Source organism: Acinetobacter sp. ANC 4636 (assembly GCF_054454555.1).
Genome location: NZ_JBTKVD010000012.1, coordinates 57,672 through 99,457 on the forward strand (window position 1 = coordinate 57,672; position 41,786 = coordinate 99,457).

Annotated in this window: 40 protein-coding genes (1 of these 40 only partly in view); 19 read left to right on the plus strand and 21 right to left on the minus strand. The window is 39.2% G+C overall.

The genetic code is table 11. The features are described 5' to 3' along the window. Together ychF and ACX1N5_RS12710 are read left to right on the plus strand one after the other, a co-directional pair. A protein-coding gene (gene ychF / locus ACX1N5_RS12705; protein ID WP_458802522.1) for a redox-regulated ATPase YchF crosses the window boundary here: on the plus strand, positions 1-404 show its end. 688 nt of this gene lie to the left of the window's left edge; 404 of the gene's 1,092 nt are visible here — the last part of the coding sequence; the start codon falls outside the window, past its left edge; the stop codon is at positions 402-404. 379 nt (positions 405-783) lie between these two features. Next, positions 784-1,248 carry a MarR family winged helix-turn-helix transcriptional regulator gene (locus ACX1N5_RS12710; RefSeq protein ID WP_131381732.1) on the plus strand — a complete coding sequence of 155 codons (465 nt, stop codon included), beginning with the start codon at positions 784-786 and terminating at the stop codon, positions 1,246-1,248. Positions 1,249-1,294: 46 nt separating this feature from the next. Here the strand turns inward: ACX1N5_RS12710 and ACX1N5_RS12715 are convergent, their stop codons facing one another. Further along, positions 1,295-1,597, minus strand: a complete 303-nt coding sequence (locus tag ACX1N5_RS12715) for a hypothetical protein (protein WP_131381733.1) — start codon at positions 1,595-1,597, stop codon at positions 1,295-1,297. A gap of 189 nt (positions 1,598-1,786) precedes the next feature. Here ACX1N5_RS12715 and ACX1N5_RS12720 point away from each other — a divergent pair, with 189 nt between their 5' ends. After that, on the plus strand, positions 1,787-3,166 hold the full coding sequence (locus ACX1N5_RS12720) for an ABC1 kinase family protein (RefSeq protein WP_458802524.1): 1,380 nt from the start codon (positions 1,787-1,789) through the stop codon (positions 3,164-3,166). A gap of 202 nt (positions 3,167-3,368) precedes the next feature. Here the strand turns inward: ACX1N5_RS12720 and ACX1N5_RS12725 are convergent, their stop codons facing one another. Continuing rightward, entirely contained in the window at positions 3,369-4,478 is a 1,110-nt protein-coding gene (locus ACX1N5_RS12725) for an S-(hydroxymethyl)glutathione dehydrogenase/class III alcohol dehydrogenase (protein WP_131381735.1), read from the minus strand. Between the two features lie 718 nt (positions 4,479-5,196). Here ACX1N5_RS12725 and ACX1N5_RS12730 point away from each other — a divergent pair. Beyond that, positions 5,197-6,501: a dicarboxylate/amino acid:cation symporter gene (locus tag ACX1N5_RS12730; RefSeq protein ID WP_004904854.1), complete on the plus strand. Its 1,305-nt coding sequence runs from the start codon at positions 5,197-5,199 to the stop codon at positions 6,499-6,501. Positions 6,502-6,556: 55 nt separating this feature from the next. On the opposite strand, the gene ACX1N5_RS12735 is transcribed toward ACX1N5_RS12730, so the two are convergent. The 3 genes from ACX1N5_RS12735 to ACX1N5_RS12745 all read right to left on the minus strand — a co-directional run bounded on the left by ACX1N5_RS12735 (position 6,557) and on the right by ACX1N5_RS12745 (position 9,638). Further along, the gene (locus tag ACX1N5_RS12735; protein ID WP_458802528.1) at positions 6,557-7,048 is read right to left on the minus strand and encodes a hypothetical protein; all 492 of its coding nucleotides are present in this window, start codon (positions 7,046-7,048) and stop codon (positions 6,557-6,559) included. Positions 7,049-7,135: 87 nt separating this feature from the next. After that, a complete protein-coding gene (fumC, locus tag ACX1N5_RS12740) occupies positions 7,136-8,530 on the minus strand; it encodes a class II fumarate hydratase (RefSeq protein WP_004751857.1) in 1,395 nt (464 codons plus the stop codon). Positions 8,531-8,636: 106 nt separating this feature from the next. Further along, entirely contained in the window at positions 8,637-9,638 is a 1,002-nt protein-coding gene (locus ACX1N5_RS12745) for an SDR family NAD(P)-dependent oxidoreductase (RefSeq protein ID WP_458802530.1), read from the minus strand. 90 nt (positions 9,639-9,728) lie between these two features. On the opposite strand from ACX1N5_RS12745, the gene tusD reads away from it, so the two are divergent. Genes tusD through ACX1N5_RS12765 form a run of 4 tightly spaced genes read left to right on the plus strand, consistent with a single transcriptional unit; the run spans position 9,729 to position 11,100 of the window. After that, positions 9,729-10,097, plus strand: a complete 369-nt coding sequence (tusD, locus tag ACX1N5_RS12750; RefSeq protein WP_458802532.1) for a sulfurtransferase complex subunit TusD — start codon at positions 9,729-9,731, stop codon at positions 10,095-10,097. 42 nt (positions 10,098-10,139) lie between these two features. Further along, positions 10,140-10,490, plus strand: a complete 351-nt coding sequence (locus tag ACX1N5_RS12755) for a hypothetical protein (protein ID WP_004751854.1) — start codon at positions 10,140-10,142, stop codon at positions 10,488-10,490. A gap of 5 nt (positions 10,491-10,495) precedes the next feature. Continuing rightward, positions 10,496-10,777 carry a hypothetical protein gene (locus ACX1N5_RS12760; protein WP_458802534.1) on the plus strand — a complete coding sequence of 94 codons (282 nt, stop codon included), beginning with the start codon at positions 10,496-10,498 and terminating at the stop codon, positions 10,775-10,777. Between the two features lie 11 nt (positions 10,778-10,788). Continuing rightward, positions 10,789-11,100 carry a TusE/DsrC/DsvC family sulfur relay protein gene (locus ACX1N5_RS12765; RefSeq protein WP_458802536.1) on the plus strand — a complete coding sequence of 104 codons (312 nt, stop codon included), beginning with the start codon at positions 10,789-10,791 and terminating at the stop codon, positions 11,098-11,100. A gap of 42 nt (positions 11,101-11,142) precedes the next feature. On the opposite strand, the gene ACX1N5_RS12770 is transcribed toward ACX1N5_RS12765, so the two are convergent. From ACX1N5_RS12770 to ACX1N5_RS12780, 3 genes are all read right to left on the minus strand, one after another. Continuing rightward, positions 11,143-13,008 (minus strand): SurA N-terminal domain-containing protein, encoded by a 1,866-nt coding sequence (locus tag ACX1N5_RS12770; RefSeq protein ID WP_458802538.1) that lies wholly within the window; start codon positions 13,006-13,008, stop codon positions 11,143-11,145. 130 nt (positions 13,009-13,138) lie between these two features. Continuing rightward, on the minus strand, positions 13,139-13,411 hold the full coding sequence (locus ACX1N5_RS12775) for an HU family DNA-binding protein (protein WP_004751847.1): 273 nt from the start codon (positions 13,409-13,411) through the stop codon (positions 13,139-13,141). Positions 13,412-13,561: 150 nt separating this feature from the next. Next, positions 13,562-13,990: a phasin family protein gene (locus ACX1N5_RS12780; RefSeq protein WP_228259291.1), complete on the minus strand. Its 429-nt coding sequence runs from the start codon at positions 13,988-13,990 to the stop codon at positions 13,562-13,564. Positions 13,991-14,214: 224 nt separating this feature from the next. Between ACX1N5_RS12780 and ACX1N5_RS12785 the strand changes: the two genes are divergently transcribed. From ACX1N5_RS12785 to fdx, 8 genes are all read left to right on the plus strand, one after another. Then, positions 14,215-14,862 carry a hypothetical protein gene (locus tag ACX1N5_RS12785; RefSeq protein WP_004751844.1) on the plus strand — a complete coding sequence of 216 codons (648 nt, stop codon included), beginning with the start codon at positions 14,215-14,217 and terminating at the stop codon, positions 14,860-14,862. A gap of 115 nt (positions 14,863-14,977) precedes the next feature. Beyond that, the gene (locus tag ACX1N5_RS12790) at positions 14,978-15,451 is read left to right on the plus strand and encodes an Rrf2 family transcriptional regulator (RefSeq protein WP_004900902.1); all 474 of its coding nucleotides are present in this window, start codon (positions 14,978-14,980) and stop codon (positions 15,449-15,451) included. 1 nt (position 15,452) lies between these two features. Further along, positions 15,453-16,670: an IscS subfamily cysteine desulfurase gene (locus ACX1N5_RS12795; protein ID WP_004751841.1), complete on the plus strand. Its 1,218-nt coding sequence runs from the start codon at positions 15,453-15,455 to the stop codon at positions 16,668-16,670. Between the two features lie 76 nt (positions 16,671-16,746). After that, the gene (gene iscU / locus ACX1N5_RS12800; RefSeq protein ID WP_004751839.1) at positions 16,747-17,133 is read left to right on the plus strand and encodes a Fe-S cluster assembly scaffold IscU; all 387 of its coding nucleotides are present in this window, start codon (positions 16,747-16,749) and stop codon (positions 17,131-17,133) included. Positions 17,134-17,164: 31 nt separating this feature from the next. Then, positions 17,165-17,485: an iron-sulfur cluster assembly protein IscA gene (iscA, locus tag ACX1N5_RS12805; protein WP_045794105.1), complete on the plus strand. Its 321-nt coding sequence runs from the start codon at positions 17,165-17,167 to the stop codon at positions 17,483-17,485. An 82-nt stretch (positions 17,486-17,567) separates the two neighbouring features. Next, complete coding sequence (gene hscB / locus ACX1N5_RS12810; protein WP_131389512.1) at positions 17,568-18,083, plus strand: Fe-S protein assembly co-chaperone HscB; 516 nt, start codon at positions 17,568-17,570, stop codon at positions 18,081-18,083. A gap of 25 nt (positions 18,084-18,108) precedes the next feature. After that, positions 18,109-19,974: a Fe-S protein assembly chaperone HscA gene (hscA, locus tag ACX1N5_RS12815; RefSeq protein ID WP_458802541.1), complete on the plus strand. Its 1,866-nt coding sequence runs from the start codon at positions 18,109-18,111 to the stop codon at positions 19,972-19,974. Between the two features lie 8 nt (positions 19,975-19,982). Continuing rightward, on the plus strand, positions 19,983-20,321 hold the full coding sequence (fdx, locus tag ACX1N5_RS12820; RefSeq protein ID WP_004900890.1) for an ISC system 2Fe-2S type ferredoxin: 339 nt from the start codon (positions 19,983-19,985) through the stop codon (positions 20,319-20,321). A 3-nt stretch (positions 20,322-20,324) separates the two neighbouring features. Here fdx and ACX1N5_RS12825 read toward each other — a convergent pair whose 3' ends face one another. From ACX1N5_RS12825 to mfd, 3 genes are all read right to left on the minus strand, one after another. Then, positions 20,325-21,803, minus strand: coding sequence for an adenylate/guanylate cyclase domain-containing protein (locus ACX1N5_RS12825; RefSeq protein ID WP_458802543.1), 1,479 nt, complete (start codon positions 21,801-21,803; stop codon positions 20,325-20,327). Between the two features lie 40 nt (positions 21,804-21,843). After that, positions 21,844-22,278, minus strand: a complete 435-nt coding sequence (locus ACX1N5_RS12830) for an HIT domain-containing protein (protein ID WP_004751830.1) — start codon at positions 22,276-22,278, stop codon at positions 21,844-21,846. A 131-nt stretch (positions 22,279-22,409) separates the two neighbouring features. Next, a complete protein-coding gene (mfd, locus tag ACX1N5_RS12835; protein WP_458802557.1) occupies positions 22,410-25,874 on the minus strand; it encodes a transcription-repair coupling factor in 3,465 nt (1,154 codons plus the stop codon). 832 nt (positions 25,875-26,706) lie between these two features. Here mfd and ACX1N5_RS12840 point away from each other — a divergent pair. Next, the gene (locus ACX1N5_RS12840) at positions 26,707-26,922 is read left to right on the plus strand and encodes a cold-shock protein (RefSeq protein WP_004751823.1); all 216 of its coding nucleotides are present in this window, start codon (positions 26,707-26,709) and stop codon (positions 26,920-26,922) included. A 114-nt stretch (positions 26,923-27,036) separates the two neighbouring features. Beyond that, complete coding sequence (locus ACX1N5_RS12845; protein ID WP_131381482.1) at positions 27,037-27,267, plus strand: hypothetical protein; 231 nt, start codon at positions 27,037-27,039, stop codon at positions 27,265-27,267. 341 nt (positions 27,268-27,608) lie between these two features. On the opposite strand, the gene ACX1N5_RS12850 is transcribed toward ACX1N5_RS12845, so the two are convergent. The 8 genes from ACX1N5_RS12850 to hcaE form a co-directional block, all read right to left on the minus strand. After that, complete coding sequence (locus ACX1N5_RS12850) at positions 27,609-30,149, minus strand: bifunctional diguanylate cyclase/phosphodiesterase (protein ID WP_458802546.1); 2,541 nt, start codon at positions 30,147-30,149, stop codon at positions 27,609-27,611. Positions 30,150-31,354: 1,205 nt separating this feature from the next. Further along, on the minus strand, positions 31,355-32,233 hold the full coding sequence (locus ACX1N5_RS12855) for a DMT family transporter (RefSeq protein ID WP_034426205.1): 879 nt from the start codon (positions 32,231-32,233) through the stop codon (positions 31,355-31,357). 84 nt (positions 32,234-32,317) lie between these two features. After that, a complete protein-coding gene (gene hcaD, locus ACX1N5_RS12860) occupies positions 32,318-33,541 on the minus strand; it encodes a 3-phenylpropionate/cinnamic acid dioxygenase ferredoxin--NAD(+) reductase subunit (protein ID WP_458802548.1) in 1,224 nt (407 codons plus the stop codon). Between the two features lie 10 nt (positions 33,542-33,551). Beyond that, the gene (locus ACX1N5_RS12865; RefSeq protein WP_004751819.1) at positions 33,552-34,508 is read right to left on the minus strand and encodes a 3-carboxyethylcatechol 2,3-dioxygenase; all 957 of its coding nucleotides are present in this window, start codon (positions 34,506-34,508) and stop codon (positions 33,552-33,554) included. Between the two features lie 67 nt (positions 34,509-34,575). After that, entirely contained in the window at positions 34,576-35,391 is an 816-nt protein-coding gene (hcaB, locus tag ACX1N5_RS12870; protein ID WP_004751818.1) for a 3-phenylpropionate-dihydrodiol/cinnamic acid-dihydrodiol dehydrogenase, read from the minus strand. Then, on the minus strand, positions 35,391-35,720 hold the full coding sequence (gene hcaC, locus ACX1N5_RS12875) for a 3-phenylpropionate/cinnamic acid dioxygenase ferredoxin subunit (RefSeq protein ID WP_004751817.1): 330 nt from the start codon (positions 35,718-35,720) through the stop codon (positions 35,391-35,393). The genes hcaB and hcaC overlap by 1 nt, the downstream gene beginning before the upstream one ends. Further along, the gene (gene hcaF / locus ACX1N5_RS12880; protein ID WP_004900868.1) at positions 35,720-36,280 is read right to left on the minus strand and encodes a 3-phenylpropionate/cinnamic acid dioxygenase subunit beta; all 561 of its coding nucleotides are present in this window, start codon (positions 36,278-36,280) and stop codon (positions 35,720-35,722) included. Before hcaF ends, hcaC begins: the two co-directional genes overlap by 1 nt. After that, a complete protein-coding gene (gene hcaE / locus ACX1N5_RS12885; RefSeq protein ID WP_004751815.1) occupies positions 36,277-37,689 on the minus strand; it encodes a 3-phenylpropionate/cinnamic acid dioxygenase subunit alpha in 1,413 nt (470 codons plus the stop codon). The genes hcaF and hcaE overlap by 4 nt, the downstream gene beginning before the upstream one ends. 266 nt (positions 37,690-37,955) lie before the next feature. On the opposite strand from hcaE, the gene hcaR reads away from it, so the two are divergent. Continuing rightward, positions 37,956-38,855, plus strand: a complete 900-nt coding sequence (hcaR, locus tag ACX1N5_RS12890) for a DNA-binding transcriptional regulator HcaR (RefSeq protein ID WP_004751814.1) — start codon at positions 37,956-37,958, stop codon at positions 38,853-38,855. Positions 38,856-39,264: 409 nt separating this feature from the next. Here the strand turns inward: hcaR and ACX1N5_RS12895 are convergent, their stop codons facing one another. Both ACX1N5_RS12895 and dmpG read right to left on the minus strand, forming a co-directional pair. Then, positions 39,265-40,575, minus strand: a complete 1,311-nt coding sequence (locus ACX1N5_RS12895; RefSeq protein ID WP_458802552.1) for an OprD family outer membrane porin — start codon at positions 40,573-40,575, stop codon at positions 39,265-39,267. 391 nt (positions 40,576-40,966) lie between these two features. Beyond that, a partial coding sequence (gene dmpG, locus ACX1N5_RS12900; protein WP_458802554.1) for a 4-hydroxy-2-oxovalerate aldolase occupies positions 40,967-41,786 on the minus strand: 820 nt, incomplete at its 5' end.

Genomic DNA, 41,786 nt, shown 5'->3' on the forward strand with positions numbered 1-41,786 from the left:
ATGCGATTGTTGTGCCATTATGCAACCAGATCGAAGCTGAAATTTCTTTACTTGAAGATGATGAACGTGCTGAATTTCTCGAAGCTATGGGCATGCAGGAACCAGGCTTAAATATCGTCATTCGTGCAGGCTATAGCTTACTTGGCTTACAAACCTACTTTACCGCGGGTGTACAGGAAGTTCGTGCTTGGACAGTTAAAGTGGGTGCAACTGCTCCACAAGCGGCAGGCGTGATTCACACTGACTTTGAGAAAGGCTTTATTCGTGCCGAAGTTGTGGCTTATAACGACTTTGTACAGTACAACGGCGAAGCAGGCGCAAAAGAAGCTGGGAAATGGCGTCTTGAAGGAAAAACTTACATCGTACAAGATGGCGATGTCATGCATTTCCGTTTTAACGTCTAAATAAATTAGATCAAGGTCAGGAAAACACTTTCCTGACCTGTTTTATAGAGCTAAATTCTAAAGTTCATCATTAAAGACGTATTTTCGTAAAATCCCATTTTATAATTTATAAAATTTTGACGTCATATCCAATTCAACAATCAGAGCCATACCTGACAATCAGTTTTTAAACGATTAAAGCTCTTTCATCATATTTTATATCTCATTTTTATTTCCACCATAAAGAAAAAACAAAAAGATTGAGAAAATATATCTATTATGCTTATTTATAACGTATTCTCTCAAATAAGATAAAATTTACATTTTTGTATAATATTTACTTTTTACGTGATTTTGTTCACAATACAATCATAAGTAATACAAAAAAGGCTGGCTATACATGAGCAAAAAATACGCAAAATATTTACCCGCTTCGGATAATATTCAGACCAGCAACTTTCCATTTTACTGGATTACCCAAATTCATCAAAAGTATGTCGAGAATGTCGATCATGTCCTCAAAAAATATGGAATGGATAACTCTCGTCGTCGTGTATTAGCTGCATTATTAACCAGACCCAATGCCAGTGTTTCTGAGTTATCAGAAGTTCTCATATCCAAAATGTCAACGACAACAAAACTCGTTTATCGTCTTAAAGATGAAGGTTATGTTGATACCCATTCATGCCCTGAAGATGCCCGTATTACTCGTGTCGTGCTTACTGAAAAGGGGCAAGATATGCTTGAAAAAATTAATGACTTAACAGGTATTGTTCTCGAAGAGGCATTCACAGGACTAACACCATTGCAAATTGAAAAATTGCTTGCTCAATTACAGCATATTTTCAAAAATCTTTCGCATTAACTTTATTTTGATTACAAGATCCAGCGAATAGCAGTGGGTTAAATTATCATATTCTGTATTTGACTTTAAATAATTCACGTTTTTCAAGGCGTGTTTTATTTTCGGTAATATGCTGAAGGATCATATCTCGAACCCGCTCATGCGTAAAACCAAGTGCATAACCTTTTACAATAACTTGACTTGGCAAACTAAAGAAGAAATATTTTAAATCTTCTTCTTGCATATCAGGAAAAATCTGTTGATGCTCCAATAAATGCTTCAATGCCTGTTTTTCTTGTTGTACCCGCACCGATGAATCATTCCAGTAATGTTTACGCATTGCCATCAGATTATTATGCTTATAGCTCACGTTTTTCTCCTCTGCCCTATTGATTGTATTCTAGTTATATTATGAACATACTTTTAGTAACAGTACAAAACTCTGCAAAATCCCACAAGAATCTCGACATTCAACGGTTTTAATACGCACGAAAAGCTTTTTTTTCGCTACAATAAAAGGCTTATGCTCAAATTTCCGTTCTCTTAAGGATTGTGTTCGATGTCAGATCAGAAAGATAAGTTAAAGAATTTAAAAACATCTTCTATAGATCGACGTTTATCCATTGTAAAAGCATCTTTATTGGCAGGTACACGCTGGGCAACATCGAATGCGACCACTATATTTTCAAGTGACGAAGAAAAAGAGCGTAAGCGCAAAAAAACACTCAAAGAGCAAGCGGACTATTTAGTTTCTGAAATTGGCAAACTCAAAGGTTCAATTGTTAAAATTGGGCAAATGATGGCACTCTACGGTGAACACTTTCTCCCTGAAGAAATCACCCAAGCCTTAAGCACGTTAAATAATCAAACAATGGCACTGGAATGGAGCGCAATTCAACCTCATTTAAAAAATGAGCTGGGTGAAAAATATTATGAGCTAGAAATCAATCCTGAACCGATTGGTACAGCATCTTTGGCACAGGTTCATCGCGCCAAAAGAAAATCTGACGGTTTAGATATTGCACTCAAAATACAATATCCAGGTGTTGCCAATGCTATTGATTCAGATATGAATCTATTTAGAAGCATGATTCGACTCACCAATATGGTGCCTCAAACCCGTGAATTTGATCAATGGTTTGAAGAAGTGCGTGAAATGATGCATCGAGAGGTGAGTTATGATGTTGAAGCAGCAACGACACAGCGTTTTGCTCAATATCTAGAATATGACCACCGTTATATCGTACCTCAAATCATTGATCGTTATTGTACCCAGCAGATTCTTTGCATGAGCTTTGAAGAAGGCATTCCCGTCAATAGCCCTGTCATGCTCGCATTACCACAAGAACGCCGCAATCAGCTTGGCGAAGCCTCTCTTGAAATTGCGATTCGCGAGTTGTTTGAATGGGGTGAAATGCAAACCGACCCTAATTTTGGTAATTACCTTGTTCGTTTAGGCGATGGACAAGATATTCCTGACAAAATTGTACTTTTAGATTTTGGTGCCATTCGCCAGTTTGACCAGAACCTACTCGATGTGGCACATAACCTGATTAGTGCAGGTTATCAGCATAACCTCGAACAAATGGTACAGGCCATGACGGGTTATGATTTCTTTAATAATATCCCTGCCAGTATTAAGCCAGATATGGCAAAAGTATTTTTGCTGGCGACTGAACCATTTAGCAGTTTACAAAACAACCCTGACCTTCCAAAAGGTGTAATGGACGAACACAACCGTTATAACTGGAAAGCCAGCCAACTACATAGCCGCGTCATGCAACGCGCCAGTAAATCAATGGCTTCACGTTATTTTAGTGTTCCACCTAAAGAGTTTATGTTTATTAGCCGTAAGTTCATTGGTGCATATACGTTTATGACTGTTTTAGATGCGCAGACCAATATTCGGAAAATGGTTATCCCCTTTCTACGATCATAAAAAAGAAAAAACCTCAGCTTGTCTGAGGTTTTTTTATCATTAGAAATTTTTTAACCTGAGTTCGGTGACAGTTTTGAGTCGACATATTCAAATATCGGTCAAAATACAGACCTTGCACATGTAGTCCCAACCTCGAACATGCAGCTGTAGTTTCTACATACCTTGTTATACCTACACATTTCATCTCAAACTCAGGTTGATCTTAGTAGTGAACCACACTACGAATTGATTTGCCTTCATGCATCAAATCAAAAGCTTCATTAATTTTTTCAAGTGGCATGGTATGTGTCACAAAAGGTTCAAGCTGAATTTCACCTTTCATTGCATCTTCAACCATACCCGGTAATTGTGAGCGTCCTTTTACGCCTCCAAATGCCGTACCCATCCATTTACGACCTGTGACCAACTGAAATGGGCGAGTTGAAATTTCCTGTCCTGCACCTGCCACACCAATAATAATAGATTGCCCCCAACCGCGATGTGCACATTCTAAAGCCGAACGCATCACATTCACGTTGCCAATACATTCAAAAGAGTGGTCAACTCCCCAACCTGTCATTTCGACAATCACCTGCTGAATAGGTTGATCATAATCTTTTGGATTAACAAAATCGGTTGCTCCAAATTCTTCGGCAAGCTTGAACTTTTCCGGGTTGGTATCGACGACAATAATACGTCCTGCTTTAGCTTGACGCGCGCCTTGAACTACAGCCAGACCAATTCCCCCTAGTCCAAAAACTGCAACACTGTCACCTTCTTGCACTTTGGCTGTATTGTGTACCGCACCAATCCCCGTTGTCACACCACAGCCTAGTAAGCATACTTGCTCCGGGTTGGCTTCAGGATTAATTTTTGCCAACGATACCTCAGCCACAACGGTATATTCACTAAATGTTGAACAACCCATATAGTGATAAACTGGCTCACCATTATAAGAAAAGCGCGTTGTTCCGTCTGGCATAACCCCTTTGCCTTGTGTTGCACGTACTGCAACACACAAATTGGTTTTGCCTGATTTGCAAAATAAGCATTCACCGCATTCTGCAGTATATAAAGGAATAACATGATCACCTGGTTGAACACTGGTCACACCCTCACCAACCTCAACCACGATACCCGCACCTTCATGCCCTAAAATAGCAGGGAATATTCCTTCAGGGTCATCTCCCGAAAGAGTAAATGCATCGGTATGGCAAACGCCAGTATGGGTAATTTTGATCAGGACTTCTCCTGCTTTTGGAGGTGCAACATCAACTTCTACAATTTTTAAGGGCTGACCTGATCCAAATGCAACTGCTGCACGTGATTTTATTTATCCTATTCCTTAAGTTCAAATCATTGATCATGATGATAATACTTTCATCATTATAGTTTCTTTTAAAGCAAATTTAATGCCTATAAGTAAATTTTAGTACACTAAAACTGCAACATTTTCCGGTATTTTGACCTTAAGTCATTTCATAAATAAATACAAACTTATCATGACCATTCATAAGCATACTTAAGAATTTCTTATGGGATTGATGCATTTTTTGCACCATATTAATGCATTTTTTGCATACATAATAATCAGATTCATTATTTAATTTAAAAGAATTTGCCTGAAATTTGACAATTTCCCCCTATTTATTGCCAATTCAGGCTAAATATCTCAAGAAAAACTTAACAATCTACTCTAGATCTCCAAATGCAAATTCAAAAGTTCAATGTAATTTTTCTTAAAAATTTTGTACAAAAAATATTCTGTTCGACTAAAGTATAACTTATTGATTTGGTCGGGTTTCAGAATTAGAAATCGTTTTCTCGACTAACAAAATCCAATCAATATAATTAAATTATTGTTTTTATTTATTTTTTCAAATTTTTATCAAATTTGTTTTATTTATTTAAGTTATTTATTTAATTTCATCATTTCCAAATTTTATGGCTACATTTTAACTTCAAATATTTTTTTAAAGTAAAATTCGTTTTGCAAGTAAACCACAAAATTGGCACCCACTTTTTTGGAATATCTATAGGACTTTATATTAATGGACATTCACGCACATCAACCCAAAGCTCCAGGGGACAAGCCGAAGTTTTACCAAATACTTTATGTTCAAGTAATCTTCGCAATTGCCATAGGTATTTTATTAGGTCATTTCTTCCCAAGCGTTGGTGAAAGTTTCAAACCTTTAGGTGATGCTTTTATTAATATTGTAAAAATGATCATCGCACCCGTTATTTTCTTAACTGTAGTCACGGGTATTGCTAGCATGAACAACATGGGAAGTGTTGGACGTGTAACAGGTAAAGCGATGCTTTATTTTGTCACATTCTCAACTTTAGCGTTATTTGTTGGGATGGTGGTTGCCAATGTGATCCAACCTGGTCACGGCTTAAATATCGACCCTGCAACTTTACACGGCGACAAGGTTTCCGAATATGTCGAGAAAGCGCACGACTCGACTGTCGTTGGCTTCTTGATGAATATCGTTCCAAAAACATTGGTTAGCCCACTTGTTGGTGGCGATATTTTGCAGGTTCTTTTTGTTGCAGTATTGTTTGGTATTGCACTTGCAACAACCAGCGAACACTCTAAACCAATTATTGATTTCTTAAACAACCTGACTACTCCTGTATTTAAACTTGTAGGCATGCTCATGAAACTTGCACCAATTGGTGCGTTTGGTGCAATGGCATTTACAATTGGTAAATATGGTATTGGTTCTATTGGTAACCTGGCATTATTGATTCTCACTTTCTACATTACTGCGGTATTGTTTGTCGTGATTATTTTGGGTGCCGTTGCCAAATACAACGGTTTCTCAATTATTGACTTGGTTCGTTACATTAAAGAAGAACTCTGGTTAGTTCTAGGAACAAGCTCTTCTGAAGCTGCTCTACCATCTCTTATGGAAAAAATGGAAGAAGCAGGTTGTGAAAAATCTGTTGTAGGTCTTGTTATTCCAACAGGTTACTCGTTTAACCTAGATGGTACAAACATCTATATGACGATGGCAGCATTGTTTATTGCTCAAGCATGTAATATTGACTTAACCATTGGCCAGCAGTTAACCCTATTACTCGTTGCCATGATCAGTTCTAAAGGTGCAGCTGGTGTAACTGGTGCAGGCTTCATTACGCTTGCAGCAACTTTATCTGTTGTTCCAGATGTTCCTGTTGCAGGTATGGCGCTTATTCTAGGTATCGACCGCTTCATGTCTGAATGTCGTGCGTTGACTAACCTTATTGGTAATGCGTGTGCAACAATCGTTGTTGCACGTTGGGACAAAGCGTTAGACAAAGAAAAATTAGATGCAACGCTAAAAGCACATAAAGCCCAAAAAGCTTAATATGCAAAATATAAAAAAACCGCATTAAGATGCGGTTTTTTTATGCGAATTAAATTTAGATTTGCCCTTGCAAAATACTTGCAGACATATAATTTTTCCATTGTTCACGCAATGTTGGCAGATAGAATTTTTCACCAATTTCGACCAAATCAGCATCAACCAAAGCATGTAAATCTTGTAAGAACAAATAGTCTAGTTCAACACTCGACAATTTAGCATTCTTCTTGCTGTATTCTTTACGTTTTACCTGTGCTTGTTTCACAAACTGGTCGGCATAAGCACGGTCTTTATATTGTGCGACTGCATTTAGACGCAGTTCAACCAATCCCCAACCACTGAGTAGTAATTTAAAAATCTCGAAATCGCGACAGGTTGATTCCCAACTCATCTTTTCCAGATTTTCGTCTGAAGGTAGAACTGGCAATAGCAGTTCCATGACACTTGGAAGAATCTTTTTAAAATTGAGAATAAATTTAACAGGATGATCACCCGGATAATCTTGAAACTGAACGTGTTGTTGCGTATCGGTTAAATATATATCGAGCATAAAAAAGATCATCAGCAGTAAATATAGAGCGCTATATTGTACGCATAACTCACGCCAATACAAACTGCTGATGTTGAGACATGTCTATTATTTCACATTTGGTGCAACCATTTTTTCAGGGCGTACCACTTCATCAAACTGCTCAGGTGTTACCAGATTAAGTTCTACAGCCACCTGTTTTAAGGTTTTATTTTCCTTATAAGCTGTTTTTGCCACTTTCGCTGCATTTTCATAACCAATCACAGGATTTAATGCTGTCACCAGCATTAAAGAATTATGCAAAAAGTGGTCAATTTTTTCGCGGTTTGGTTCAATACCTACGGCACAATGATCATTAAAGCTATTACATGCATCGCCCAATAACTGAATCGACTGTAACAGGTTAAATGCGATCACAGGCATAAAGACATTTAGCTCAAAATTACCCGATGCCCCTGCGACATTAATCGTAGTGTCATTTCCTAAAACCTGCGCTACCACCATGGTCATGGCTTCACTTTGAGTCGGATTGACTTTCCCTGGCATAATGCTTGAACCTGGTTCATTTTCAGGAATCCGTAACTCACCAAATCCGCAACGTGGCCCACTGGCTAACCAGCGAATATCATTTGCAATTTTGTTCAGGCTCGTTGCAAGGGTTTTTAATGCACCCGATGCAAATACCGCAGCATCACGTCCAGCCAATGCTTCAAATTTGTTGGGTGCAGTGACAAAAGGCAAACCCGTCAGTTGTGCCAGTTGTTTTGCAGCATTTACCGCATAATCTGGATGGGCATTTAATCCTGTACCTACAGCCGTACCACCCAGTGGCAACTCATACAAGCCTTCAAGTGCCTGATTAAGACGTTTCAAACCATGTTCAAGCTGTGAGACATAACCACTAAACTCTTGCCCTAATGTTAACGGGGTTGCATCTTGTAAGTGTGTCCGCCCAATTTTGACAATCTGCTGAAATTCATCTGATTTCTGCTGCAAAGTATCACGCAAGCGTTTCACCGCAGGAATCAGTAGCTCATTAATTTGCACACTCGCTGCAACATGAATCGCAGTTGGAAATGAATCATTGGTCGATTGCGCACGGTTCACGTGATCATTCGGATGAACGGGCTTTTGTGAACCCAAAGGGTTACCCAGCTTTTGGTTGGCAATATTGGCAATCACTTCATTACAGTTCATGTTACTTTGCGTACCTGAACCTGTTTGCCAAACCACCAGTGGAAATTGTGCATCCCATTGCCCTGCAATCACTTCTTCAGCCGCGTCAACAATATAGTTTGCCAGCTCTTGTGGAATCTGTTTCAGCTCTGCATTGGTTAATGCAGCTGCTTTCTTGACCAGCCCCATCCCACGGATCATGGCGCGAGGTAACCGTTCCTGACCAATCTTAAAGTTTTGTAAACTGCGCTGGGTCTGTGCCCCCCACAGCGCGTCATCTGGGACTTCAACTTCCCCCATAGTGTCATGTTCGATACGTGTTTTCATACTTAATGTCCTCTAATTTTTATGATTAATCTTTTTCATCACAAGCTGAATCCAATCATACTCAGTAACAGGCACTCAATAAATAATTATCATTTACTTTTTTTATTTATGCACTACGATAAAATCGCCACTGATCCTGTAACATCTGTGCGACCGTCCGTTGTGCAGTCCAATCTAACACTTGCTTGGCCTTAGTTACATCTGCACCGATCTGATCTAATACTCCTTGATTTAAATGATGTGTAGCATTCAATACCTGAATTTTCGTACCCGTAACATCTTCTGTAGCATGAAGCAGATCAGCAATACTAATCACATCATCTCTGGCAATATTGAATGTTTCATAACAGTGCTGTTGCTGTTTCAGCCATTCCAAAGTTTTTTCCAAAGCATCACAGACATCCAGAATATGCACAAAACTGCGCTCAACTGTATGATCCCGAGTTTTGGCAGCCTGATATAATTCAATGCCTTCACGCTCATGATTCGCAGCTTGCATCAACAATCCCATAATACTCTTTGGTAATTTAGGAACAAATTCTCCCCAAAAACCTTGTTCAAATGCACCAGCAACATTGGCAAGACGTAGAATAGCCATATTCCATTCATTGTCGTGCTGAAACACATCAGCAAGAATTTTTTCCATCATTTGCTGTGACTGGATATAAGGATTAGCACAGCCATAGTTCAGCGGTGTAGTTTCTGACAGCTTTGTTTCAGAACTTCCATAAATCATCAGGCTGGATAAATGCACAAAGTTCCGACAGCCAATCCGCTGCATCATACGAACAATGCTCATTAAAGCGCTTAAGTTATTGTTATAATACTCAATCGGTTTCATGGCTGATTCTTGTAGCGATTTAAATCCTGCACAATGAATCACCACATCAATTGGGTATTGTTCTACAAATTTGGTTAATGCAGGAGTGTTACGCACATCAACCTGTAAAAATGGAATATATTGCCCTGCGATATATTGCAAACGGTCTAAGGTATGCGGATGACTATTGACTAAATTATCCACCAGCACAACTTGTTGCCCTTTAGACAATAAGTGCAATGCAATATGTGAACCTATAAAACCTAAACCACCTGTGATCAAAATCATTGTATAATTACCTATTGTTCATTTTTTTCATGGCTTACCATTACAAGCCCACGCGAGTGCATAGCCATATTCTTTGTAAAGTGATTTGTTATGAGCACCCTAATTCTTGTCACCGCTTCTCCACATTCTGTTTTGGCTTGGCATGCACTAGGTACAGTGCAAGCACTCCAAGCTACAAATCAAAGTTTTCGGGTTTTTTTCTATCAGGATGGGGTCATGGTAGCAAACTCCCTGAACTGGTGTCCTGATGATCAACGCCAACTCACTCAGGAATGGCAAAAACTTGGCATTCGTTTACCCGTTTGTGTCAGTGCGGCGTTGGCTAGGGGCATTACAAATCAAGAAAATGCCGAACGCCATCAATTAACACAATTTAATCTCGCATCAGGCTTTGAACTGGTTGGTCTAGGGGAATTCGCCGATGCTGTTCAAAATACCACTCGTTTAGTTCAATTCTAAAAGCTTTACACGTGTGTTTTGTTGTTTTTAAAAGGTAGTTCTGTGAAAACTGTTCTTGTTATTTTAACTCAAGCCAACCTAATGCAAGCGCAAAGCAATGAAAGCTTGTCTGCAACGATGGTACTGGCAACATTTGGCTGTCAGGTTAAAGTCTTGCTTAAAGATGCGGCATTAAGTCTACTCAAAAACGATCTAGTTTTTAATCCGTCGACACATGCCTTCAAACTCGGCTCAAACATGGTGGATAGTTTCGAGTTTTACGACCTCACGCCAATTTATGTGGAACGCCAGCAGCAACAGCATGCTTTTGTCGAACAAAGTGAACATGAAATTGAGTTTATTGAGCTCAATGCCGAGTTTCTACAAAATTTTGAACACGTGCTTTACTGGTAAATATCATGTCAAATTCAACACTTTTTTTAATTCAGAGCGATTACAGTAAAGCAGCGTCATTGCTCACACAGCTACAACAAATGGCAACCTCACAGGATCAGGTTGTACTCATGGCAGAATCCGTTTTACTGTATGCTGAGCCTGCTTTAGAGTCTTATATACTCTATATCCTCAAAGCAGATGCAGATGTTTTGCCTGAAGTAAAACCTCATCGTCTAAATATCATTGATTATTCAGAATTTTCCAATTTATTATTGCAACATACCCGCTGCATCAGTTTGAAATAATTGAGAGAGACATGGCTTTAGAACTCGACCAAGATGGTCATTTGCTAGATTACCGAATCTGGAATGAAGATATTGCTCAAGAACTTGCAAACAGTTTAGACATTAAACTAACTGCATGGCATTTTGAAATTTTACATGCAGTTCGCCAATTTTATCAGCAATTTGGGCATTCACCTGCCACTCGTCCTCTAATCAAGTATTTAATGAAAAGCGTCAGCCCTGAAATTAATAATACTGTACTACAGCAACAGTTCAATACAGGTTTGGTCGCTCGCCATCTGAGTCGTCTTGCTGGTGTTCCCAAACCAGCCAATTGTTTATAAAATTTATCTGCATAAAAAAAGCGCCGAAGCGCTTTTTTTATTTTATTTGATCTTTGCTTTTGATTTCAGATATTCAACATAATCTGCAAGCTCCTGCTCACTACGACTTTGCTGATACCAGTTTTGCAATTGCTGCATTTGTTCTGCACTAATCGCTTTCGCATCCATTGGTACAACCTTAGACACAGCAATCACAATCATCTCATTTGGTAAAGTTGTTGTTCCAACTGACCACATCCCTTCTTTTGGCGCTGGTAAAGTGAATGCAATGTTAGACACTTCTTTCTTCAAGCCTTGGCGTGGGAATATCCCTGCTTTCTCGAATTTAATGCTTGATGACTGTACCTGAGCAGCGGGCTGGGTTTTAAAACCATTGAATGTTGCTGCTAAGCGCTGTTTAGCTACCACCTCTGCTTTTTGATCAAGCACTTTTGCACGAATCGCAGCAGTCGCCTGAGCTAAAGATTGTGTACCAGCAGCATGATAGTTGCGAACTTTAACCCAAACTACACTACCATTTGCCAACTGAATGCTACTTGATGCATTACGATCACCATTTTTCACATCATCATTAAAGAGTTTACTTTTAACAGTTGTATCACTTAAGTAGGGATCTTTAGTCCAGACTGTTACTGCTTTTACAGATTGTACTTTGGCAGTTTTTACCTGTTGGGTCACAACATCTAAAGCATCATTGCTAATGACAGTGTCATTTAATTTATTGACAACATCACTAAACGCATTGGCTTTTTTGCTTTTCTCAATATCTGCAACCAATTGCGATTTCACTGTTTCCAGTGATGCAATTTTCGCATTTGGCGTTTTCACTTCAATAATGTGATAACCAAAACTTGTTTTTACTGGTTGTGAAACCTGATTATCTGCCAGAGTAGCAACAGCACCATCAAACTCTTTTGAGCCTAACGTACCTGCTTTATAACCATCCAGTAAACCACCTTTATCTTTCGATGTCGGATCTTCAGAATACTGTTTTGCAGCATCTGCAAAGGACATGCCCGCTTTAATTTTTGCTTCAACATCATTGGCAAGTTTCAATGCAGCAGCATCACCGCGATTATCATGGCTAATTAAAATATGGCGAACTTCTTTTGCCACATTTTTCTTCTGAGTCACTAGATATTTGCTATATGCCTGCTGAATTTCAACATCTGTTGGTGCGGCAGTCGATGTATTCATCATGGCTGGTGTTAACACCACGTAGTCAACATCAACACTCGCGTTTTGTTTAAAATTACTTTTGTGTTTATTGTAATAGTCAGCAATTTCCTGGGCACTAACCGTTAACCCTTTTTTATATTCATCAAGTTTAATGCTTGCCAAATAAATCTCACGCTGCTCAGTTTGAGTTGCTGCCAAGCGCTGAATATCATTTTTGTCGAGTAATGTATAATTAGAAATCGTTCCTGAAAGCATTTTTAATGCCTGATCTTTACGCAAATTTGCAATTAACATTTCTTTGGTCATGCCACTGCTACGCAAATAATTACCAAAAGCCTGATCACTGAATTCACCATTCACTTGAAATTCAGGGACTTGCGACAACATTGCAACAAACTGCGTATCGCTTAGATTCAAGCCCATTTTCTGTGCTTGTTGAAGCAATAACTGACGAGCAATTAGGGTATCTAGTGCATTATTACGAATCGCATCCATATTGAGTAAAGATGCATCACCTTGAACATATTGCAAATATTGCTGTTGATAAGCTTTCACCAAATCATCAAGATCTTTATTGGTAATGTCTTGACCATTTACTGTTTTAGCTACATCGGTTTTTTTCGATCCACTAAAATATCCTTCAATACCTACTAACGCTAAAGGAGTCAGGAATAACACCAGCAATGCGATGCCCAACCAACCTTTGATCAGTTTACGAAACGATTCCATAAGTATTCCAATATTTTATTTGTGTGCGATTTTAACTGAAATCTATAAATGAATGAACGGATTTGCCTTGATTATTTCGCCAATTCAATAAAAAACGCGCCTTTAGGCGCGCTTAATTGGCTGTCTCATCTTATGCAACAGCGTCTTTCAAGCCTTTACCTGCTTTAAAGCTAGGTACTTTGCTGGCTTCAATGTGCAATTCTGCACCAGTTTTTGGATTGCGACCTGTACGCGCACTGCGTTCTTTCACGCTAAATGTACCAAAGCCCACTAAAGTTACTGTGTCACCCGCTTTTAACGCTTCAGAGATAGAAGCAATAGTCGCATCCAATGCTTTTCCTGCATCAGTTTTAGACAATCCCCCTTTTGTAGCAATCGCATCAATTAATTCTGATTTATTCATGAAGATTACGTCCTCTTAATTTGGTTGTTAAAGATCCAAGGCTTTCGTATATAACCATACCGCCTTTATAGCAATGCTTGAGGTAAAAAGGCAATACTCATCAAATGCTTTTATAAGATTTTCCCTGCAAAAAACCATGAAAATGCACATTTATTGAGAGCTTTTTGAAAGCTGCTGTCGCAATGCCTGATTTTCTTCAATTAATGTGTCAACTTTACTGTGTAGCGATAGAATCAATTGTTCTAGATGCTGAATGTCTTTACTTGACGCCAATCCCAAGCGATTAAGTGAGGTGTTAACACTCTGATCCAGTATTTTTTCGACTTTGTCTTTGGTTTCATAAACCGATTCTAAAGCTTTATCTGTCACTTTGGTCACAGTCTGATCTGCAAAATCCAACGTCTTGGCTTCGAGCTCTTCTCCCACTTTGACCAGTGAGTCAAAAAATTTATTACCCTCTTCTTCAGCACGTGAAAATGCGCCTAACCCTGCCAGCCAAATTTGTTGAGTATATTTGCGAAAATCCAAAGCAGTTTTTTGATTCTGCTTATTTTTTTTCACTTGTGGTTCAACTGTCATATCATCAGATTCATTTTGCTGTTTTATTGTGCTTTTACTCATGCAGCTCCCCCTCTCTTTGTATATCAACAACTGCTTTGCGCATAATCACGTTATAATAACAAAGATATGACTTGAACATTTCCCCAAACTGTTCTACAAAACTACTTCATTTTTTTGACCATTTTCATCGTTCGAGGACAATCAATGGAATCTTCAGATTTTCATTGAGGAATTTTGACTTTATGAGTGAATCTCAACAAACACAAGAACAGCCCAAGTTATTGTTGAACTTTGGCATGATTGCACTAGAAACTTTTTACAGCTTCATTTTTACACATGACGATGTAGTGCAATTACATGCAAAAGAATTCATAGAACAGCAACTCACAGTCAAAGTGAATTGTTATATTCCCTATGTTGACTTTTATGTGCGCTTTACTCGTAAAGGAATTTTGTTCGACCTCCAAGCCCCTGACTCGCCTGTCGACCTTGAAATTAGCGGTACTGTCTTTAGTTATGTCCAAACTTTAGTCTTAGGTCATAAAAAAAGTGTGCGTGGAATTCGCATGTACGGACATGACAGTCTCAAAGACCCATTTCGAGATTTACTCTCCCAACTCGCACTTCCTAAACTCGCTTCTGACTGGAAAAAATGGTTATTTCGCTCAGAACCTGACAGTGAAGTTGTTGCTTCAAAGAAACGTATTGCACCACTTTTAGAAAAAATTGAATATCAACGTTCTAAAATCAATAGCTTACAAGTTGAAGTTAAACAGTATAAAAACCGTCTACGTCACATAGAAAAAAAGCAACGCCGCTTGAATAGTTTTTTTATTACGGTAATTGTCATACTTCTATGTACTTTGCTATATAATAGTTGGGCTGGTTAAAACAGTCATTTAACCTGTTTAAATCCCGTCTATCTTATTCCTATCAAAAAAACTTGACTATTTTAGTCAGGATTCATAAAATTTAGACATCTAGTCTAAACATGTGTATCGAATTATGCGTTTAACCACTCGCGGTCGCTACGCAGTGACTGCTCTACTCGACCTAGCTTTGCAGCCACCTGAACAAACGATCACACTTGCAGAAATTGCAGCACGCCAAACAATTTCAGTCGCTTATCTCGAGCAGTTATTTGCTAAGCTTAAACGTCATGGTTTAGTTTCTAGCGTTCGTGGTGCAAATGGTGGTTACCATTTAGCAAGAAGCGCAAATGAAATTACTATTTTAGAAATTATTGAAGCTGTCAATGAAACAGTGGATGCCACACGTTGCGACCATAAAGGTAATTGTCAAAATGGCGCAATGTGCTTAACTCACGACTTATGGCAAGATCTTTCTCACCATATCGCCGATTATTTAGCAAAAATCTCTTTGGCTGACCTCATTTCACGTGACAATGTTCAAACTGTCGCGATTCGCCAAAATACAGCACCTTATGAGTCAGACCTATTATCGGTTACAGGTATTTAACATGAAACGTCCTATTTATCTTGACTACGCAGCAACAACTCCAGTTGACCCACAAGTTGCTGAACGCATGATGGAATGCTTAACCTTTGATGGTACCTTCGGTAACCCAGCATCGCGCTCACATGCTTACGGGTGGCAAGCAGAAGAAAAAGTAGAGTATGCACGTGAGCAAGTTGCGAATCTTGTTAAAGCTGATCCACGTGAGATTGTATGGACTTCTGGTGCAACCGAATCGGATAACCTTGCACTTAAAGGCGTTGCTCAGTTCTACGCTTCTAAAGGCAAACATATCATTACCAGTAAAATCGAACATAAAGCGGTTTTAGATACTTGTCGTGAGCTCGAAGCAGAAGGCTTTGAAATTACCTATATTGAACCACAACCACAAACAGGTTTGATTACACCTGAAATGGTGGCTGCTGAACTTCGCCCAGATACGATTTTAGTGTCCCTCATGATGGTGAACAATGAAATTGGTACGGTAACAGACGTTGCTGCAATTGGTGAATTGACTCGCGCCAACAAAACTTTCTTGCATGTTGATGCTGCTCAAGCTGCAGGCAAGATTGAAATTGATCTTAGTCAAATGAAAGTTGACCTGATGAGTTTCTCTGGTCACAAGATTTATGGCCCTAAAGGGATTGGTGCACTTTATGTACGCCGTAGCCCACGCGTTCGCCTAAAAGCACAAATGCATGGTGGCGGCCATGAACGTGGTATGCGTTCTGGTACATTGGCAACCCATCAAATCGTAGGTATGGGTGAAGCATTTGAACTTGCAGGTAAAAACCTTCAAGCAGAACAAGCTCGCTTACGTGTACTGCGTGACAAATTATGGAATGGCTTGCAAAGTTTAGAACAAGTTTTCCTAAACGGTCACCCAACATACAATGTTGCCAACTATTTAAATGTCAGCTTTAACTTTGTTGAAGGTGAATCTTTAATGATGGCACTTAAAGATGTTGCTGTTTCAAGTGGTTCTGCATGTACTTCTGCAACACTAGAACCATCTTACGTATTACGTGCACTAGGTTTGTCTGACGAACTTGCACATAGCTCAATCCGTTTCAGTTTTGGTAAATACACAACTGAAGAAGATATTGATCACGTAATTAGCATTACTCAAACTGCTGTAGAAAAACTTCGTGAGCTTTCACCGCTTTGGGATATGTACAAAGAAGGCATCGACCTTTCAACAGTTGAATGGGCAGAACATTAATCCTTGCGATTAATGTTTTTACCCCCATATTAAATTAAGGATACTCAGGCTGACCCCCTAGGTTCGGAGAAAGACCATGGCATATAGCGATAAAGTCATTGACCATTATGAAAACCCACGTAACGTTGGCGTACTTGACAAAAATGCAACCAACGTAGGTACAGGTATGGTCGGTGCACCTGCATGTGGCGACGTAATGCGCTTACAAATCCAAGTGAATGATGAAGGTGTAATTGAAGAAGCACGCTTCAAAACTTATGGTTGCGGCTCTGCGATTGCATCAAGTTCACTGGTAACCGAATGGTTAAAAGGTAAAACACTTGATGAAGCACAAGCAATCAAGAACATTGATATTGCGACTGAACTTGCTTTACCACCTGTAAAGATTCACTGTTCGGTATTGGCAGAAGACGCGATCAAAGCTGCGATTGAAGATTATCGTAGCAAAAAATCAAATGCATAATTGTTTGGCAAGATAAATTCACGGAGTTTTCATGATCCATTTAACTGAAAATGCAGCCACTCATATTAGCAATTACCTGAAAAATCGTGGTAAGGGTGAAGGCATTCGCGTTGGGGTGAAAACTTCAGGCTGTTCAGGTTTAGCGTATGTACTCGAATTTGTAGATGAAATCGATACACATGATCAAATTTTTGAACAGTTTGGCGTAAAAGTTTTTGTTGATCCTAAGAGTTTAGTTTATCTCGAAGGATTAGAAATGGACTATGTTAAAAATGGTCTAAACGAAGGCTTTGAATTTAATAACCCAAACAAAAAAGGTGAATGTGGTTGCGGTGAGTCTTTCACTGTTTAATTCTCCCCTTCTCCTTCATTTTCAATAAAACAGTGTATAATTCACTGTTTTATTGACATTTACCTCGTGGAAATTATCCCCCATGAATCATTTTGAGTTGTTCGAATTACCTGTAGCGCTCGATATTGATTTAGCAGCTTTAAAAAATAGCTTTTTAAAATTGCAACAACAATATCACCCTGACAAAGCACAAGATAAAGATCAAGCACTCATCAAATCGAGTGCAATTAATCAAGCCTATAAAGTTCTGTCTCATATCGACAGCCGTGCTGCTTATTTGCTCTCGCTTAAAAAACAAGATCACGGTCTTGATCAGTCAATTCATGATTTTGAATTTTTACAGTCAGCGCTTGAAATTCGTGAACAACTTGATGAAGCACAAAATCCAGAACAACTTCACTCTCTAAAAGACGAAGTGAATCAATGGATTGGTAGTTTGGTTCGTGAATTTAAAATCGATTATGATGATGAAGACTGGGGCGAAGCACGCGATACTGTACGCAAGTTACGTTTCTTCCAGCGTGTCATGAATGACATTGATAAAGCTGAAGATCAGTTACTTGATGATGAACAGTATGATCTGGATGATGATTTTTAATTTTTATATTCAAGGATTTTAACAGATGGCTCTCTTGCAAATTGCTGAACCTGGTCAGTCAAGTGCGCCTCACGAACACCGTGTTGCGATTGGTATTGATTTAGGCACAACGCACTCTTTGGTTGCCACTGTACGCTCAGGCCAAGCTAAAGTTTTAGAAGATGAACATGGTCGGGTTTTATTGCCATCGATTGTGCATTATGCAAAAGAACAAAATGCTTATGGCGAAGAAGCCAAACCATTTGTTACCCGCGATCCTAAAAACACCATTGTTTCAGTCAAACGTTTCATGGGTCGTTCTAAAGCAGATATCAAATTTCAACACCCGTATGAACTGGTTGGCGCAGACAATGAAATGCCTGCATTCCAAACCAATGCCGGACCAAAAACACCTGTTGAAATTTCTGCTGATATTTTAAAACAACTCAAACTCCGTGCTGAAGACAGCATTCAGCAACCTATTACAGGCGCTGTGATTACTGTCCCTGCATATTTCGATGAAGCACAGCGCCAAGCAACGCGTGATGCGGCTCAGCTTGCGGGCTTAAATGTTTTGCGCCTCCTCAATGAACCAACAGCAGCAGCGGTTGCTTATGGTTTAGATCAGGAAACAAACTTATCTACTGACCGCAACTATGTCATTTATGACTTGGGCGGTGGGACATTTGACGTATCAATTTTGCGCTTCTCGCAAGGCGTGTTTGAAGTATTGGCAACAGGCGGACATACTGCACTAGGTGGCGATGACCTCGACCGTTTAATCGTAAAATGGGCGAAAAAACAGTTAAACCTAGATGAGCTAGATGATGCTGAACATGCACACTTTATGGTGACAGCACGTAAAGCCAAAGAGCAACTGTCTGAGTTAGAACATGTTCAATTGCATTTGCTTGACCAAGTCATCACTTTAGATCGCCCAACATTCGAATCAATTATTCAGGTAGCGCTTGAGCGTACCATTACTGTCTGTAAACGTGTACTGCGTGATGCCAAACTGGAACTCAGCGATATTCAAAATGTCGTACTGGTCGGTGGTTCAACACGTTCATATGCAGTAAAAAAAGTCGTTGCGGAAGTTTTCCAGCAAGAGCCTTTATGTACCATCAACCCAGATGAAGTGGTAGCCATTGGCGCAGCGATTACTGCGAATCAATTGGTTGGTAATAGCCAAGATGGTTCATTACTGCTCGATGTTACACCTCTGTCTTTAGGTCTAGAAACCATGGGCGGATTGGTTGAGCGTCTGATTTCACGCAATACCGCCATCCCTGTAGCACGTCGTCAAGAATTTACTACCTATCAAGATGGTCAAAGTGCCATGCTGATTCATGTGGTACAAGGCGAGCGTGATCTGGTTGAACACTGCCGTTCTTTAGGTCGTTTTGTGCTGCGTGGTATTCCACCAATGACTGCAGGTCAGGCACGTATTGAAGTAACATTCCAAGTTGATGCGGATGGTCTTCTGGCTGTTTCTGCACGTGAGACTACATCAGGGGTTGAAGCACATATCGACATTAAACCATCTTACGGTTTATCCGATACCGATATGGAGCGCTTACTTCTTGAAGGTTTCCAACATGCCGAAGAAGATAAACAACTTCGTCACCTACAAGAAACCAAAGTGGAAGTACAACGTGAACTTGAAGCGTTGACTCAAGCACTGAAAACAGATGCCAACTTACTCAATGACACTCAGCTCAGTGAATTGCAGCAAGCTCAGCAAAAAGTTGCTGACCAGTTGCAAGGTCAGGATATCCAAGCCATTGAGCAAGCTGTCAACCAGCTTAAAGTTCACAGTGATGCTTTTGCTGCATTACGTATGAACCGTCACATTGACCATGCCCTCAAAGGCACTAAACTCGATGACTGGTCAAACTCAACTTCTGAATAGGTAAAGATATGCCACGTATTAAAGTTCTTCCGCATGCCCAGATTTGCCCTGAAGGTGCAGAGTTTGAAGTCGAAAATCACAGTAATTTATGTGAAAGCTTACTGAAAAATGGTATCAAGATTGAACATGCTTGTGACATGTCTTGTGCATGCACCACTTGCCATGTAATTGTTCGTCGTGGGTTTGACAGCCTGGAAGAGATGAATGATGTTGAAGCTGACTTGCTTGATCGTGCATGGGGCTTAGAGCCTGATTCACGCTTGTCTTGTCAGGTGAAGGTAGAAAATGAGGATTTGGAAGTTGAAATCCCAAAATACACCATCAACCATGCATCAGAAAATCACTAAGCCTTAGGCTTTATCGGACTCAAAGCCACCGAGCTTTGAGCCCGAATCTTGCACTTCATCGCGAGCATCTAAACGCGCAATTCCCTGCTCTGTCGTCAATTCATGCTGAGTTTGAATCCGCTCTTTCATTTGTTCCAAGACATCAAGCAACTGCTGATATTCATAATGCTGCACTTCATCCAGATTTAACAACAAATGAAAGCCTTTATATTCATAGTCAAACCATTGTTGTAGATCAGAACGAATTCCTGTGTATTTATCAATAACTTGCCAAGTTTTTATTGGCTCACTCAAACCTTTGAGCTGCATCAGGTCTTTCGGAACGCAAACAAATTCGTCTTTTACTAAACGATAAGTTTCATCAGCAATCAAAATTTCGTCTGGATGTGCTGCTCCTTGCAAGCGTGCTGCCAAGTTGACATCATGACCGATCAACGTATATGACATTCGGTAGTCTGAGCCGTAATTTCCAACGTGACAATAACCTGTACTCACCCCCATACGAATATGCAACTCAGGAAAGCCCATTTTTAACCAGCGTTCACGCAACACATGCATTTGCTGACGCATGGTAATCGCCATTTCTATACAATGTTTAGCATCTTGCTCTACGCCTCGCGATTGTGGATCACCAAAGAAAATCAGCATACCATCACCAATAAACTTATCTAAGGTACCTTCATAGCGCTTGGCAATTTCAGCCATATGGCTCAAATAATCATTTAAGACAAATGCCAGATCATCTGGAATAAGTTTTTCAGCCAGTTGAGTAAAACCTATCACGTCTGAAAAAAACACGGTCATTTTTTTACGCTTATAATCAATTTTCGCTTGAGTATCACCACGCATGATCGATTGCCATAACTGCAACGGCGCATAACGACTGAGCTGATTGGAAAACTGAATATAACGGTTCATCTGTTCCTGATAATAATCTTTGGTTGTCATCAGATTTTTTAATGCTTTCTTATTAAAATAATTGGTTACGCCAAAGCAGGCACAGAAGCAGATAAAACTATAAATAGTCAAATAGATACTGGCATCTTCAAAATAATTTTCAAAACCAAAAAATAAAAAAGCACTGACATAAAAAGTCATGACAGCACATAGAAAGCCAAGACTATAGCCAACAAAAGAAATTTTATTGAATGAAGTTGATAAATACCAAAACGACGCGAGTATTAGACCGCTAAAAACGAAAGATAAATGTACCGCAGATAAAGCTGCCGCTATGACACACAAGTCCAAGACAAAAACAATTTGCTTAATTTGGTGGCGGGTAAATTTATGTTTTGCAAGCGTAAATATACAGAGTATTGCAACAAAAGCAGCAGCTGAAAAAATGCTAACCACATAATGCTGAAATTGTAGAGGCATCGGAAAATAGTAGAGTAACACACCAAACGAAAGCATGAGATAAGCAATGAATCTATACACACTTTCTAGCACAAACTTATTATTTACATTCCGCTCAAATGGCACCTTTGCCCCACCTCTAAGCAACATTATGTGGATAAATGAATTAGTCCATTCGCCAGTCAAATGGCATTTCACCCTGACCACGTAGTGCCAGCATTAACGTCTGACGCATATGAGCCAATACATCGTTGCTATACGGCACTGCAGGTAAACCCCAAACAGGTTTTGGCCAAGCAACATCATTTTGATAACGTACAATATGATGAAAATGTAGTTGCGGCACCATGTTACCCAGTGCTGCCACATTCATTTTATCGGCACGAAATACACGCGATAGCTGACTTGATAACCAGCTTGATTCACGCAGGAACTGTTCCTGATCAGCTTGGCTAAGTTCATACAGTTCGGTAATTCCTGGTACACGAGGAACCAAGATTAACCAAGGGAATTGCATATCGTTCATTAAACGACAAGTTGATAATGGAAAATCACCAACCAAAAAAGTATCTTGCGCAAGTTGCGGATGTAAACTAAACATATCTTTATAAATGGTAAAAATAACGAAAAGTGGTTTTATACTAACATATCCATTCTGACATGAATATGAACGGATTGTGCTTTATCGCTCGAATATACGCGATTAGGCGATATATTCGAGCCGCCAAAAAACTAGCTTACAGGTAATTCCCGAATCAGCTGTGCCAAGACATCGTGCATAAAACGAATACGTTTTTCATAGTCTTCCAGCATCACCATAATTTTCAGGCGCTGCCCGCCATCCATACGAAAATACGTTGGCTGGCGCTGCATCATCTGAATAATACTAATGGCTTGTACAGGCGTATCAGGCGAAAACTCAACATAGCCGCCATTGCTATTTATATCAATTTTAACAATACCAAGTTGCTCAGCCTGAATCCGAATTTCATGCACACTAAACAACTGTTTCACCGCGATAGGTAAAATCCCAAAACGGTCAATCAACTCCATACGAATGTTGTCGAGCTTTTCCTGACTGTTGGTATTACTGATGCGCTTATAAAACAGTAAACGCTGATGCACATCACCCAAGTAATCATCAGGGATGAGTGCAGGCATGTGCAGATTGATTTCCGCAGTCAAACTCAACGGCGCATCAAAGTTTGGTGTTCGACCAAGCTGAATGGCTTTGGTGGCTTTTTCCAGCATTTCCATATACAAGCTAAAACCAATCGCTTGCATTGAACCACTTTGTTTTTCACCCAACAGTTCACCTGCACCACGGATTTCCAGATCTTCGGTTGCCAACATAAAGCCAGCACCCAAAGTCGATGCACGCTGAATGGCATCCAGGCGTTTCTCTGCATCGCCTTTTAAACCTTTAAGAGAAGGTACCATGAGATAGGCATAGGCTTGATGATGTGATCGACCCACACGACCACGAAGCTGATGCAACTGAGCCAGCCCGAGTTTGTCTGCACGCTCAATAATCATGGTATTGGCATTGGGCACATCAATCCCCGTTTCTACAATGGTTGAACACACCAAGACATTATATTCTTTGTGATAGAACTGCTGCATGACTTGTTCCAGTTCGCGTTCACGCATTTGCCCATGGGCTACAGCAACCCGTGCTTCAGGCACCAAATGACGGAGATTCTCTGCCGTACGTTCAATGGTATCAACTTCATTGTGCAAGAAATACACCTGCCCGCCACGCAGCAATTCACGCAAAATGGCTTCTTTAATGGTGGCTTCAGTCTGTTCTTGTACAAAAGTTTTCACCGCCAAACGGCGTGCAGGTGGCGTGGCAATAATCGATAAATCACGCATGCCACTAAATGACATGTTCAATGTCCGTGGAATTGGCGTCGCAGTCAAGGTCAGCATATCCACATCGGCACGCAAGGCTTTTATACGCTCTTTGTCGCGTACACCAAAACGATGTTCTTCATCGACAATCATTAAGCCCAAATCTTTGAACTGGATGTTTTCCTGCAAGATTTTGTGCGTACCAATCACAATATCAACCTTGCCTTCTGCTAGATCTTCAATGACTTTTTGATGAGTCTTACTTGAACCAAAGCGAGACAAGACTTCAATTCGAATCGGCCAGTCAGCGAAACGGTCTTTAAATGATTCATAATGCTGCTGTGCTAACAGCGTGGTGGGTACAAGTACCGCAACCTGTTTCGAGTTCTGCACCGCGACAAATGCTGCACGCATCGCCACTTCGGTTTTGCCAAAACCAACATCGCCACAAACCAAGCGATCCATCGGTTTGGCCTGTTGCATGTCATATAAGGTAGCATCAATGGCATTGGCCTGATCCAGCGTTTCCTCATAGGCAAAACCACTGGCAAACTGCATATACATGCCCTGATCCAGCTCAAAACCAAAACCGGGCTTGGATTGACGGCGTGCCTGAATATGTAAAAGCTCAGCAGCGACATCATGAATTTGCTCCAACGCCTTACGTTTGGCTTTATTCCATGCATCATTACCCAGTTTATGTAAAGGTGCTAAATCTGGATCACCTCCACTATATCGGCTAATCAGGTTCAGATTCGATACAGGCACATAGATTTTCGCACCATCTGCATAATCAAGCTGTAAAAATTCATGTTCCTGATTATCAATGGTTAAGTTCACCAAACCTGCATAACGTCCCACCCCATGATCAATATGAACCACAGGTGCACCAATACTCAGCTCAGTTAAACTACGAACCAGAAATTCTTCAGAAATTTCCTGCTGACGCTTACGGCGACGCTGTACCACCCGATGTTCATACAGCTGGTTTTCAGAAATCACCGCGAGATGATCATGAATTACCAACCCACGATCTAAAGGCGCATTGGTAATTGCAATCGAATATTGTTCTTTTAAAAACTGCTGAAACGAGTCAACTTGTGGAATATCGCCAAAGCTTGAACGCAAAGCATCTTTTAAGGTTTCACGCCGTCCTGCACTTTCCGCAACCAACAGCACAGGATAGCTCACCGCATCAACATAATGTTTTACATGGCTAAATGGTCGTTCTAATTTGGCATCCACAGGCAGTTTGGGCGGCGCATCGGTAGCAAGATTGATTGCCCCTGCCTTTTCAGCAATCGGGTCAACTGAAACCACAATACGGCGGAAATGATTGACCTGCTCCAGAATCTGCTGTGGGTTTAAAAATAAATCTTCAGGCGGCAGTAATGGCTGATCAACATTGTGACGTCGATCTTCATAACGCCGATACACATCTTGCCAGAACTGCGTCAGACCCTCATCGAGATCATCAGTATTAATGACAATAGTCTGTTCAGGAAAGTAACTGCTGAGCATACTTTCCTGTTGCATAGCCGTTTTTTCAAAGAATAACGGTAGATAAAACTCCAGACCAGAAGATGCGATTCCTTCTAACGCATCCTGATAAATTGGGTTTTTCTTTGGGTTTGCAGTTGGAAAGCTTTCAGCATAACGTTCACGAAACAGCGCGCGAGCCTCTTTAAGTGGAAATTCTTTAGCAGGTAAAATACGGAATTGCTGAATGGTTTGCGTGGTACGCTGGGTTTCAGGATCAAAATATTTGAGCGTGTCAATTTCATCATCAAATAAATCAATCCTGATCGGTGCTTCCTGACCAGAAGCATAAACATCGACAATGCTGCCGCGCACCGCAAATTCACCATGATCATACACGGTATCAACCAGTTGATAACCTGCTTGAATCAAACGTTTTTTCTGTTGTTCTAGGTCAAATTTCTGACCAACTTTTAAATCAAAATGCGCACCGAGTACCCAAGACACAGGTGCAACGCGCTGGGCAAATGTCGATGCTGAAACCAGTAAAATGCCTTGCTGCGGCATATTGGCTAAAATAGCCAGTCGTTCTGAGACAATATCTTGATGCGGAGATAAACGATCATAAGGCAAAATTTCCCAATCTGGGAAAATAGTTGGTTTTAGCCCATAAAACTCAAGTTCACTTTCTAGCTGTGCCAAATGCTGATTGTTACGTGCAATCAGTACAAATAAATGCGGAAATTGTTCGGCAATTTCTTTAAATAATAGCGCACCCGCTGAACCAAGTAGCCCACCAACCCAGCGTTTTTCATGCTGTTTAAATTGATTGAGTTTTAGTGCAGAAATTTCTTTGGTAAAAATAGACATGGAATCAAGTTTTAGTCCGTTTTTCATAGGCTAAATACTATCATGCCTACTCTAGGCTGTTCAGAATATTGCACTAAATTTCAGATTAATCTTCAACATTTGCTGATGTTCGTTACACAAAAAGTAGTAAAAAACAGATTCAATGACTCAACCAAATTCAGTTCTTACAGCGCTTCGCTTTTAAGAATAATTGATACTTTAAACCGAAAAATTAATTTAGGATATAAAACGTCAAATATTGGCAATGTGGAAGAAGATGCAGATCTAATTTCAAGACAGATAAACTGTTCAGCTCAAGGCTTCTGTTGACTGTTATTCGGATTCTATTTTCTTATGATTTATACTTTTGTATATTTCCACCATAAAGGAAAATGGATAAAAATGCCTAATCAACATATAGATTTCATGGCATGTTCACATCATATTCTTTTGAGCAAATAAACATATTAGGTTAAATAAAGCCAATATTTTATAAAAATATTTTGAATAACATTGGTGTAATAAATCAGGAAATATATTTCCAATTGGTTGAAAAGTTAGACTTAATCCTGATAATACACCCTAGAAATCATTCTTTTTTTAAAAAATTTAACAAGAAAAACAAATAGCACATATAAAAAAAGCTTGCATACAATTTTATTTCATGTATAGTTAGCTTAACTAGAAAAAAAGTATTGTTTAGTAAATCTTCTTTAAGTATCGTAGTTTTAGTCATAATCCTCCGTTTTTTTTAAGATCTTAAGCTCAATCCTTATTATTTTTCAAAGTTAGAAATAGTCATTTAAATTTCGAAATGGCTAAAACTCTTAAAACTCATAGGTATATTATGTCTAATTCTAATACAGTAACTGGTACAGTAAAGTGGTTTAACGAAACTAAAGGTTTTGGCTTCATTCAACAAGAATCTGGTCCAGACGTATTTGCTCATTTTAGTGAAATCGCTAATTCTGGTTTCAAAACTTTATTTGAAGGCCAACAAGTATCATTCAGCATCGTTCAAGGTCAAAAAGGCCCAAATGCTGTAAATATTGTTGCTCTATAATAATATTTAATAAAATAAAAAAGTACGTCCATCGTACTTTTTTATTACAAAAAATCTAAAATATCTTAATATTTATTCCATAATGGAATAAGTAAAATAACACTCGGTGTAACATTGAATCAAAATCATAACATTATTGCAAAATCTATAAATGGTACAGAAATTTTAGTATCACTCGTTCCTTTAAACAAAACACAAAGTACGCGTACTGGATTTAAATCAATTGAAGTAGGCAAAAGAGTATTACTTGAATCTGGAATTGAAGTCGATTTAAACTTAGATGGCCGCAGTTTCTACACTGAAGTAAATCAGTTATTTAAATTAAATTACAGAGTTATTATTTAAACCCGTATTTTAATAGTTAAAATTTAGTTAATTTGTGTCATGTGATGCAACATGATATCAAATTCACTGAACACCCTTCCTCGCTTTTTAATACTTTTCTGATCCTGCTGTTTATTTTATTATTCTTCTTGGTTACTTAAGTCATTTTCAGGCTCAAATTAGCACACAAAATACCTATCAGGATAATTTAAAACCATTCATTATTTTTAAAGTTATATGGGTAATCACTCATACCTTCAAATACTTCTAAAAATCTAAAGCCACTTAAAATCCTATTAAAAATCCCTCATAAGTACTTTTTCCATAAAGTTTAGATTTTAATTGAATATTCATGGCTTAAATCATAATTTCAACTGGTTTATGGGAACAGGTTTTGAATAAAAATAACCCTGAATCATGTCACATTCATATTCTGTTAGGAATTTAACCTGCTCATAGATTTCAATCCCTTCAGCAACAACCTCCAAGTTGAGCTGATGAGCTATTTCGATAATTAACTTAACAATAGCAGTGTCTTGTTGATTTATAGGGAAATTTTCAAAAAAGCTTTTATCTAGCTTTATTTGGTCAACAGGTAGGCGGCGTAAATAACTTAAGCTTGAATAGCCTGTACCAAAATCATCGAGAGAAACCTTGATACCTAAAGCACGTATCGCATGTAAGATTTCAATCGATTTTTGCACATCAGTAATCAACATTCCCTCTGTCACTTCTAATTTTAACAATTGAGGCGGAAGTTGGCTCACATTTAAAATTTCTTCTAAATCATTTAAAAAATTCTTTCGATGGAACTCTAATGGTGAAATGTTGACAGATACACTCAAAGGCCGTTCCCGATTTTTATTTAACTTAAAAATATCGTGACATGCTTGTTGTAAAACCCAACGACCAATTGAAACAATGTGTCCTGTCCTCTCAGCCAAAGGGATAAAAACATCTGGTGGGATAAAACCTTTTTCTGGGTGAATCCAGCGAATAAGAGCCTCTAATGAAGCGACTTCACCAGTTTTAGGTTGGATTAATGGCTGATAAAACACATTGAGCTGAGCTTTTTCTAAAGCTTCAGATAAGTCTAAACGTAAATTTATATAATCTATTTTAGGAAGATCATTATATTTTTCCTGATACCAACTCCATGTATTACGCCCCTGTTTTTTTGCTTCTTGCATCGAGAGAATCGCATGCTGGATTAATTGAATGCCTTGATAAACTTGGTTACAGTTTTTAGCAATCCCTATGCTGGCAGTAATATGAATTTTATGACCATCTATTTGAAAGGGTGTTGATAAATTTTTCAGTAATCTTTCAGCAAATTCGGCTACATGATCAGGAGTTTTAAAATCTAAAAGAATAAGCGCGAACTCATCGCCAGAGATTCGGCTCAACATGTCTTTATCTCGAATGAAATTTTTCATTCTAGTTGCAACAGATTGCAATAATTTATCACCAACAATATGACCCAAGGTCTCATTGAGCGGACTAAAATCATCGAGATCAATATAAAGTAAATACACATCTTTTTGGGCTTGTATATTTTTTAGCGTTTTTTCTAGATATTCGTCAAAAGCGCGGCGATTAAATAACCCTGTCAAATAATCATGCATTTTTTGATATTCAATATATTCTTCACTTACCCATTCTTTCGTCACATCCTGTTGTATTCCAAGAAAGTGTGTGCAATGACCCAAATCATCCAAAATAGGCGCTAATGTCAACTGATTCCAAAACCAGCTGCCATCTTTGCGATAATTTTTAATTTTGACTTGTAACTGAGTTTTGATCGTCAACGCATTTTTTATTTTTTTAAGTGTGATGGCATCTGTATCTGGGCCTTTTAGGAAACGACAATTTCTCCCGATAATTTCGGATTCGGTATAACCTGTCATTGCCAAAAATGCGGCGTTAACATACACAATCGGCATATCTGAATCTGCATGAGCAATCACTACGCCATGTGCACTATTTTGTATTGCTCTTTCTAAAAGCCTTACCCGTTCTTGATAGCGATTTTTAGCAGCAATATCTTTTGCAATCACTAAAATACCCATAATTTTTTCATTATGTTTTATGGGTAAATTTGTCACATCAAACCACAACAACTCTCCAGAAGCATGATAGAGCTGTAGTTCATAATGTTCAGCTTCACCATGTAAGCTGCGTTCAAATGCCATTTTTACAGTATTGACTGACGTTTTAGGCACAAAATTACAATAATATTGCCCTTTGATATCTTTTTCTAAAAACCCTGTTATTTTCTCGGAAGCAACATTTGCAGAAACGATATAACCTTCAAGATTTACTTCAAATACCGCATCTGGATGATATTTAAAAAGTGAACTATATTTATCATCTATCAATAATTTTTCTTTTCTTTCCTGATCAATCTCAATGGCTAGGGAAACTAAAATAGCAGCTCGTTGCAATAGGTTAATTTCGATATCTGAAGGCTTTCTAATCGTTCTATAGTAAGTTGCAAAAGTACCATATAGCTCTCCGCGCGTTCCGAGAACAGGCATTGACCAACATGAAGTCAGTTTTTCTTTTTGTACAAGATCTTTTTGACGTGACCATTTAGGATCAGTGATTAAATTTTCAGAAATAACCAAATGCTTATGAAAAGCTGCCGAACCACATGTGCCACTTTTCTCATGAACAACAACTGCTTTTAACATCTGCTGATATTCAGGAGAAAAATGTTGATGACCACTAATTAAGTATAATTTTTCAATTGAAGGGTCATACAGCATGGTTGAAACAATTGCATCTTGAATATGAGTCTCTAACCATGCAGTAATTGCTTCTAAAACAATTTTAAGGTTATTGCCTTGACTAATGAGCTGAAATATATGGCTATTATCTTTACTAATAAATTGACTAGCCATTAAAATCTCCATTGGTTTAAGAAATTAGCCTCATGCTGATTTTACATATGAAATATTTCTTTTAAATATACATCTGTACAAAAAGCGATCAAAAATAAAGCTATTTTAACGATAAAACTTAAGGTTTTTTCATTCAAAATGATGAGGATGATCAGCTCACTTTTTATACTGTGTTATTCGATTAATACAAAATAATAAAGGAAACCGACTATAATTCATACTTATAAAGAAAATTTGAAATCGCATTTGCAAATCATCAAATCTATATGTCAAATCCATTTCCAGTAATCCAATTTAACTGAGTATTTTGACTTTTATCTTGTGATAGAAACATTTTTTCGCAAGTAAAGCTTTCACTTCTCGCCCTCTGGGAGGGTTTTGCTTCAAACTGGGTGAGCAACGAAAAGCATGCCTCAAGTCGTGTTTTTAAAAGCGCAGTTACCACATTTCACATAACTGGCTAAACAATAAACAAGTTTTAGCATAACTCAATTTCATGCACTAAGACAATAAAAATCAAAGATTTTTTAAAAAACAAATTAATTCAATCAGTTAATTTTTTAAAAATTCTTCACTATTTTACCAATTGTTTAATAGATATTTTTATTTTGATAACCAATTTACATCAAACTTCTTCGATTTAGACTTTCCTTCCCTCTGAAAGACAGGCAAAGAAGGGTAAATTAGGATGAATGAAATTTATAAATAGAAGTGAGTAATCGTGATTTTCTATTATCAATCATTCTTGAGCTTAAGAAAAATCGGGGTTGAGCTTGCAGGATATTAGATCAAATAGAGAGATAAAAAGCAGAAATTCCCCGCTACCGCATCAATAAATATTTAACAATAGCGGGGACAATTTTCTATGTTTTGATGATTAGCAAATTCTAAATTTTTCACCTGTATGAGTGTTTGTACGCCAGCAAGTCTCTTTCTTATGTTTATGTACATGGTGTTTATATGTTTTGTGGTGCACTGTTTTTTTATAATGATGCGGCTGAGCAAATACACCTGTGGTTGCTGTCGCGAGCATCATAAGTAATACAAGTTTTTTCATTCTATTTCCTTATTACCAGTTTGAGTCAAAAATCAGCATGTCTGATGATCAATCAACAATAAAACACAATAAATCAAAAACTTGTATCTACAGCATCTTTGTGATGATTAGACAGCTTTTATCAGTCCATCATAATCATTAAATCAAGCTAGGTTTTTCTGAAATAACAAAGAATCCCGATCACCACCAGTATTACACCAAACCATGCACTTACATTAAGTTGTTCATGGTTAAATACCGCACCTAAAGTTAAAGCAATAATCGGTGTAATCACATTACTCAAGGCAATGGTTGAAGGTTTTAATTCCCGAATCAGCCAAAAATAGCACAGCATCGCAATAATAGATGAAAATAATATTGTAAATGCAAAGCCAAGCATGCTGTGTAAGTCAGGAAGGTGGTGTGGCATATGCTGATAAATAAAAGGAATCAACAGTAAAGATGCCAATGCTGAAACCAGCAAGGAGCCTGTAGCCTGTGATATCGGCGTTAGTGGCGCTGCAATATGCTTGACCCAAAATATAGAACTAATATAAGAAATAATACTGATGACAATTAATATGATACCAATCGGTTGTACCTGATTTCCAGTTTGATCCGCAAACACTACAATCAAACCCAAGACCGCCATCAGCATTCCTCCCCATTGTATGAGAACGAGATGCTGATTTTTTAAAATAAAATGCCCAACCAGACCAGAAATTAACGGTGATAACCCAAATAACAAAGCCATTAATCCTGAAGTTAGATAACGGGCTGCCAGATAAATAAAAAGTTGAGCACCGATTAAATTTAGGCTGCCTGCGACATAACTTGTGAGTGACTGACGATCTAATGGCAAGGGATTACGAAAGATGATGAGTAACATAACCGCTAAAATAGATGCACCTACATAGCGAATAATTAAAACCCAAAGCGGATAAACCTGATGCACACTCCATACAATTGCCAATGGCGTTGCTGCCCAGATCAGGACAAGGGTGGCATAAATTGCAATGTGGGTAAAAGACGTCGATCCCTTAGACATAAACATGAATCATATCCATAAAATCAATCAACCCATGCCTAAAACAGCATGGGTTGATTACATGTAAGCCTGTTGTGATTGAGCTCAGGCAACTTTGCGTAAATCAATCGCGAGATTCAGCAGTGTTTCTGCATCAAACGGTTGTGCTTTCGCAATCATTTTCTTCAAATGGCGCATTTCTTTTGCTTGATTGACAGTAATGCCTGCAACCAGAATTCCGTTGCGGGTTCCGAACATCACAAAGCTGGCATTTCTACCCTGCTCAATATCCATCTCACCACGAATATGCCATTCTGTAGCTGTCATATCGCCAGCAAACTGAAAGTTCATATCAAGCTGGTCTGTCCAGAACCAAGCAGGAGTTTGCTGCGCCAATGGATTACCCATGATATGACGCGCAAAAATTCCCGCTTGCTTGTTGGCATTTTCCCAAGTTTCAATACGACGATATTGCCCATCTTCGATCAACTGCGTTGCAACATCCCCAGCCGCATAAATATCAGGATCAGAGGTTTGGCAATACTGATTGACTTGAATGGCAAAATCGACATCGAGACCTGCTTCACGCGCTAAATCAGCATTAGGTACAATCCCAATTCCGTAAATGACAGCATCACCCGTCAACTGCTGACCATTTTCTAAGGTGAGAATCACCTCTTGATCACGTAATTCAGCCTGCACCAGTTTGGTATTCAGTTGAATTTCAATGCCTGCACGTTGATGCTGTTGCAGTAAAAATTGACTCAGATTGAGTGGAGAACAACGGCCCATGACCATTGCACCCTGTTCAATCACTGTGACCTGACAGCCTTTTGCACGGGCACTAGAAGCCAACTCTAAACCGATTACACCGCCACCCACGATCAAGATGCGTTTCTCAGCTTGTAATATAGGAATCAGTTTCTGTGAATCTTCAAGATTCCGTAAAGTATAAACATGTTGACCTAGAGCATCTAACATCGGTAAACGACGTGCCGAACCACCTGTTGCCAATAGTAATTTGTCATAATGAATCACATCACCACTTTGTAACACAAGCTGATGTGCTTCAGGCTGAAGTTTAACTACAGCATTATTGCGAATCACTTTGACATTAAGTTCGGCAAGTTTTTGTTCAGAGAGAATTTCCAGCTTGGTTTGTTCTGGCTGCAAAATTGCGTCTTTAGATAGCGGTGGACGTTCATACGGTAGATGAGGTTCATCACCGATCAAAATAATTTCACCAGAAAATTGCTGTGCGCGTAACTCTAAAATTGCACTTGCGCCCGCTTGACCTGCGCCTACAATTACAATGGTTTGAATACTCATGTTTTGTCCTTTATTTCAAATTGGCTGTGACAATGCCAAAACCCGCAATCCATTCTGAAATGGCTTCATAACAATGAACTTTCATTTCATAGTCACCCAATGCTGAAAGCGCTGCAAAAGCGGCGATCCATGCACGAATCTCTTGTCCACCACGTCCACCCTCACGACGGATATCAGCTTCAGTCATTTTTTCAATGGCTTCAAAATCAGCATTTTGAAAAATATCTAACAGCTGTTTATCCCATTCTGGATTGAGTGGCACTGAAACTGAAGTATCGCCTGCAGCGAGACGTTGCCCCACAGAAATGACCTTGGCTTGGCGGGCGTTGCGTGCTTCAGTCGTCGGGTTCCGACCTGAGATCAGGAATTCTTCCACTTCAGGAGGTACAGACCCCATTTGTGGTGTTGGTGGATCATGCGACAATCCCCCAGTTCCCAAAATGAGTACACGTTCATTTTCAAGATTAAGAGACTGAATAAATGAACCTATAGCACGGCCAAGCGCAATCGCACGTTTTGTGGTTGGCAGTGGCGCTGCTGCACCATTGACAAAAACAGGAATCGTCGGGTAACGATCAAGCTGTCCTTCACATAAAAAGTGTAAAGGCTGGGTAACCCCATGATCTGCCTGCATTCGGTAGGAATATGCAACATCAACGCCTTCATTCAGAACATGGCGCACAAGTTGTAGCGCGGTTTGCTCAGGTACATTGAGTTTTCCTGGGCCATAATCCCAATCGCCTGCAGCAGTAGCCCGAAGGCCAACACAGAAACTTGGCATCAGGTCATAAAAGAAACCATTAAAATGATCAGGACCAAAAGTAATAATCAGGGTTGGATCATATTGCTTTAACTCAGCCGCCAAAGCCTTAAACGTTGCACGAACAACTTCTTCCTGACGCTTCTCAATCGGTGAAGCGAACTCCATCAGCGGGCTATGAGATGCACAAATCAGTTTAACAGCCATGTTGAACTCCAAAAACTAGATCGCCTACAGGCGATCTATGTGGGTCTAGAAGACTAGACCTTTAGGATTAAACGTCAAAGAAGCCTGCATTGGGCTGACGTAAACCACGAATACCTAGACCACAGTCGGCATTAATAAATACGCCAGATAATGGACGGTTATTTTGTCGAGAAGCGAGTAGAACATAAGAACCTGTCATATCTTCGGCTTCAGGTAAGAATTTGAGTGGCATACCTTGACCAATCCGCTCAGGATCACGCGCATCGAGCAGTCCAAGATTTTCCTGCCCCAATGATGCTGCACCTTTGACATTGACATTCATGCCCGAAGGCGCGACGGCATTGACACGGATTTTAGGTGCCAGTTCATACGCCAATTCACGCACTAAGCCAACACCTGCATGCTTGGATGCAGTGTAAATTGGCCCACCACCTGATGAATAAAATGCAGAATTTGATAAGGTAAAAATCATGGAACCTTCGGTTTTTAACAATTCATTCAGTGCTGCTTTGGCACCGAGCAAATAACCTTTGGTATTAATACTCATGATTTCATCAAATGCTGTTTCTAGCTGCTCACCTGACATATTGACAACATCGGCATAGTGATCCCAGATTCCAGCATTACCAATAAAGCAGTCGAGTTTACCAAAACGGGCCACTGTCGCTTCAACAGCACGAACATTGTCGGCATATCGAGCAACGTCACCCGTCACCGCGACAATACGATCACCAAAGCGGGCGATCAGTTCATCAACTTTAGACTGAGAGCGTTGCAACACAGCAACCTGTGCGCCTTCATTTAAAAAACGTTCCACCAGTGCTAGCCCAAGTCCTGAACCGCCGCCTGTAATCAGTACGACTTCTCCTTGTAACCAGCCCATTATGCCACTCCTGACAATTCGACAAATAAAGCGCCATCTTCAACGACGACAGGAAAAGTCTGAATCGGGTCAGTCGCTGGCACACATTGCGGTACACCAGTTTTTAAACAGAAACGAGATGAATGTAACGGGCACTCAACAGTACCATCGTCTTCCAGATAGCCTTCTGACATTGAGGCATTGCCATGGCTACACTTGTCATTCATCGCAAAAAATTCGCCATTAAAATTGAAGACAGCAAGTGCAGCAATATCGCCTACACCGCAGTCCACTTTTAATGCTTCACCTTCATCAAGTTCATCAACCTGACAAACGAATATCTTATTCATTAGAAAAACACCGTAATGTTGTGGGATGTTAAAGTTGCCTGATCGAGCGTGATGTCACGTTTAGCAATGCTCCAGCCTAAACTGCTCTCTTCATTTTTACGGATTAAATCAACCCGTTTCCCCACATAAATCAATACGTCTTTTTCTTTTTGCGAGCGATAAAGCAAATAGTTGCTATATACCAGATATTCATCTGCTTGCTCAGTTGGCTCTACCCGAATATTGGTAATGAGATGACGGGTACGTGATGGAGGCTCTTCCGACCATGACATGCCAGTTTCTAATTTTGCAATACGACGCTCTAACACAAATTTATCGTCGTGATAAATCCAGGTTGAAGGCGGCGCAATACTTTTACGACGGTCACGGGTCTGAGCATTCGTCGTTGTTTTGAGTGTGTAGAGCATGTCTTCACTCAAAATATCTAGCCAGTCACGAAACTTCCAGTCATCTAACAATTGCGCTTCGGCATATAAAAACTGGCTAATATCATGGTAAAGCTCTAGCCCAATAGAACGCCAGACTGGTTGTGGTTTTAACACGTCAACGACCTGATTCATTTCGCAAGCTCCGTTTCATCTGCGATAGCGACAGCCGAATCATTTTTTGCCAAAAGGCTTTGCTCATACGCTGCTGTAGCTTTTTCTACATCTTCCCATTTTTCATGCATCAGTAAGTTTGCCCAGTGGCGATACATACTGCGTGCAGCTGTTTCTGAGAAAATATGATTGGTAATACCAGGCACGTCATCACGTAGCTCTTCATTACCCAGACCCATTTCCATGATCAGTTTGCTATTACGCGCTTTATAACCACGAAGAACTTTCTGGATTTCAATCCAGTTTTCGCCATCATCTGCTTCAGCAAAACCTGCAGGACCAAATGCACGACAAGCATTTAGCTCCATCGCTTCTTTAATATGCTGTGGTGCAGCCTTGTCAGTAATACAGAATGCCCAAACTTCAGTTTTATCTGGACCACGTGGGTGCCAGATTCGCATGGTGGTCATACCATTGAGCCAAGACAAGGTTGGGAACATGGTGTTATGTCCAGCAAGACGTAATGCACGAATTTCGCCAAGACGCTCTTTAGCTTCTTCATAAGTTTCACGAAAATAATCAGCAACCTGACCATCCACCCAGAAGTTAGCGTCTGGTTTTTCTGTTAAGAAAAAGCCTGAACCATGTCCACGTTGACCATATTGCACACAGTTTTTAACGGTTTCCCACACTGGACGTGCCGTTTGTGCTGCACCGAGTGTTTTACTTGCGTCATCACCTGGTTTACCACCCAAGACCTGTACTGCAGAAGCATGTGAATACGGTGCATGATATTGGTCTGAAGCAAACTGTTCTGCTGCAAATTTCCAGTTACAGTTAATTTCCCACTTATGGATACCACCAATAACTTCTGAACCACCTTCACGACGATCAATCAACGCATCAAGATACCAAGCGATATCTCCCATATAAGTGCGTAGATCAGGTGTATCCTCTGCCCAGCAACCGAAAATCAAACCTTTATAGATTTCAACACGATTGACTTCAACAAGACCCCATTTCCCTTTGCATGAACCTTTTGGAAAAGCAACATTTTCTAATGGAATATCTTTCAAAGAACCGTCAACACCATAAGACCAGCCATGGTATGGGCAAGTAAATGCACGTGTATTCCCACAGTCTGCATAACTCACACGCATAGAACGGTGACGGCACTGGTTTAAAAATGCCTTAACTGAACCATCTTTTTGACGGACGACAATAATCGGGTCTTCACCCATATAAGTATTAAAAAAGTCACCAGCCTTCGGAATCTGGCTTTCATGACAAAGAAATAGCCAACAACGCCCAAAAATACGCTCTAATTCAAGTTGATATAATTCAGGGTCAGTGTAAATAGAGGGTGAAATACGTCCATTTTGTGCATCGACTAAGGCATCGATTTCACGCACATCAATTTTTCCACTCATGATCATCGCTCTCCTGCTGCCGCCATCAAATCAAAAGATGGTGGAATCTGTTGGCGTGATAATGATTTTTTAAGACATATAAGTGAAATATTTTATAAGTTTTATTTTAGATATTTTATGAATAATTCTTTATTCTTTTTTATACTAAATTATAGCCAACTTTTTTAATACACTTTTTTGCTACTGAAATGGATTTTTGCTTGGTTTAGGTATTTATACCAACAGATTGACTGAAATAAACGAGCATTTTTAGGATTATTGCCATTATGGAATTACGTCATCTTCGCTATTTTATTATGGTTGCAGAAGAGCTGAACTTTAGTAAAGCTGCACTCAAGTTATATACAGCTCAACCTTCTTTAAGCCAGCAAATTAAAGACCTTGAAGAGTACGTCGGGGTAAAACTGCTGCATAGAACCAAGCGTAAAGTTGAATTAACCGAAGAAGGAAAAGTTTTTTTAGAACGGGCAAAAATTACTCTGGCTGAGGCAGACAAGGCTGTCACCATGGCTCGCCAAGTCGCCAAATCAAAAAAACACCTCCTCACAATTGGCTTTGTGCCTGTTGCTGAAATGAAAGTATTTCCTTATGTTTTACCAAGTCTTAGAGTACAAAATCCTGACTTGAAAATTGAATTGCTGAGTATGAACAATACTTGTCAAATAGAAGCCCTTAAGAAAGGTGAATTAGACGTTGCCTTTATACGAGAGAATCTAAATACCGATGAAATTCAAAGTCAGTTTGTGTTGCGTGAACCCCTGATCTTTCTATTGCACAAAGATCATCCATTAACCAAGTACGATCGTATTCCAGTCAAAGCATTGAATGGTATTGATTTTATTATTCCTGCTGTTGAACAATCTGCAGTTCTCCACCATACGATTTTAGAATTCGCGCAAGCCCATAATATTAAATTTAATATTGTACAAAAAGCAGATAATATTCTCTTTAATATTAATTCAATTGGCATGGGTTTGGGCTGTGCAATTTTACCCGCTTATATTGAACCATTGACGGTCAATAACACCGTAATTCGTCCTTTAGAAGTTGAATTACCTTATCTTGATTTATTTGTAAGTTATCGAAAAGAATCCGAATCTATAGGCATCAAGAAACTTATTGAGCTACTCAATAAAGTTTTTTACCTAAATATTAATCGAGACTAAAGTTGATAGTTATAGGTTTTAGATAGTATTTTCATCATATTTATAGACCTAAGTCTTAGAAAAAGGATGTATCTCATCCTTTTTCTTTTTTTACAGAATAGGCTTCTTTCATCATGGATTATACTTTTTTATTTTTTCCATGAGCAAAATTGAAATATAGACCAATAAAACACAAAAGAAATATTATGAGCTGGCGAAAGGAATTGCTTAAATTTAGACTTTATATGTGATCAAAATATTAAATTTCTTTCATAAGTCCTTTTTATTTCTCCCTATGGGAGAAAAATAAAGAGGGTGTAGGCAATTATGAAAGAAATCTATTAAATAAGAGTTAATAATAAAAAAGCAATGGCTTCGCAGCCATTGCTTTTTGGGGTAACTGTAAAAAGCATTACAGTTACCCTAAAAATTAGAATTTATAGGTGTAAGTTGTCGCAATTCGGTTTTCTTTCAAACTACTGATCTGTCCCTGTACATTATGCCAATCCACATTAATATACATCCATTCAAAACCTAGACCTTTAAATTTACCTTCAGGAACAACGTAGTTTAAAATGAAGTTAAACTCATCCTCTGTTCCTCGACCTGATTTCACACCATTACTTTCATAATGCGAGTCAATATTCCAGCCGCCCCAATATTTTGCAGTCGCTTTTAAGCCATTGATTCCCCAGCCTGCAAAGTTATAACTATAAGTCATCCCGAATGATTGTTCGTCTTTACGAACAAAACTTGCGACGCCCCAGTTATCTAAATACGGCTGTGGTACCCAACCCGCTAATGTTGGGAAATATGGTGCACCAGTTGCAGCACTTGGATTAGATCCTTGTTTACCAAACATTTGCTGATAGCCCAAACCAATCGTCTGATTCTTATAGGTAAGCGTGGTTCCTAAAGATAAAGCCTGGTTATCAATTTTTCCGTATAAAGCATCCCCTGATTGGCGATTATCAAAAAAACGGATATGGGTATCTAATTTCGCATCTTTGTTCAGGTTTTCTTTATAGCTTAAGCCCAAATAGTTTTGTTGATAGATATTATCAACATCTGCATAAAAATAAGAACCTTGCACATTCTGGTTAAATTTATAATCAACCCCAGCAATATACATTCCATTGACTTTGCTATCTTTAGACAGATTTTTCGGCCATAAACCTAAATCCATCGGCTGGTTTTCATAACGCGCATTTATGCTTTTGATATAACCCAAAGTCACTTTGGTGTTTTTAATATCTTTCGATTCTAACCAAGCACCATTATAAGTTGTTAAAAGTTGTCTAGACGGGTCATAAACCAATACAGGCGTAACTGGGAGCAACTCACCTACACGAATTTCAGTCTGTGCAACTTGCGCTTTTAATGTCGCACCAATATGAGCAAACTCCCGAGCTTGTTTCCCTGTTCCTGGCTTTCCTTCATAAGGTAAAACCCAGTCTGGATTACGATCTCGTCCATCTAAACGTACTGCATATTGTGCTAAAAGATCAGCACCAACTTTCACCATACCTAAATCAGCATAGCCTGATTTTGTATCTAGAGTCACACCCTGCGACCAGCTACCCCAGTTTTTACTTGATGCAGTATCATATTGCCGATCTAAATAGAAATTCTTGAATTTGAGCTGAGTTTGACTATCCTCAAGAAAATCAGCAAACGTATTAGGACTGGTGATTCCAACACTTGTACCAACAAAAGCCATCCATAAAGCATAACAACGCATTGTCTACTTCCTAACCGAACAATGTAATGAGCGGGCTATAATGTAGAACATGTCAAAGATCGAATATCAGACAACAGTAGTAAACTTTCCGTTGATTTTATTCTAGACAATTCGATAATTTATGTTTTTATATTTATAAAATATAAATGAACAATAACACCAAATAGACATCTATCTTCAATAAAAATAAGCCCTTGTTTTATATTATTTTTTATTTAAAAAGAATGAAAATAAATCTTATTTAATTGATTTTTTATGTCAATATAAAAATAGATATTCCGGTGCCCTGCTTTTATTAATAGCTAAAACCTTTCATGTTATTGTTAATAAGTATCTTTTTTTATAAAAAAAGCACCCTAAAAAGGATGCTTTTTTGAATTGATTAAATCACTTAACTAACTTTAGCCACATCTTGTGCAATAGATTTAGACATGGTTAATGCCAGATCTTCAATCATATCTTCCTGACCACCAACTGTGCCACGACGTCCTAACTCAAGCAGGATTTCACGTGCAGAAACACCATATTTGGCTTCGGCACGTTTAGCAAACAGTAAGAATGATGAATACACACCTGCATAACCCAAAGTTGCTGCATCACGGTCTGCACGAATCGGGTGAGTCATCATTGGAATAATGATGTCTTCAGCAATATCCTGAACCTTGAACAGATCAACACCGGTTTCCAGTTCCATACGGTTGGCCACTGCAACAAACAGTTCCAGCGGTGTATTGCCGGCACCTGCACCTAAACCTGCAGAGGCCAAGTCCACACGTACTGCCCCTGCATTGACCGCAGTAATCGAGTTCGCCACACCCATACCCAGGTTATGGTGACCATGGAAACCGATTTCCACGTCTGTTGGCAGGTTGGCACGCAAGATACCCACACGATCTGTGACATCTTGTGGTAACAGATAACCTGCTGAGTCAGTCACATAGATACAGTTGGCGCCATAAGACACCATTTTCTGTGCTTCTTCGAGCAATTTCTCTGGAGTCGCCATGTGCGCCATCATCAGGAAGCCCACAGTATCCATACCCAGTTTACGCGCAGCAGTAATATGCTGTTCAGAGACATCGGCTTCGGTTGAATGGGTTGCAACACGAATGGTAGCAACGCCAACATCATGTGCCATTTTCAGATGGTCGACCGTTCCAATACCCGGCAGTAAGAGTGCAGAGACTTTGGCCTGTTTCAGATGTGGAATC

What these genes read in the sequence shown, in the direction of transcription:
- ACX1N5_RS12710 (WP_131381732.1), top strand. Translation starts at nt 784, where the DNA reads ATGAGCAAAAAATACGCAAAATATTTACCCGCTTCGGATAATATTCAG.
- ACX1N5_RS12720 (WP_458802524.1), top strand. Translation starts at nt 1,787, where the DNA reads ATGTCAGATCAGAAAGATAAGTTAAAGAATTTAAAAACATCTTCTATA.
- ACX1N5_RS12730 (WP_004904854.1), top strand. Translation starts at nt 5,197, where the DNA reads ATGGACATTCACGCACATCAACCCAAAGCTCCAGGGGACAAGCCGAAG.
- ACX1N5_RS12735 (WP_458802528.1), bottom strand. Translation starts at nt 7,048, where the DNA reads ATGCTCGATATATATTTAACCGATACGCAACAACACGTTCAGTTTCAA.
- fumC (WP_004751857.1), bottom strand. Translation starts at nt 8,530, where the DNA reads ATGAAAACACGTATCGAACATGACACTATGGGGGAAGTTGAAGTCCCA.
- ACX1N5_RS12745 (WP_458802530.1), bottom strand. Translation starts at nt 9,638, where the DNA reads ATGATTTTGATCACAGGTGGTTTAGGTTTTATAGGTTCACATATTGCA.
- tusD (WP_458802532.1), top strand. Translation starts at nt 9,729, where the DNA reads ATGAGCACCCTAATTCTTGTCACCGCTTCTCCACATTCTGTTTTGGCT.
- ACX1N5_RS12760 (WP_458802534.1), top strand. Translation starts at nt 10,496, where the DNA reads ATGTCAAATTCAACACTTTTTTTAATTCAGAGCGATTACAGTAAAGCA.
- ACX1N5_RS12765 (WP_458802536.1), top strand. Translation starts at nt 10,789, where the DNA reads ATGGCTTTAGAACTCGACCAAGATGGTCATTTGCTAGATTACCGAATC.
- ACX1N5_RS12770 (WP_458802538.1), bottom strand. Translation starts at nt 13,008, where the DNA reads ATGGAATCGTTTCGTAAACTGATCAAAGGTTGGTTGGGCATCGCATTG.
- ACX1N5_RS12775 (WP_004751847.1), bottom strand. Translation starts at nt 13,411, where the DNA reads ATGAATAAATCAGAATTAATTGATGCGATTGCTACAAAAGGGGGATTG.
- ACX1N5_RS12780 (WP_228259291.1), bottom strand. Translation starts at nt 13,990, where the DNA reads ATGACAGTTGAACCACAAGTGAAAAAAAATAAGCAGAATCAAAAAACT.
- ACX1N5_RS12785 (WP_004751844.1), top strand. Translation starts at nt 14,215, where the DNA reads ATGAGTGAATCTCAACAAACACAAGAACAGCCCAAGTTATTGTTGAAC.
- ACX1N5_RS12790 (WP_004900902.1), top strand. Translation starts at nt 14,978, where the DNA reads ATGCGTTTAACCACTCGCGGTCGCTACGCAGTGACTGCTCTACTCGAC.
- ACX1N5_RS12795 (WP_004751841.1), top strand. Translation starts at nt 15,453, where the DNA reads ATGAAACGTCCTATTTATCTTGACTACGCAGCAACAACTCCAGTTGAC.
- iscU (WP_004751839.1), top strand. Translation starts at nt 16,747, where the DNA reads ATGGCATATAGCGATAAAGTCATTGACCATTATGAAAACCCACGTAAC.
- iscA (WP_045794105.1), top strand. Translation starts at nt 17,165, where the DNA reads ATGATCCATTTAACTGAAAATGCAGCCACTCATATTAGCAATTACCTG.
- hscB (WP_131389512.1), top strand. Translation starts at nt 17,568, where the DNA reads ATGAATCATTTTGAGTTGTTCGAATTACCTGTAGCGCTCGATATTGAT.
- hscA (WP_458802541.1), top strand. Translation starts at nt 18,109, where the DNA reads ATGGCTCTCTTGCAAATTGCTGAACCTGGTCAGTCAAGTGCGCCTCAC.
- fdx (WP_004900890.1), top strand. Translation starts at nt 19,983, where the DNA reads ATGCCACGTATTAAAGTTCTTCCGCATGCCCAGATTTGCCCTGAAGGT.
- ACX1N5_RS12830 (WP_004751830.1), bottom strand. Translation starts at nt 22,278, where the DNA reads ATGTTTAGTTTACATCCGCAACTTGCGCAAGATACTTTTTTGGTTGGT.
- ACX1N5_RS12840 (WP_004751823.1), top strand. Translation starts at nt 26,707, where the DNA reads ATGTCTAATTCTAATACAGTAACTGGTACAGTAAAGTGGTTTAACGAA.
- ACX1N5_RS12850 (WP_458802546.1), bottom strand. Translation starts at nt 30,149, where the DNA reads ATGGCTAGTCAATTTATTAGTAAAGATAATAGCCATATATTTCAGCTC.
- ACX1N5_RS12855 (WP_034426205.1), bottom strand. Translation starts at nt 32,233, where the DNA reads ATGTCTAAGGGATCGACGTCTTTTACCCACATTGCAATTTATGCCACC.
- hcaD (WP_458802548.1), bottom strand. Translation starts at nt 33,541, where the DNA reads ATGAGTATTCAAACCATTGTAATTGTAGGCGCAGGTCAAGCGGGCGCA.
- ACX1N5_RS12865 (WP_004751819.1), bottom strand. Translation starts at nt 34,508, where the DNA reads ATGGCTGTTAAACTGATTTGTGCATCTCATAGCCCGCTGATGGAGTTC.
- hcaB (WP_004751818.1), bottom strand. Translation starts at nt 35,391, where the DNA reads ATGGGCTGGTTACAAGGAGAAGTCGTACTGATTACAGGCGGCGGTTCA.
- hcaC (WP_004751817.1), bottom strand. Translation starts at nt 35,720, where the DNA reads ATGAATAAGATATTCGTTTGTCAGGTTGATGAACTTGATGAAGGTGAA.
- hcaF (WP_004900868.1), bottom strand. Translation starts at nt 36,280, where the DNA reads ATGAATCAGGTCGTTGACGTGTTAAAACCACAACCAGTCTGGCGTTCT.
- hcaE (WP_004751815.1), bottom strand. Translation starts at nt 37,689, where the DNA reads ATGAGTGGAAAAATTGATGTGCGTGAAATCGATGCCTTAGTCGATGCA.
- hcaR (WP_004751814.1), top strand. Translation starts at nt 37,956, where the DNA reads ATGGAATTACGTCATCTTCGCTATTTTATTATGGTTGCAGAAGAGCTG.
- ACX1N5_RS12895 (WP_458802552.1), bottom strand. Translation starts at nt 40,575, where the DNA reads ATGCGTTGTTATGCTTTATGGATGGCTTTTGTTGGTACAAGTGTTGGA.